Source organism: Streptomyces sp. NPDC046977, assembly GCF_040644455.1.
Taxonomy (GTDB): Bacteria; Actinomycetota; Actinomycetes; order Streptomycetales; family Streptomycetaceae; genus Actinacidiphila.
Window position 1 is genome coordinate 57,246 of the sequence record NZ_JBEYWO010000001.1, and the last position, 57,671, is coordinate 114,916.

36 protein-coding genes (2 of these 36 cut by a window edge) are annotated in these 57,671 nt (G+C 70.0%); 17 read left to right on the plus strand and 19 right to left on the minus strand.

Annotation, left to right across the window (positions count from 1 at the left end; genetic code table 11):
• Together ABZ883_RS00240 and ABZ883_RS00245 are read left to right on the plus strand one after the other, a co-directional pair.
• Window positions 1-63: the final stretch of a 2-dehydropantoate 2-reductase gene (locus tag ABZ883_RS00240; RefSeq protein WP_360898929.1), read on the plus strand. The gene continues 951 nt to the left of window position 1, outside the view; only the last 63 of its 1,014 coding nucleotides appear in the window; its start codon lies beyond the left edge, outside the window; its stop codon occupies window positions 61-63.
• Between the two features lie 261 nt (window positions 64-324).
• Entirely contained in the window at window positions 325-1,257 is a 933-nt protein-coding gene (locus ABZ883_RS00245) for a LysR family transcriptional regulator (RefSeq protein ID WP_360898932.1), read from the plus strand.
• Here ABZ883_RS00245 and ABZ883_RS00250 read toward each other — a convergent pair.
• A complete protein-coding gene (locus ABZ883_RS00250) occupies window positions 1,250-2,878 on the minus strand; it encodes a FadD7 family fatty acid--CoA ligase (protein ID WP_360898935.1) in 1,629 nt (542 codons plus the stop codon). The genes ABZ883_RS00245 and ABZ883_RS00250 overlap by 8 nt on opposite strands.
• Window positions 2,879-3,177: 299 nt before the next feature.
• Here ABZ883_RS00250 and oxc point away from each other — a divergent pair, with 299 nt between their 5' ends.
• Entirely contained in the window at window positions 3,178-4,929 is a 1,752-nt protein-coding gene (oxc, locus tag ABZ883_RS00255; protein WP_360898938.1) for an oxalyl-CoA decarboxylase, read from the plus strand.
• Window positions 4,930-5,006: 77 nt separating this feature from the next.
• A complete protein-coding gene (gene frc, locus ABZ883_RS00260) occupies window positions 5,007-6,263 on the plus strand; it encodes a formyl-CoA transferase (RefSeq protein WP_360898941.1) in 1,257 nt (418 codons plus the stop codon).
• Window positions 6,264-6,322: 59 nt separating this feature from the next.
• On the opposite strand, the gene ABZ883_RS00265 is transcribed toward frc, so the two are convergent.
• Entirely contained in the window at window positions 6,323-6,763 is a 441-nt protein-coding gene (locus ABZ883_RS00265; protein ID WP_360898944.1) for a PAS domain-containing protein, read from the minus strand.
• A 127-nt stretch (window positions 6,764-6,890) separates the two neighbouring features.
• Here ABZ883_RS00265 and ABZ883_RS00270 point away from each other — a divergent pair, with 127 nt between their 5' ends.
• Entirely contained in the window at window positions 6,891-7,796 is a 906-nt protein-coding gene (locus ABZ883_RS00270; protein WP_360900172.1) for an EamA family transporter, read from the plus strand.
• 77 nt (window positions 7,797-7,873) lie between these two features.
• Here the strand turns inward: ABZ883_RS00270 and ABZ883_RS00275 are convergent, their stop codons facing one another.
• Both ABZ883_RS00275 and ABZ883_RS00280 read right to left on the minus strand, forming a co-directional pair.
• Window positions 7,874-8,845, minus strand: a complete 972-nt coding sequence (locus ABZ883_RS00275; RefSeq protein WP_360898947.1) for an MBL fold metallo-hydrolase — start codon at window positions 8,843-8,845, stop codon at window positions 7,874-7,876.
• A gap of 11 nt (window positions 8,846-8,856) precedes the next feature.
• Window positions 8,857-10,242: an FAD-dependent oxidoreductase gene (locus ABZ883_RS00280; protein WP_360898950.1), complete on the minus strand. Its 1,386-nt coding sequence runs from the start codon at window positions 10,240-10,242 to the stop codon at window positions 8,857-8,859.
• A gap of 73 nt (window positions 10,243-10,315) precedes the next feature.
• Here ABZ883_RS00280 and ABZ883_RS00285 point away from each other — a divergent pair, with 73 nt between their 5' ends.
• Together ABZ883_RS00285 and ABZ883_RS00290 are read left to right on the plus strand one after the other, a co-directional pair.
• Complete coding sequence (locus tag ABZ883_RS00285) at window positions 10,316-11,236, plus strand: AraC family transcriptional regulator (RefSeq protein ID WP_360898953.1); 921 nt, start codon at window positions 10,316-10,318, stop codon at window positions 11,234-11,236.
• Between the two features lie 166 nt (window positions 11,237-11,402).
• Window positions 11,403-11,819, plus strand: coding sequence for a hypothetical protein (locus ABZ883_RS00290; protein ID WP_360898956.1), 417 nt, complete (start codon window positions 11,403-11,405; stop codon window positions 11,817-11,819).
• Between the two features lie 304 nt (window positions 11,820-12,123).
• Here ABZ883_RS00290 and ABZ883_RS00295 read toward each other — a convergent pair whose 3' ends face one another.
• Together ABZ883_RS00295 and ABZ883_RS00300 are read right to left on the minus strand one after the other, a co-directional pair.
• Window positions 12,124-12,870, minus strand: coding sequence for a phosphotransferase (locus ABZ883_RS00295; protein ID WP_360898959.1), 747 nt, complete (start codon window positions 12,868-12,870; stop codon window positions 12,124-12,126).
• Window positions 12,863-13,408: a hypothetical protein gene (locus tag ABZ883_RS00300; RefSeq protein ID WP_360898962.1), complete on the minus strand. Its 546-nt coding sequence runs from the start codon at window positions 13,406-13,408 to the stop codon at window positions 12,863-12,865. The genes ABZ883_RS00295 and ABZ883_RS00300 overlap by 8 nt, the downstream gene beginning before the upstream one ends.
• A gap of 277 nt (window positions 13,409-13,685) precedes the next feature.
• Here ABZ883_RS00300 and ABZ883_RS00305 point away from each other — a divergent pair, with 277 nt between their 5' ends.
• The 3 genes from ABZ883_RS00305 to ABZ883_RS00315 all read left to right on the plus strand — a co-directional run bounded on the left by ABZ883_RS00305 (window position 13,686) and on the right by ABZ883_RS00315 (window position 15,861).
• Complete coding sequence (locus tag ABZ883_RS00305) at window positions 13,686-14,828, plus strand: ATP-binding protein (protein WP_360898965.1); 1,143 nt, start codon at window positions 13,686-13,688, stop codon at window positions 14,826-14,828.
• A gap of 392 nt (window positions 14,829-15,220) precedes the next feature.
• Window positions 15,221-15,349: a hypothetical protein gene (locus tag ABZ883_RS00310; RefSeq protein ID WP_360898968.1), complete on the plus strand. Its 129-nt coding sequence runs from the start codon at window positions 15,221-15,223 to the stop codon at window positions 15,347-15,349.
• On the plus strand, window positions 15,346-15,861 hold the full coding sequence (locus tag ABZ883_RS00315; protein WP_360898971.1) for a hypothetical protein: 516 nt from the start codon (window positions 15,346-15,348) through the stop codon (window positions 15,859-15,861). Before ABZ883_RS00310 ends, ABZ883_RS00315 begins: the two co-directional genes overlap by 4 nt.
• Window positions 15,862-15,936: 75 nt before the next feature.
• Here ABZ883_RS00315 and ABZ883_RS00320 read toward each other — a convergent pair whose 3' ends face one another.
• Window positions 15,937-16,614, minus strand: coding sequence for a hypothetical protein (locus ABZ883_RS00320; protein WP_360898974.1), 678 nt, complete (start codon window positions 16,612-16,614; stop codon window positions 15,937-15,939).
• Window positions 16,615-16,814: 200 nt separating this feature from the next.
• Entirely contained in the window at window positions 16,815-20,888 is a 4,074-nt protein-coding gene (locus tag ABZ883_RS00325) for a S8 family serine peptidase (protein ID WP_360898977.1), read from the minus strand.
• A 185-nt stretch (window positions 20,889-21,073) separates the two neighbouring features.
• Here ABZ883_RS00325 and ABZ883_RS00330 point away from each other — a divergent pair, with 185 nt between their 5' ends.
• The 3 genes from ABZ883_RS00330 to ABZ883_RS00340 all read left to right on the plus strand — a co-directional run bounded on the left by ABZ883_RS00330 (window position 21,074) and on the right by ABZ883_RS00340 (window position 23,855).
• Complete coding sequence (locus ABZ883_RS00330) at window positions 21,074-22,045, plus strand: helix-turn-helix domain-containing protein (protein ID WP_360898980.1); 972 nt, start codon at window positions 21,074-21,076, stop codon at window positions 22,043-22,045.
• 74 nt (window positions 22,046-22,119) lie between these two features.
• Window positions 22,120-22,755, plus strand: a complete 636-nt coding sequence (gene pnuC / locus ABZ883_RS00335) for a nicotinamide riboside transporter PnuC (protein WP_360898983.1) — start codon at window positions 22,120-22,122, stop codon at window positions 22,753-22,755.
• Window positions 22,752-23,855 (plus strand): AAA family ATPase, encoded by a 1,104-nt coding sequence (locus tag ABZ883_RS00340; RefSeq protein WP_360898986.1) that lies wholly within the window; start codon window positions 22,752-22,754, stop codon window positions 23,853-23,855. The genes pnuC and ABZ883_RS00340 overlap by 4 nt, the downstream gene beginning before the upstream one ends.
• A gap of 263 nt (window positions 23,856-24,118) precedes the next feature.
• On the opposite strand, the gene ABZ883_RS00345 is transcribed toward ABZ883_RS00340, so the two are convergent.
• The 5 genes from ABZ883_RS00345 to ABZ883_RS00365 all read right to left on the minus strand — a co-directional run bounded on the left by ABZ883_RS00345 (window position 24,119) and on the right by ABZ883_RS00365 (window position 29,140).
• Complete coding sequence (locus ABZ883_RS00345; protein ID WP_360898989.1) at window positions 24,119-24,850, minus strand: hypothetical protein; 732 nt, start codon at window positions 24,848-24,850, stop codon at window positions 24,119-24,121.
• A gap of 389 nt (window positions 24,851-25,239) precedes the next feature.
• Entirely contained in the window at window positions 25,240-26,931 is a 1,692-nt protein-coding gene (locus ABZ883_RS00350; RefSeq protein ID WP_360898992.1) for a DUF6119 family protein, read from the minus strand.
• 84 nt (window positions 26,932-27,015) lie between these two features.
• A complete protein-coding gene (locus tag ABZ883_RS00355; protein WP_360898995.1) occupies window positions 27,016-27,645 on the minus strand; it encodes an RNase H family protein in 630 nt (209 codons plus the stop codon).
• 106 nt (window positions 27,646-27,751) lie between these two features.
• On the minus strand, window positions 27,752-28,402 hold the full coding sequence (locus tag ABZ883_RS00360; protein ID WP_360898998.1) for a hypothetical protein: 651 nt from the start codon (window positions 28,400-28,402) through the stop codon (window positions 27,752-27,754).
• Between the two features lie 171 nt (window positions 28,403-28,573).
• Window positions 28,574-29,140, minus strand: coding sequence for a hypothetical protein (locus ABZ883_RS00365; RefSeq protein ID WP_360899001.1), 567 nt, complete (start codon window positions 29,138-29,140; stop codon window positions 28,574-28,576).
• Between the two features lie 648 nt (window positions 29,141-29,788).
• On the opposite strand from ABZ883_RS00365, the gene ABZ883_RS00370 reads away from it, so the two are divergent.
• Entirely contained in the window at window positions 29,789-30,733 is a 945-nt protein-coding gene (locus tag ABZ883_RS00370) for a serine/threonine-protein kinase (protein ID WP_360899004.1), read from the plus strand.
• Between the two features lie 33 nt (window positions 30,734-30,766).
• Here ABZ883_RS00370 and ABZ883_RS00375 read toward each other — a convergent pair whose 3' ends face one another.
• The 6 genes from ABZ883_RS00375 to ABZ883_RS00400 form a co-directional block, all read right to left on the minus strand.
• Window positions 30,767-33,016, minus strand: coding sequence for a UvrD-helicase domain-containing protein (locus ABZ883_RS00375; protein ID WP_360899007.1), 2,250 nt, complete (start codon window positions 33,014-33,016; stop codon window positions 30,767-30,769).
• Window positions 33,013-39,930 carry a DEAD/DEAH box helicase gene (locus tag ABZ883_RS00380; RefSeq protein ID WP_360899010.1) on the minus strand — a complete coding sequence of 2,306 codons (6,918 nt, stop codon included), beginning with the start codon at window positions 39,928-39,930 and terminating at the stop codon, window positions 33,013-33,015. Before ABZ883_RS00380 ends, ABZ883_RS00375 begins: the two co-directional genes overlap by 4 nt.
• A 345-nt stretch (window positions 39,931-40,275) precedes the next feature.
• Complete coding sequence (locus tag ABZ883_RS00385; protein WP_360899013.1) at window positions 40,276-45,372, minus strand: class I SAM-dependent DNA methyltransferase; 5,097 nt, start codon at window positions 45,370-45,372, stop codon at window positions 40,276-40,278.
• Window positions 45,373-45,396: 24 nt separating this feature from the next.
• Window positions 45,397-48,288 carry a DEAD/DEAH box helicase gene (locus ABZ883_RS00390; protein ID WP_360899015.1) on the minus strand — a complete coding sequence of 964 codons (2,892 nt, stop codon included), beginning with the start codon at window positions 48,286-48,288 and terminating at the stop codon, window positions 45,397-45,399.
• A gap of 119 nt (window positions 48,289-48,407) precedes the next feature.
• Entirely contained in the window at window positions 48,408-49,649 is a 1,242-nt protein-coding gene (locus ABZ883_RS00395) for a protein kinase (protein ID WP_360899018.1), read from the minus strand.
• Between the two features lie 269 nt (window positions 49,650-49,918).
• Window positions 49,919-52,111 carry an N-6 DNA methylase gene (locus tag ABZ883_RS00400; protein ID WP_360899021.1) on the minus strand — a complete coding sequence of 731 codons (2,193 nt, stop codon included), beginning with the start codon at window positions 52,109-52,111 and terminating at the stop codon, window positions 49,919-49,921.
• 258 nt (window positions 52,112-52,369) lie between these two features.
• Between ABZ883_RS00400 and ABZ883_RS00405 the strand changes: the two genes are divergently transcribed.
• The 3 genes from ABZ883_RS00405 to ABZ883_RS00415 all read left to right on the plus strand — a co-directional run.
• Entirely contained in the window at window positions 52,370-54,001 is a 1,632-nt protein-coding gene (locus tag ABZ883_RS00405; protein WP_360899024.1) for an RNase H family protein, read from the plus strand.
• A 124-nt stretch (window positions 54,002-54,125) separates the two neighbouring features.
• The gene (locus tag ABZ883_RS00410; RefSeq protein WP_360899027.1) at window positions 54,126-55,199 is read left to right on the plus strand and encodes a DUF3644 domain-containing protein; all 1,074 of its coding nucleotides are present in this window, start codon (window positions 54,126-54,128) and stop codon (window positions 55,197-55,199) included.
• A gap of 443 nt (window positions 55,200-55,642) precedes the next feature.
• Window positions 55,643-57,671: the 5' portion of a hypothetical protein gene (locus ABZ883_RS00415; RefSeq protein WP_360899030.1), read on the plus strand. Its footprint extends 32 nt past the window's final position; 2,029 of the gene's 2,061 nt are visible here — the first part of the coding sequence; it begins with the start codon at window positions 55,643-55,645; the stop codon falls past the right edge of the window.

Below are 57,671 nucleotides of genomic sequence, written 5' to 3' on the forward strand. Positions count from 1 at the left end.
GCCCAGCGGGCCGCGGCGGGCTGGGAGATCGACGACACCGCCCAGAAGGCGGCGCCCGCGTAACCTCCGTGCGCCGCGCGGCGGCCCGCGGCCCCGGTGCGACCGCGCCGGGGCCCGGGCCTCGCCCGCACCGGCCGTGCGGGCGGCGACGGCGGGCTCGGTAAGCTGGCCGCGCCGAACGCCCCTCGCATCCCGCGTGTCCGTCCCCGGCCGGCCCGGGGACGTGTCCCACGTCCGGGGCGTCGACCAGGCACCACTGACGGCCTTGCGACTCCAGCAGGAAGCGCCGGCGCGGCCACGGCCCCAGGCAGAGAGGAGTCGTTCATGCTGTTCCGTCAGCTGGAGTACTTCGTGGCGGTCGCCAGGGAGCGCCACTTCGCGCGGGCGGCGGAGTCCTGCTACGTGTCCCAGCCCGCGCTGTCGGCGGCGATCGCCAAACTCGAACGGGAGCTCAACGTCACGCTGATCAACCGCGGCCACAACTACCAGGGCCTCACCCCGGAAGGCGAACGCCTCGTCGTGTGGGCCAAGCGCATCCTGGCCGAACAGGAGGCCTTCAAGGCCGAGGTGGCCGCCGTCCAGTCGGGCATCACCGGCACCCTGCGGCTGGGCACGGAGCCCACGGCGTCCACGACGCTCGTGCTCCCCGTCGCCGCGTTCTGCGCGGCGCACCCGCTGGCCAAGGTGCAGGTCCGCTCCCGGCTGTCGACCACCGAGCTGCACCGCCAGCTGCTCGCCTTCGAACTCGACGCCGCGATCGCCCACTTCGCCCCCGACGACCGCGAGAACCTCCAGGTGATGTCGCTGTACGAGGAGCGGTACATGCTGCTCGCGCCCAGCGACCAGCTGCTGTCCCCGTCCGACACGATGCGCTGGGCCGACGCGGCGCAAATGCCGCTCGCCCTGCTCACCCAGGACATGAGGATCCGTCAGGTCATCGACAGCGCCTTCGCCGAGAGCGGGGTCGCGGTGACCCCCCAGGTGGAGACCGACTCCGTCGCGGCCCTGTACGCCAGCGTGGGGGCCGGCGCGTGCGCGAGCATCGTTCCGCACACATGGCTGCGGGCGATGCCGCCGCTCGGCAGGATGCGCGCCGTCCGCCTGGTCGAGCCGGACGCCAGGGCGCGGGTGTCGGTCGCCATCCACGCCGCGACCCCCGGTTCGGTCGCGGCCCGGGCGTTCATGACCGCGGCGGCGGGCCTGTCGCTGGACGAGTTCTTCGACGAGCCGCTGCCGGCCGAGCACCGCGTCAGGTGAGTCCGGGCCCGCGGGGCCGGTCCGCGTACAGGGCGTGCACCGCCGGACGGTCGAGCCCGCCCTTGGCGGTGTGCGGGAGCGAGGCGACGACGGCGAGCCGGTCGGGCACCTCGAAGGCGGCCAGCCGGGTGCGGCAGTACCGCAGGATCTCCTCGGGGTCGACGCTCTCGCCCCGCGACAGGACCACGGCCGCGCCGACCCGCTGACCGTACGTCGCGTCGGGCACGGCGAACACGGCGGCCTCGGCGACCCCGGGACAGCCCGCCAGGACGTCCTCGACGCGTTCGGGCGAGATCTTCTCGCCGCCGCGGTTGATCAGGTTCTTGATGCGTCCGGTGAGGAAGAGGTAGCCGTCCTCGTCGAGCGTGCCGAGGTCGCCCGTGCGCAGCCATCCGTCGCCGAAGCCGCGCTCCGTCCCGTCGGGGTCGGCGAGGTAGCCCCGGGCGACGGTGGCGCCGCGCACCCACACCTCGCCCTCGGCGCCGGCCGGGCAGGGGCGCCCGCCGGGGCCGACGACCCTCAGCTCCACCCCGGTCGCGCGGCCGACCGAGCCGTGCTTCAACTGGCCGTGGTGCGGCAGCGGTTCGCTGGCCGCCTGGTGCGTGGACTCCGTCATCCCGTACGCCGACAGCAGCGGCGCACCCAGCGCGCGCTCCAGCGCCCGCTGGGTGGCCGCGTTGAGGGGCGCGCTGCAACTGCGCACGAACTTCAGCGGCGGCCGGTACGACGCCGGCTGCGGGCCGGCGTGGTCGACCGCCGACCGGTCCAGGAGGATCTCGTGGATGGTGGGGACAGCGGTGAACCACGTGGCGCCCGCCGCCCGCATGTCGTCCCAGAACGTGTGCGCGGAGAACCGGCCGCGCGCCGGCAGCAGCACACTGCCGCCGCTCGCCAGGGAGGACAGGAGCGCCGCGAGCAGCCCGTGGCCGTGGAAGAACGGCATCACCGCCACGGTCGCGTCGCCGGGCCCCAGTTCGTAGGTGGCGCAGATGTTCCGCACGGACGCGGCGACGTTGGCGTGCGTCAGCGGAACCATCTTGGCGCGGCCGGTGGTGCCCGGCGTGAACAGCACCAGGGCGTCGTCCGCGGCCAGTTCGCGGGCCGCGCCCCGCCCGTCCGGGGGCGCGGGCGCGCCGGCGTCGAGCGCGGCCGACGCCGCCCCGGCGCGGGAGACCGCCACGCGCAGGGTCCACGCCGGCACGCGCACCCCCCCGACCGGAGCGGCTCCGCCCGCCGGCGGACCGACCAGCAGCGCCCGCACCCCGAGCGCCTCCAGCCGGGCGGACACCTCGGCCTCCGGCAGCGCGGGGTCCACGGGCGCGACCACCAGCCCCGCGCGGGCCCCGGCCAGCAGCGCCACAACGAACTCGACGGTGTTGGCGCACACCAGGCCGACCACGTCCCCGCGGCGCAGACCCCTGCCGCCGAGGCGCCCGGCCACGTCGTCGGCGAGGCCGGCCAGCGCGCCGTACGACAGCTCCACCCGGTCCCCGGTGACGACGAGAGCGCGGGCGCGCGGGCGTTCGCGGAGCTGACGGTCCAGCAGACCGCCGAGGCCGGTGACCGCCGGCGGCCGGTAGCGCTGCGCGTCGCGCACGGGTGCTGCGGCCGGAACGGTCATGACCGCACCTCCTTGGCGCCGGGTCGTTGAGCCAGGTCTGTCGAGCCACGTCTGCGAGCCCGGTCGGGTGCGCCGTCTCCTCAGCGAGACTGGGCGGGGCGCCCGGCGCACGTCCAATACGCGCTGGTGAACGGTCGATAGCGGGCGTCTATCAAGGGTGTTCCGGACCCCCTCGGCATGCGTTGATAGACGCCGCTTATGGGCTGGTCGCCGATAGGTCTTGGACGCGGGCGGGCGGGCTGCGGATGGTGAGACGAGTAGCCGCACCGGCATGACCTGCCCAAGGAGGACCTCGGACCATGACCGCCCCCTCACCACTGGAGACCGTGGCGACCGCCGACGTTCCGGCCGAGCTCACCGACGGGTACCACCTGGTCGTCGACGCGCTCAAGCTCAACGACGTCGACACCATCTACGGGGTGGTCGGCATCCCGATCACCGACCTGGCCCGCCTCGCCCAGGCGCAGGGCATCCGCTACATCGGCTTCCGCCACGAGAGCAACGCGGGACACGCGGCGGCGGCGGCCGGCTACCTCACGAAGAAGCCGGGCGTGTGCCTGACGGTGTCCGCGCCGGGCTTCCTCAACGGGCTGGTCGCCCTCGCGAACGCCACCACCAACTGCTTCCCCATGGTGCAGATCTCCGGCTCCAGCGAGCGCCACCTCGTCGACCTCAAGCAGGGCGACTACGAGGAGATGGACCAGCTCGCCGCCGCCCAGCAGTTCTGCAAGGCCGCCTACCGCGTGAGCCGCGTCGAGGACATCGGCCGCGGCATCGCCCGCGCGCTGCGCACCGCGATCTCCGGGCGCCCCGGCGGTGTCTATCTCGACATACCCGCCGCGGTGCTCGGCTCCATCATGAACGCCGACGAGGGCGCGCGGACGGTCAGCCGCCTCGTCGACCCCGCGCCGCGCCAGATCCCCGCGCCCGAGGCGGTGGACCGCGCCATCGAGTTGCTGGCGGCCGCGCAGCGGCCGCTGGTGGTGCTCGGCAAGGGCGCCGCGTACGCGCAGGCGGACGACCAGGTAAGGGAGTTCATCGAGTCCACCGGCATCCCCTACGTGCCGATGTCGATGGCCAAGGGCCTGCTGCCCGACGACCACCCGCAGTCGGCCGCCACCGCCCGTTCGCTGGCGCTGAAGAAGGCCGACGTCGTGATGCTGGTGGGCGCCCGCCTCAACTGGCTGCTCAACCACGGCGAGGCGCCGCAGTGGAACCCGGACGCCAAGTTCATCCAGGTGGACATCGAGCCCCGGGAGATGGACAGCAACCAGCCCATCGCCGCCCCGCTCGTCGGTGACATCGAGTCCGTCCTCGACGCGCTCGCCGAGCGGACCAAGCCCGGCCAGATCGCCGCCCCCGCCGCCTGGCGCGAGGAGCTGGCGGCGCGCTCGGCGCAGAACGTCGCCAAGATGGCCGAGCGCCTGAAGGCCGACCCGCACCCCATGCAGTTCATGGGCGCGCTGAAGGCGGTGCGCGACGTGGTGCGCGAGCGCCCCGAGACGTACATCGTCAACGAGGGCGCCAACGCCCTGGACATCGCGCGCAACGTCATCGACATGCACGTGCCGCGGCACCGCCTGGACAGCGGCACCTGGGGCGTCATGGGCATCGGCATGGGCTACGCCATCGCCGCCGCCGTCGAGAGCGGCGCGCCGGTTGTGGCCGTGGAGGGCGACAGCGCCTTCGGGTTCAGCGGCATGGAGCTGGAGACCATCTGCCGCTACAAGCTGCCCGTGGTCACCGTGATCATGAACAACGGCGGTGTCTACCGGGGCGACGACGTCAACCCCCTCGACGACGCACCGTCCCCGACGACCCTGATGTCCGCCGCCCGCCACGAGCTGATGATCGAGGCGTTCGGCGGCAAGGGCTACCGCGCGACCACCCCCGCCGAGGTCACCGCCGCCCTCACCGAGGCCCTGGCCTCGGGCGGCCCGGCCCTCATCGACTGCGTGATCGACCCCTCGGCGGGCACCGAGAGCGGCCACATCTCGCACCTCAACCCGAAGGGCATCACCGTCGGCAACATCGTGCCGGCGAAGAAGTGAGCGCCCGAACCCCCTCGTCACCCAGCTCCCGCACAGCCCACGCCCGCTCAGCGAACATTCACCAGAAGGAAGCCACCATGAGTGACAAGCCGCTCGCCGGAATCAAGGTGATCGACTTCACCGGGGTCCAGGCCGGTCCCGCATGCACCCAGATGCTCGCCTGGTTCGGCGCCGACGTCATCAAGGTCGAGCGCCCCCAGGGCGGCGACGTGACCCGCAACCAGCTCCGCGACATCCCCGACCTCGACGCGCTCTACTTCACGATGCTCAACAGCAACAAGCGCTCGCTGGCCATCAACACCAAGACCGCCGAGGGCAAGGAGGTCATGGAGAAGCTGATCCGCGAGGCCGACATCCTGGTCGAGAACTTCGCGCCGGGCGCCATGGACCGCATGGGCCTGGGCTGGGACCACATCCACCAGCTCAACCCCCGCCTGATCTTCGGCTCGGTCAAGGGCTTCAACGACGACTCGTCCTGGAACGACCTCAAGGTCTACGAGAACGTCGCCCAGGCCGCCGGCGGTGCCGCCTCCACCACGGGCTTCTGGGACGGCCCGCCGACCATCAGCGGCTCGGCCCTCGGCGACAGCAACACCGGCATGCACCTGCTGATCGGCCTGCTGACCGCGATCATCCAGCGCAACGCGACCGGCCAGGGCCAGAAGGTGTCGGTGTCCATGCAGGACGCCGTCCTCAACCTCACCCGGGTCAAGCTCCGCGACCAGCAGCGGCTGGAGAAGGTCGGCTACCTGGAGGAGTACCCGCAGTACCCGAACGGCGAGTTCGGCGACACGGTGCCGCGCGGCGGCAACGCGGGCGGCGGCGGCCAGCCCGGTTGGATCCTGAAGTGCAAGGGCTGGGAGACCGACCCCAACGCCTACATCTACTTCACCATCCAGGAGCAGAACTGGAAGCGGACCGCCGAGGCCATCGGCCGGCCCGAGTGGGTCGAGGACCCGGAGTACACGACCGCCAAGGCGCGCCAGTCGCACATCTTCGAGATCTTCGCCGAGATCGAGAAGTGGCTGGCCGACAAGACCAAGTACGAGGCCGTCGACATCCTCCGCACGTGGGAGGTGCCCTGCGCGCCCGTGCTGAGCATGAAGGAGCTGGCCGCCGACCCCGACATGCGCAAGAGCGGCACGATCGTCGAGGTCGAGCAGAAGGAGCGCGGCCCCTTCCTGACCGTGGGCAGCCCGATCAAGTTCTCCGGCTTCAAGCCCGAGATCATCGGCGCCCCGCTGCTGGGCGAGCACACCGACGAGGTGCTGGCGGACCTCGGCTACGACGCGGACGCCATCCGCGCGCTGCACGAGGCGAACGTCGTCGTCTGACCGCCTCCGTACGGCAACGGTGCCCCGCACGCGACGCGCGTGCGGGGCACCCGTGTTTTTCACGTCGCCTGTGCCGCCTTCGCGGCGGCGAGTTGCCCGTACAGCTCCTTCTCCTTGGCGCGCCGCGCGGTGACGTCCCGGATCACTGCCCCGACCCAACCCGGCCGCCCGTCCGCGTCGTTCAGCAGCACCACGCTGAACTCGATCGACAGCTTCCGGCCGCCGGCGCCCACCGCGGGGACGGCGAGCAGGTCGTCGTCCCCGTACCGGGTGGTGCCGGTGGCCATGGACTTCTGGAAGCCGTCCCAGTGCCGCCGCTGGTGGCGCTCGGGGATGATCACGTCCAGGCTGTGACCGATGACCTCGGCAGCCGGGAACCCGAAGATCCGTTCCGCGCCGTGGTTCCAGTAGCGGATGCGCCCTTCGCGGTCGATGATCACTACGCCGTCGGGTGCCTGGGCCACCATCCCCAGCACCACATCGGGATCCAGATCCGCCATGTTCCCTCCAGGCTCGGGCCGTTGAAGATGCCGTATACAGCATACTGTCGCCCTCCCGGGAGGGCCCGGGACGGGAAAGGACGTGACGTGCGGCGCCCGATCGCCGAAAATCCATGGCGTGGCCACCATGAACGCCGACGCGAGCAGCCGTGACCCGTCCTCCCCCCGAGCCTCCCCGACCGCGCCGATCGGACGGGCCTTCGGCGCGATCCCGCCCACGGGACTGGTCCTGCTCGGCATCGTCAGCGTCCAACTGGGCTCTGCACTGGCCAAGAACCTCTTCGACGAGGTGGGCAGCTTCGGGACCGTCACCCTGCGCCTGTGCTTCGCGGCGGCGGTGCTGCTCGCGGTCTGGCGGCCCTCGCCGCGCATGAGCCGCCACACCTGGGCGGCGGTGCTCGGCTACGGTGTGACCCTCGGCACGATGAACCTCTGCTTCTACCTGTCGCTGGCCCGGATCCCGCTGGGGATCGCGGTGACCGTCGAGTTCCTCGGCCCGCTGACGGTGGCGCTGGCCGGGTCGCGGCGATGGCTGGACTCCCTGTGGGTGCTGCTCGCGGCAGGCGGCGTCCTCCTGCTGACGGAGGGACGCGGCGACCTCGACCCCCTCGGCGTGCTGTTCGCCCTCGCCGCGGGAGCGTGCTGGGGGCTGTACGTCCTGGTCGGCGCGGCCCTGGGCCGCCACACCACGGAAGGCCGCGGCCTGGCCCTGGGCATGGCTGTGGGGGCCCTGGTCGCCCTGCCGTTCGGCGTCGCCGACAGCGGCACGGCGCTCGTCCAGCCGTGGGTCCTGCTCGCGGGGCTCGGCGTGGGACTGCTGTCCTCGGTGATCCCGTACTCGCTGGACCTGGAGGCACTGCGCAGGATCCCCCCGCGCGTCTTCGGCATCCTGATGAGCCTCGAACCGGCGATGGCGGCCCTCATTGGGCTGGTCGTGCTCCAGGAGTCACTGCGCTGGACGCAGTGGATCGCGGTGGTGTGCGTGGTGGCCGCGTCGGCGGGCGCCACGCGGGGCGCCCGCGCGGACGCCTGACCGGAGGCCGGGCGAGGCGGCGGGTCAGGGCGTCGCCTCGGGCGGCCCCTGGTGCCGTGCCGTCATGCGCGCGCTGCTCACGGCGCGTTCAGCGCCGCCGGGACGTTGACCTCGAAGTGGATGGACTCGTACATGCTGTAGTCGCTGTACTCCTTCATCCCGAGTGCCTCGCGGACCTGGTCGGCCGACAGTCCCTTGCCCTGGGCGTCCCGCGTCAGACGGATCAGCTCCTCCAGGTAGGCGATCGAGTGCGGGACGTCCGCACGGCGCATGGGCCGGCCGTGGCCCGGCACGATCAGGGTGTCGTCGTCGAGGACCCCGTAGAGGCGGCGGTAGGTGGCGAGCGTCTCGTCGGCCCGCCCCTCCAGCAGCCACGGGAAGGCCGGGGGCGGGGCCTGCAGCATGTTCCCGACGAAGACGATGTTGTCCTCACGCATGCGGACGACCAGGTCGCCGTCGGTCTGGGCGAAGCCGAGGTGCTCGATGTCCACGTGCTTGCCTCCCAGGTCCACGGAGCAGGACCCGGACACCGCGATGTCCGCCGAGCGGGGCACCACCTCCTCGATGCCGACGTTCGCGCCGAGCAGGTCGATCATGAAGGCGCGGTCCTGCTCGAAGCGCTCGTCGATCGCCCGCTTGGTCGCCTCATGGTGGATGATCACCGTCTGCGACGGGAAGGCGAAATTCCCGAAGCAGTGATCGCCGTGGAAACTGGTGTTGACCAGGAACCGGATGGGCAGCGAGGTCACTGCGCGCACCGCGCCGATGACCTGGGAGGCCAAGCGGCCGTTGCTGAGCGATTCGACCACCAGCACTCCCGAATCGCCGACGACGAACCCGGCGTTGGTCGCGGTGTGGTCGGTTTCCTCGACATCCGCCCCATGACCGCGTACACACCGTCGGCGAGTTCGCGCGCGTGCATGCGGACTTCGGCGATGTCGAAGGGCCTGTTCTTCTGCTGCATGGTTCTTTTCTCTTCCGGAAGACGGGCCGGCTGGTCCCATTTGTCTCATGGTCGGGCGGCGGTTGCATCCAGCCCCGGCGCGCATGTCCGTCGACGTCAGGTGAGGACCTTGTCGAAGACCTCATTGAGGGCTTCGGTCGAGCTCGGGTGGGTGTAGATCGCGTCGCGGAGCTGCGTGGCCGTGATGCCGTGCCGCATGGCCAGCGCGACGGTGTTGACGATCTCCTGCGCGTCGATGCTGAGCAGGGCGGCCCCGAGGACGAGGTCGGTGTCCGGGTCCACGATGAACTTCATGACGCCGCGGGTCTCCTCGACCGTGTAGGCGCGGGGCATGGCCACGATGTCCGCGACCCTCTCCCGCGAGACCTTGATGTCCAACCCCCGCGAGCGCGCCTGGCTCTCGGTGAGTCCCACCGTGGCCAGCGGGGGTGTGATGAACAGGGTGTGGGGCACTGCCCTGCGGTCGCTCGTGGAGCGCTTGCCCTCGCCCAGGAGCTGGTCCAGGACGATGCGCGCGTCGTCCAGGGAGATGTAGGTGAACTGCTCACCGCCGTTGACGTCCCCGAGTGCGTAGATGTGCGGCCGGCTGCTGCGCAGGAACTCGTCGACCACGATCGCGCCGCTCGGCGCGGTGCGGACGCCGGCGGTGTCGAGCCGGAGGCCGTCAGTGACGGGCCGGCGTCCGGTGGCGGGCAGCAGGGCCGAGGCCTCGACGGTGTGGGTCCGTCCGTCCTTCTCGTAGACGACGGTCGAGACGGCGCCGCTGTCCCGCACCTCGGTGACGTGCGCGCCGGTGACGACACGGATGCCGTCGCCGGTGAGGATCTCCTCGACGGCCCCGGCGATGTCCTCGTCCTCCCGCGGCAGGAGCCGTTCGGCCGCTTCGAGGACCGTCACCTCGCTGCCGAAGCGCCGGTAGATCCCCGCGAACTCCAGGCCGAGGTATCCGCCTCCCAGGACCACGAGACGCTCGGGCAGGTTCTGCGTGCGGGTCAGCTCCGTGCTGGAGACCAGATGGGAGCTGCTCGCGAGCCCGGGAACCGGGGGGATCACGGGCTCCGACCCGGTGTTGACCAGGATCGTGGGGGCGGTGACGGTGATGACGTCCGGTCCCTCCCCGACGGCGACGGTGTACGGGTTGATGAACCGGGCCGTGCCGGTGATGACCGTCGCGGTGTCTCTGCCGTTGAGGGCCTCGAAGTTGCCGGCACGGAAAGCGCTGGTCAGCGCGCGGACGCCGGCGACCGAGCGGGCGAAGAACTCCTGCGCGTCGTCGCTCAGGCGTTTGGTGCCGGCGTAGTGGACGAGCATCTTCGTCGGCACGCAGCCGACGTTCGGGCAGGTCCCGCCGTACATGTTCGCGGACCGCTCGACCAGGACCACGCGGCGGCCGGCCCCGGCGAGCGCGTGAGCGGCGGTCTTGCCCCCCTTGCCGAAACCGATGACCAGGACATCCGCGGTGAGTGCTGTGGTGATCTCCATGCGTCGAGTCTGCGACCCGGCCACCGGGGCAAATAGACTCGGCCGTCTCACTGTCCTGCCCGAAAGTCTCACCGTGGACTCCGTCAGCCGACTGCTGCGCCTGGCCCGGCTCAGGGCCGACCTCGACAAGCACTGCCTGCTCGGGGCCGGCACCAGGATGGAGGTGCCGCCGCACGGCGAGCTGGAGGCGCCCTTCCACGTGCTGCTGGAAGGCACCTGTCAGCTGCAGGTGGGCACGGTCCTGCTCGACCTGCGTCCCGGGGACGTGGTGATGATCCCGAGCGGCACACCGCACCGGGTGATCACCGACGGCGAGGGCGGCCAGGTGGGGACGGCGGAGACGCCCGGCGACGTGTTCACGACCACCCGCAGTGAGCACGGCGGGGAGCCCGTCATCGACCTGTTCTGCGGGCACTACACCTTCGACGCCGGCACGGGCGCACTGCTGTTCGCGAGCCTGCCCGACCCCGTGCACGTCTCCTTCGGGCAGTCGGCGGAGAGCGACGAGGTGCTGCGCATGCTCAGCGCCCTGATGCGCGGTGAGGCGCGCCGCGAGGGCGAGGGCACCGCGGCGATCCTCTCCGCCCTGTGCACTGTGCTGCTGGCGATGGTGCTGCGCACCGCGCGGGGCGACACCACACGGACCACCCTGTGGACCGCGGCGGCCGACGGCCGTATCGCGGCGGCTGTCGAAGGCATGCTCGACGACCCCGGAGCCGACTGGACGATCGAACGGCTCAGCCGCACGGCCGCCATGTCCCGCGCCACCTTCCTGCGCCACTTCACCCGGGAGACGGGAACGACCGTGGGCGTCTTCCTCACCCGCGCACGGCTGATGACCGCGGCGGAACTGCTCACCGCCACCGACGCCACCGTCGCGAGCGTCGCCGGGCAGGTCGGCTACTACTCCGAGTCCGCGTTCTCACGGGCCTTCCGGGCCCACCTCGGCACGACGCCCGCCCGCTTCCGGCGCGAGCACACCCGTCCGGCCTGAACATGTCCGCGGTCGCATCCCGAGACCGCGGCTCCCAGGTCACGCGATGGCCGGGGTCGAGCTGCTGCGAACTCCCGGTGTCCCGCTCCCGGCGGACCTTGTCCGCCGGGTCGCACAGAAAGATTCTTCCCACTGGGACGACCAGCCCGCGATCATCCGTCGGGTTTTGCCGCAGCTCGTCGTGGTGCTCACCGAGGGCGAGACCGAGTCCGGTCTCATGGCCCTTGGACTGGCCGCGGCAGGCTGGTCACGGTGGCCCCGCGAGCAGGCTGGGGCTGTGGCCGGATTCCTGGACGCGTGGTGGACGCAGACCCTGCGGACGAAGTCGTCGCCCATTCCGGCGTGTGCAGTGTTCGAGAGCTGCGTGACCGCGAGTTCCTCGGTCACCCCGTGGCTGGCCCGCTGGGAGGCGGAGACGGGCCCTGTAGCCCGCCGTCATCTGGCTGACAGCCTCGGCTGGTGGCGGGAGGAGTTGACGTCCAACAACTCTCCTTTCACATGGTGGTGGGGCACCGAGACGGCGGAGCAGGCTGCCTGGCATGAAGTGAAGCAGTGGCTGGCCGGTCAGGCCAGGGCAACGTGATGCGGGAAGTTTCAGACGCGGCCGGCAGCCGTGAACGCCGACGCGGTGGAATTCAGGCGATGTTGGCTCCGGTCACGACCTCGCGGAGGCGCTGGTCGTCGGCGTGGCGGTTCGCCAGATGATGTAGCGGCGGATCGTGCTGCCCTGTTCCGCGGTACACACATGGCACGATCCTCACACGCCCCACCACTCGAACCGGGGCGCGTCACAGCACCCCCGTTCAACGGTCAGGTCGTGACGACATCACCCTGACGACCGGCATGCTCTCGTACCTCCGCCGCCATGGCAGCAGGCTGCCACACGCTCATATCCGGGATCTCAGCACGTCGACCTCACAGCCCGGCGCGAACGGGTCGAAGCCGTGCTCGACCAGCCAGCGAACGCCCAGCAGGCTTCGCAGCGACCACCAGGCACGGATCACGTCGAGGTCGACCTCCGTGCCGTAACCGGAGACGACGTCGCCGAGGCGCTCCTCGTGTCCGAGCGTCAGGGTGGCGAGGTCGAACAGAGCATCACCCGGGCCCGCCTCGGACCAGTCGATGATGCCGGTGACCTCGTCGCCGTCGACGAAGACGTGCTCGATCTGCAGGTCGCCGTGGGTGAACACCGGGGTCCACGGCCGGATCGCGGCCTCGGCGACCCGGCGGTTGCGGGTGACGAGGCCGGCAGGCAGGACGCCGTTCGTCACGAGCGACGCGCACTCGGCGTCGAGTTCCGCCGCCAGCTCGTCGGGGCTCCGGCGGCGCCGGCCGGGCCAGGGCGGCAACGGGGCCTCGTGCAGCCGCCGGACGGCGGCGCCCGCTGCGGCCCACGCCGCCGGCGACGCGGCCGACGGCTCACCGAGACGGCCGAGCACCGTCCCCGGGACGGCGGCGATCGCGAGCACGGGCGGCTTGCGCCACAGGACCTCCGGCGTCGGGACCGGCACCAAGGCCATCGCCTGGACCTCGACGTCGGTGCGCGCCTCGTCGGTGTCCACCTTCAGGAACACGTCGCCGACCCGCAGGGTCGCGCGCTCGGAGTGGGCGACGACGACTTCGACCTCATCCATGGGCACCCAGTATCCCGGGAGGATCGGCGATGTCGACGGGCTTGTGTGCGCACTCGCGGTCCGGTGGCAACCACAGCACCCTGACCCGGTCGGCGGCGATGTCGTACCCGAGCAGCGGTTCCGTGCCACCGCCCTCGGGGAACAGCGGTACCGACGTGCCCAGCCGCCGTCCGATCGCGGTCAGGAACCCGCAGAGGACGTCCAGCCGCTCCTGTCCCTGGAGTTCGCGCAGGTCGACGTCGAAGTCGATCTGCTCGTCCCCGAGGAACCGGAAGATCGCACAGACCTCGGGATGCGGCCACACCCTCAGGCTGGGGCACTCGGCGTCGGGCGAACGGGACAGTACGGCCTTGGCCCGGGGCAATGGCAACATCGCGGCGCCCTCGAAGTACTCGAAAGCCCAGCCCCGTTCGCGGATCAGGTCGAGCACGGCCTGCCAGTCCGCCGCCGTCGTGTCCTTGACGAACACGTCGGGGAGGTAGCCCCCGTCGGCTGGATCGAGCAGCCACACGACGTCGTCCCACAGCAGATCGCCCATCTCACCATCCTCCCGGCCGAGTTCCGCCGTGCCGACTGGTTTTTCCAGGGCGGACCCGTAAATCAGAGGCCCCGGCGCACCCCTCGAAGGGGTCGTGCGCGGCCTCGGCCGGGGTGCGGCCGGCTTCTCGGCCATCCCGTGACTCCCTGGACCAACCGCCTGTGGGCAGGCGGCCACCCGCCCTTGCACGCCCTCCCCGAAGCGGCTCTGACCTGCTGATTTCCCGTGAATCGCCTAGGCTTGTCAGCACTGTCGGAGACGGTCGCAGGGGGAATTCGTGACTGAGGACGCCAAGAGGTACAACGCAAGCGACTTCACGGTGCTGCACCTGTGGGAGGCCGTTCGTGCGCGGCCCGGGATGTACGTGGGCTCGGCCGACGAACGGGGCTTGCACCAGGCGGTGTTCGAGGTGGTGGGCCGGGCCGTGAACGAGGTGCTGGCCGGCCGGGCCACCACCGTCGACGTCACCCTCACCCCGGACGGCGGTGTGAGCGTCGCCGACGACGGACCGGCGGTCCCCGTCGAGCTCGAAACTCTGCTGACCGGCATGCTTGCGGCGAGAAGGCCCGGCGTCGGCCGCGACCACGCAAACCTGGACAGGTTCGGGCTGGGGTCCTGCGTCACCAACGCCCTGTCGAGCCGGCTGACGGCCGAGGTGCGGCACGACGGAACCCGCTGGGTGCAGGAGTACGCGCGCGGTGTCGCGACCGCCCCGCCCACCGCCGCGGGAGCGGCGGGCGGCAGCGGGACCACCCTCACCTTCTGGCCCGACGCCGGCATCTTCGAGACCGTGGAGTGCTCGTTCGCGGTGCTGGAGGAGCGATTCAGGGAACTGGCTTTCCTGTACCGGCGCCTGGCCATCTCCTTGACCGACGCGCGCGTTCCGGGCGAACCCCGATCGGAGCGCTTCCGGTTCCCGGGCGGGGCGCGGGACTTCGTAGCCTTCCTCGACGCGGCGGCGGGCCCGCCCGTCCACCCCGACGTCATCGCCTTCGAGTGGGAGGACGACCGGATGGAGGGGCGGGCCGAGGTGGCCCTGCGGTGGTGCGCCACGCGCGAAGAGCGGCTGCGCAGCTTCGCCAACAGCGTGCCCACACGCGAGGGCGGCACCCACGTGGCGGGCTTCCGCGAGGGGACGGCGGCCGCGCTCACCGCCTACGCCTGTGAGCGACGACTGCTGTCCGCGACGGAACCCGACCTCGACGCCGAGCGCATCGGCGAAGGCCTCACGGCGGTCGTGTCGGTGAAGCTGGACCACCCCGAGTACGGCGGCGCCACGTTCGGCGCGCTGGGCAACGCCGCGGTGTCCGCATGCGTCAGGGAGGCCGTCCGGGAGCACCTCGGTGGCTGGCTGGAAGGCCACCCGGAGCAGGCCGCCGCCGTCGTCCGCCGGCTCCTCAAGGACACCTCCCGGAGCTGAGCCATCGATGGGCATCCACGAACGCGAACGCAAGGTGCATCGGTCGCTGTGGCGCGCCTCGAAGTGATCCCGGACGCCGTGCCGGAGGGCACGATGCCGTTCGTCGTCGGATACGGAGCCGAGGACGTGGACGGCGCCTTCTCCCACCGGTACGACACCCCCCGGCTCGTGGAACGCCTCAATCAGGACTGGTGCGACCTCGCCGTCTCCTCGGGCCTCCCCGACCGGCGGCGTGAATTCCTCGTCCAGCTCCCGCAGGGCGCCCGGACCCACCAGGCCGTCCTGCGGGACATGCACAGTGACAGCGGCGGCCACAGGCGGCCTGCCGTCTGGACCCGGGTCCGGCTGCTCGCGCACTGGGAGATCATGGGGCGGGGCGCCGATGTACTGCTGTGCGCCACCCCCACCGCTCGCAGAACGTCCTGCGGCACCTGGAGTGGATCACGCGTGACGACAGCCCCTACGTCGACCGCGAGTTCAAGCAGCGGATCGCGGCATGGCTCGCGGACGGGAGGACATGAGCGAGGTGTTCGACTTCGGGATCGACGGCTACCGGCCCGACTGGCTGAACGGCCACCCATCGGTCGCGGCACGCCACGGCGCACGATTGGCGGCGCTCATCGGTCGCCCGCTGGCCCGCGCCTGGCTGGTCTGGGACATTCGGGATGACGAGTGGTTCGCCGACTGCCCGGTCCTGCTCGACTTCACCGGGGACCAGGTGGAGATCAACCACCAAAAATTCGACGACGTCTCGATCACCTGGAATTCGGCGGACCCCCATCAGCCGGTCGTCTGGCCCGATTTCGATTTTCGGTGGCGCCACGACGCGCGCGGCGAACTCCAGGCCCTCCAGGGCCAGATCCTTCAGGGCGTACAGCTCCTCGAATGGACGGGGAATGACATGGCCCTGGGGACAGTCGCCGTCGGCTTCCGCTTTCCGCGCGGCCAACTCACGGTCTTCAACGCCCTCGATGAGAACGGGCTGCTGTTCGGGCCGCCGGATGCGCGCTACCGGTGTCACCCGGTGCGCTGAGGCCCCCGGCCCGATCGTGCCGACGCCGCGCACCCGCGCCTGGCGGAGTGCGCGCGTCGGTCGTCGTCCCGTACGTCAGCCCGCGACGGAGCAGTTCCTCCAGGCGGCGGTCAGGGCGTCCGGGATCTGCAGGATGTCGGCGCAGCCGTGCGGGCCCGCGGGGAAGCCGTCGGAGGCGAAGTAGCTCCAGTCGCTCCCCGTGGTGGCGCGGAAGTACTTCATGGCGCCGCCCTCGTCCTGCAGGTTCACGAGCTCACCCTCGTTGGCCCCGGACGTGGGGTCGAACGGGGTGGCGGCGTAGCGGACGGTGCCGCACTGGCCGTAGAAGAACCGGCCGGGCACGGGCGCGATGTGGACGAAGCGGGGATAGCTGCGCTGGTAGGCCCGCGTCACCGCGGCCTTGACCGCGCTGGTGACGCCGAGGTTGCGGCAGCCGGGGACGGAGGCGGGCGCCTGCGGGACCTTGACCGGGGCGGTGGTGTGCTTCGACGTCGGCGGCGGAGTCGCGGTCCGCGTCGGTGTCGACTTCGAGGGCGTGGCGGCCGCGCTGGAGGACGACGCCGAAGGCGAGGGCTCACCGGAAGGGTCCGCCGAGGCGGACACTGAGGACTCCGCCGAGGACTCCGCCGAGGCCGAAGCGGTCGTACCGGCGGCGGAGTCGGTCCCGGACCCGGAGGAATCGGTGCACCCCGAGAGCAACAAGGTGCAGCCCAGCAGCGCGGCCGCTATCGAGGCACTTCTGATTCCGGACAACTCGAGTCTCCTGTTCGGTCGGCAAAGCTCATGTGCGTGGAGCCGTTGCGGCCCTCCGGCCGGCACACCGCTCGCCATCCATCACTCCCGCAGCACTGCGGAGGGTTGCACAGGAGTCTGTGTCCATGGTTTCGATTCGGTATAGACGCCACGGGGGCGGGAAGCGGTGACCGCTTCCCGCCCCCCGGTGGGCCCTTCGCTCAGTAGGAGAACTGGCGGATCTGCCCGTCGTACGCGCCGTACGTCCAGCCCGTGCGGGTCGCCGGGTCCAGCTGGACGGAGTTCATCACGCCGCCGTGGACCAGGGGACCTCCGTGCCCGTTGATCTGGAAGCCGCTCAGCGTCTTCACCACCGCGCCCGTTGTGGTGTCGATGACGAGCAGCTGGCCGGTGGCGTTGTTGTCGGTGACGACGGCGGTTCCGGAGCCGGCGTAGCTCGTGCCCTCCGGCGCCGTGAACGCCGCCACCGCGAGCCGGTTGACCCCGTCCACCGCCATCCCCGCGGCGGGGCCGCGGCGTACGGCCACCGGGTCGTCCGACTCACCGGTGGCCACGGACAGCGAGCCGAGGACACTGGTGGGCACGATCTTGGTGCTGATCGCGGTGGCCGACAGGTTGTAGAGCGTGCCGGCGCCGTCGGAGCCGAAGCCGTTGCTGCAGCCGGACATGGTCCCGACGAGGCTCACGCTCCGGGCCTGCGTGTCCACCCGGGGGATCTGCACGCCGCCCAGGCAGAGGGCGATGGGAGCGCCCTTCGCGAGGTAGACGTCGCCGGTGGAGGAGTCGATGTCCAGGAGGCTGTACGAGCCCTTGGCGACGCCCGGCAGATCGGCGGGGAGGGGCGCGGCGGTGGTGCCGTCCGCCAGGTCGACGGGCAGCACCAGGTCGGCGTTGTCGGCGACGGCCCGCAGCAGCAGCGCGCCGCGGGAGCGGGCGGCGTCGACGCGTCCGACGACGAAGCGGTAGTCGGCCGTCGCGAGCGTGGTCCGTCCGACGAGGGTGCCGGTGGCGGTGTTCCAGGTCTCCACCTGCACATCGGCGCCGGACTCCGCCTGGTGCACCGCCAGGGCGCGGTGCGTGGCCGGTGCCACGCCGAGGACCTCGTAGTCGGACGTGCCGCCGGCGTCCGAGGCGACGACCGGGCCGTAGGCGCCGGTCCGGGTGGAGTAGTGCCGGAGCTCGGTGGCGCCGGAGACGGTCCGCAGCGCGGCGATCGAGTCGTCGCCGGCGGCGGCGAAGGACAGCACCGTGCTGCCCGCCGGCGCGGGACCGTCGTCGACTTCGAGGGTGGCGACGGGCGAGGCCTGGCCGACGACCCGGTGCCTGCTGTCGAGGGCCATGACGCGCACGCCGTAGACGGTGGACGTGGACAGGCCCAGGCGCAGGGCGTCGAGGTCGACGGTGCCCTTGGCGGCGGGCAGGACGCGGTGGGCGCTGGAGGGCGCGTCGACGCCGTTGTCGTCCAGGGCCGTGCCGTTGGCGTTGGTGAAGGTGTTCAGCGAGTTGTGCAGCGTCGGGGCGGGCGCGGCGAACTCCACCTGCGTGTACTTCGCGCCGGGGACGTCGCGGACGTCGTACCGCAGAGTGAAGCCGGCCTTGGCGCGGGTGACCACGGCACTGTGCCCCGCGGCGCCGTCGCGTCCCGCGACCAGCGGCGCCTGCGGGCGCAGGCTCGCGGTGCCGCCGTCGACGCGGACCGGCGCGAACTCCCCGTACGTCACGAGGTTCGGGTTGCCGCCGAATCCGGACTGCGCGATGCCGATGCCGTACAGGCCGCCGCCGGCGGCGAAGGCGTCGGCGGGCACGGTGACCGTGCCGGAGTCGGCGGTCAGCGCCTGGTGCCACGCGGCGCTGAACAGAGGCGCGAGGGCGGGGTTCCAGTGGCCGACGGTGGAGACGACGAGCTGCGGGTCGCGCAGGCCCGCGACGCCGGACAGGTCGTAGGAGACGGTGACCGCGTGGCCGGCCTTCACCACCTCCGGGGCCTTGGGCGCGGTGCTCTCCACGTAACGGCCGTCGCTGGGGCCGACGGTGAGGGTGCGGCGCACGGTGGCCTGGGTGCGGCCGCTGGTGAGCACGCGGTAGGTGACGGTGACCGTGCGGTCGGCGTCGGAGACCACGGGGAGGCCCGCGGCGTTCAGCAGCTCCGTCGGAGTCACCCGGATCGCAGGGCCGGCGGAGGTCCAGGTCTTCGCGCCCACGCTGAGCGTGTACGTGGGATCCGCCCCCTTGGGCAGCCCGGTGACGTCGGCGGCGAAGGTGACCGGGCCCACCAGGCCCATGCCGTTGCCGCCGGAGGCCATGTCCCCGAGGTCGATGCGGCCCGGGTCGGTCGTCTCCAGGAACTGCCCGCCCAGGCCCGCGTTGGTGACCCGGTGGGCGACCGACAGCCGGACGGCCGAGGGCCGGTCGTCGCGGTGCCCGAGGACGTCCTCGACGGCGGCGGTGACGTCGATCTGCCGGCCGACGTTGAGCTCGCGGTCGATCTGCGCCGGGGTGGCGACCTCGCGGCCGGTCCGCTTGAGGACGTCCCGTACCTGAGCGGGCGTCAGGTGGTGTCCGGCGAGCCCGGCGGCCTGGAGCACCACGGCGGCGGCCGCCGCGATCTCCGGCGCGGACGCGGACGTACCGCCGTTTAGGACGGGGGTGACGGACTGCGCGTCGCCCCGCTCGGTGTGGGTGAAGGCGACGATGTTGTCGCTGGGCGCCGAGAGGTCGATGCGGGTGCCGAAGCCGGAGGAGAAGGTGCCGAAGCCGCTGATGCGGGTCTCGGCGGTGGTGGCGTCCCTGGTCCGGGAGGCGAGGGTGTCGTCCAGGGTGGTGCCGCCGGCGGCTATCGCGCCGCTGTCGGGGACCTGGGACGGCGTGGTCGAGTACGCCACGTCGTCGATGTCGGTGGCGGACCGGTCGTTCTTCGCGGTGTCGGTGGGCGTGCTGCCGCCGTCGGGGCCGACGGCGGCCGGGGTGTAGAGGCGGGTCCCGTCGTTGGAGGAGATCACCACCACGACGTGGTCCTTCTGGACGATCGAGGCGACGACGGACCGGATGTACGGGTCGTCCTCCAGGTAGCGTCCAGGGAAGCCCTGAGAGTCGGTGCCGAAGCCGAGGCTGGCGGTGATGACGTCCGGCTGGGGCGACTGGTGGGCGGCGGCCAGGAGCGCGGTCGCGATCTGGTCCATCGTCGGCTGCTGGGGGACGACGAGGCGGTAGTCCGCGCCGGGGGCGATGCCGAGCAGGTCGGTGTAGCCGCTGCCGGTGCGGTCCGGGCGCTGGCGGTCGTGGGCCAGGGGCGACATGACGCTGAAGTCGAGCAGGACCTCGCCGAGGCCGGGGTCCTGGTCCTTGGTGGACGCCGAACCGCTGAGGCTTCCGTCGGGAGCCGCGACGTAGGCGGGGATCAGCGGCATGGAGGGGAGGTCGAGGTAGCGCTGACCGCCCTGGAGCACGGTGGTGGGGCCGTGGCCCTGCACGTAGGCGTCACCGGCGTCGGCCATGGCCTGGTCGGTGAGGTCGCCGATGGAGACGTTGGTGACGGTCCGGCTGGCGCCGGGCTGCTGCCCGTAGCGGCCCTGGAGGATGTCGAAGGCGCCGACCGCGTTGACGCCGCCGGCGTTGAGGAAGGCCTGGGCGGAGTCGGTGAGGGCGAAGTTGGCGGGCACGGCGCCGGGTACGGCGGTCTTCGTGCGCTTGGCCGACGTCACGGCTGTGGCGGGCAGTTGCCGCCCGCCGGTGTTCATGGTGTTCACGTACCGGTTCGGCTCGGCGCCGATGATGCCGGGCGTGCCCTGGAGGGCGCGGGCGACGGCGGCGGAGTCGCGGTCGCGGGTCTGTACGACGTAGGTGCGCGACAGGTCGGCGGCCTCGTCCCCCAGGCGCGTACGGGCCGAGGTGGTCATCGACGCGGCGGCGGAGGCGGACAGCGAGGGGAGGAGCGGCTGCAGCGAGGTGGCGCCGACCGCGGTCAGCTTCTCGTTCAGCGCGGCGCTGCTGGTCCCGGGGGCAACGGCACGGGCCCGGTTGCCCGGCAGCGTCCGGCCGGTCACCGCGGTCTGCGGGGAGAGGGTCACCAGCACCTGCCCGGGGACGACGCCCGCGCGCTGGGCGGGCAGCGCCTTCTGCGGCGAGCTGTCACCGAGGGGCGTACGGACGGAGTCATCACTCGGGGATGCGGGAGCGGCGGAGGCCGGGAGCGCGGCGGTGAGGGCGAGGAACACGACGGACGTGACGGATATGGCACCGAGCCGCCGTCTGCCGTGCGAAGGGGCACGCGACATGGAACACCTTTTCAGCGGGGCGAGGTGTGCGGGGGACACACCGCGGCACGCTGACGCCCACCTCAACGCAGGGCAGCGCGCTCGCTGCTGGAAGATGTCAACTGAGGCGGACGAGACACAAGGTGGGGAAGGTGGCCTACCTCCGCCAGGTGGCCGGTTGGTGCCACAAAGGTGTGGGAGAAGGCATGGAATTTAACGTACTGGGGTTCACGGCGGACACGGAGCGCGTGTACACGGCGCTGGTGGGGATGCCGCGGAGCACGGCGGCGGAGGTGGCCGAGGCGTGCGGCCTGACCGCGCCGGCCGCGGGGAAGCTGCTGTCCGGCCTGTTCAGGGACGGTTTGGCGATACGCAGCGCGGGGCGGCCGCCGACGTTCTCGGCGGCAGCGCCGGACGTCGCGGTCGGCGCGCTGATCCAGGAACGGGAACAGCAACTGGGCGACGCGCGGGCGCTGGTGCAGCGGCTGGTCGAGACCCACCGGGAGGCGGCCAGGATCAGCCACCCGGACATGGCCGCCGAACTGCTGACGGACCGCGAGGACATCAGCAGGGCGGTGTACCGGCTGACAGCCGGGGCGCAGCGCGAGGTGTGCGCCTTCGACCGCCCTCCGTACGTGGACCGGCCCGGCAGCAACCTCGACGCGCAACTGGAGCGCCAGCGGACGGGGGTGGTCCACCGGGTGATCTACGACCGTGAGGCGGTGGCCTGGCCCGGCAGGCTCCAGGCGGACATCATGCCGAGCATCCGGGCGGGGGAACAGGCCAGGATGCGGCCGGAGTTGCCGCTGAAGCTGGTGCTCAGCGACGGCCGGGCAGCGATCATCCCGTTCAGCCTGGCGCCGGGCGGCCAGTCCGCGGCGTACCTCATCCACCCGTCGCCGATGCTGGTGGCGCTGCAGTCGCTGTTCGAGGCGCAGTGGGAGCGGGCGATCCCGCTGGGAGAGGGGCCGGTCTCGGCGGAACCGGGGCAGCCGGACGCCGAGACGCGGGCCTTGATCGGCCTGCTGGCCTCGGGGCTGACGGACGCGGCGATCGCCCGTACGCAGGGCTGGAGCACCCGGACCACGCAGCGGCGCATCCACCGCCTGATGACGGAACTCGGCGCGGCCACGCGCTTCCAGACGGGCCTGGCGGCGGCGCGGCGGGGGTGGCTGTGAGCGGCGGGCAAAACTCCCTTGCCCCTCCCGCGCGCCCGGCGTTATCGTCAAGGTGACGTTTAGGAGGTCACCGCGTGGTTCTCGCGGACATGGTCACCCGGCTCCAACAGCCCCTGTTCACCCTGCTCGACACCCCCGTCAGCTGGGTGGAGGTGCTGGGCTTCGGCAGCGGAGCGCTCTGCGTATGGCTCGTGGCCCGCCGGCACATCGCCAACTGGCCGATCGGCATCGCGAACAACCTCTTCTTCATCCTGCTCTTCGCCGGCGCGGGCCTGTACGCGGACGCCGCCCTCCAGGTCGTCTACGTGGCGCTGGCGGTGTACGGCTGGTGGGCCTGGGTCGCCGGGGCGTCAGGGCACCTCGCCATCAGCCGCACGGACGCCCGCACGTGGTGGATCCTGGCCGCCGCGACGGTGGTCGCCACCGGGGTCCTGACCGTGCTGCTCGACCGGGCCACCGACTCGACGGTGCCGTTCTGGGACGCGCTGACGACGGCGCTGTCGCTGGCGGCGACGTACGGCCAGTGCCGGAAGAAGGTCGAGTCCTGGTACCTGTGGATGGCCGCCGACGTCGTCTACATCCCGCTGTACGCGTACAAGGGCCTCTACCTGACGTCGCTGCTCTACGGGGGATTTCTGCTGCTGTGCGCGGTGGGGCTGCGGGCCTGGCTGGCCGAAGCCGGGGCAGTCCGGAAGGAGGCCCTGGCATGAGCGAGTTCGACCACGGGCTGGTGCTGGGCAAGTTCTACCCGCCGCACGCGGGCCACCACCACCTGGTCCGCAGCGCGGCCGCGCGATGCCGCCGGCTGACGGTGCTGGTGTGCGCCTCGGCGGTGGAGTCGATCCCGCTGGCGGACCGGGTGGCGTGGATGCGCGAGGTCCACCCGGAGTCGGGCATCGAGGTGGTGGGCGCGGTCGACGACATACCGGTCGACATCACGGACCCGGCGGTGTGGGACGCCCACATGGCCATCTTCCGCGCGGCCGTCCCGGACCCGGTGGATGCCGTGTTCACCTCCGAACCGTACGGGGAGGAACTGGGCCGCCGCTTCGGCGCGACGCCGGTGACGGTGGACATCGCCCGCACGACCCACCCGGTCTCGGGCACGGCCGTCCGCAGGGACCCGGTGGGCTGCTGGCGTTTTTTGGCCGCTCCGGTGCGGGCGGGACTGGCCCGCAGGGTGGTCGTGGTGGGCGCGGAGTCGACGGGCACGACGACGATGGCCCGGGCGTTGGCGGAGCATTACCGGGCAAGGGGCGGGGTGTGGTCGGGGACGCGGTGGGTGCCGGAGTACGGCAGGGCGTACAGCGAGGCGAAATACACAAAGCTCCTGGCGATCCGCCCCGAGGCCACGTTCGACGAGGTCACGTGGACCTCCTCCGAGTTTGAGCTGATCGCGGAACGCCAACTCGCGGACGAGAACCCGGCGGCACGCGCAGGCTCCCCGGTCCTGTTCTGCGACACGGACCCCCTGGCCACGACGATCTGGCACGAACGCTACATGGGCACCCGCAACCCCCAGGTCGAATCCATCGCGGCCCGGGCCAACCACCACCTGTGGCTCCTCACGGACGACACGGGCGTCCCCTTCGAGGACGACGGCCTCCGCGACGGCGAACACGTCCGCACGTGGATGACGCACCGCTTCCGCGAGGAACTGACGGGCCGCAACCTCCCCCACATCCTCCTGACGGGCCCGCACGCCGACCGCCTGCGCACGGCGGTGACAGCCGTCGACGCCCTCCTCAGGACCGGCTGGCACTTCACCGCCCCACTCCCAGAACGCGGAGGACTCGCCTCCCCGGGGTGATTGCGCCCGGCAGCGGTCTGACGCCACCGTTGGTGTCCTTCGAACCGCTGCCGCAAAGGCTCGGGACACGGGCCATGTCCGCCTAGCGGCAGAGATGGCCCGTGGACTCCCCCCCACTTCCATGAATTGCAACTGCTCAGACAAGACGATCTACCGGACCACGTCACCCCGCAGTGGAAAGTCCCGCACATTCAAGAGGACTGCATACGCGCGCCGTGGAGTGGCGGAGGCGAAGTGCACGACACCCTTCAGTGCGCCGAGGGTCAGTCACACGACTTCTCGGACGGTGGTGAAGCGTTGTCCACTGGTGATGACCACGACATAGGAGGCGGGCCAAACGCGCGACGACCGGCCTTCACAGCCAGAGCGGCGAGGGCGGCGTTGGCGCCACCACCGATCACAGCGCCGATACCGAACGGTGCCACTCGGCCGAGAACGATGATCCCCTGCTTGGTCCCGAACTTCGTGACGAAGTTCTTGCCCAAGACCTTGTTGATCTGACGCAAGGTCTCGACAGGCACCTTGGCGACGATCTGACGTCCCCAATGCTGCCCTGTGCGCTCGGCGACCTTGCTGATGGTGGCGGAACCGCTTCCGCCGAGCATGATTCCCATCACAAGCGTTCGGCGGCGCTCGATCTCGTCGATAGGGACTCCGTGAACTTCGGCGACCGAGAGCGCGTAGAGGGCGCTCAGCTCAAGAGAGGAGAGAACCTCACCTGCCGACAGTGCCAATGCGACGCCCGTGCCGACGCCGGGCGCCGCTGCGGTTCCTCCAACTGCGGCACCCGTGCCGGTCAAAGCGCTGACGTACATCCGCTCCAGATTACGTATTACCTGGGCCGGAATCGCTTCTGGATTCCGCTGGCGGGCCCGGGCAATGTTCTTGCGCACCAGGGGGCTCTGCAACTCAATGGCCTTGTCCAGGAGGGCAAGGACTTTCGGCGTTCGCACCCCTTCTGGCGGATCAGGCGCGTCGAAGTCATCTGTCGTCATATCTGGAACTCCTTAGATCTCAATAAATCCTGCGCATTCAACACGGTGTGCGCTGCCTGAAACGGATTCGGTGTCTCAGCGGGCCCTCGCCAGGGGCTACTTGCCTGGCTGAGGACACCACGGCCAGATCGAGGCCCTTGTCCCAGGCGCCCTGCTGCCCCTGGGCTGTGACCGCGCCTCGTCGGAACTCGCCGTACGCGCCCTCCTGACCCCCCTCGGCAGTGGAGCGACCCGCGTTGCCTGCGTCTCGCGGTTGATCGTAGATTCTTCACGCTTTCTGCGCAGCCCTGATGCCGAATCACTACGGTGCTGGCTTAGCTGGGACGAGAGCCGCGGGGCCGGTTGAGGACGGCCCGGCACGGCTTGTTCCGCCGTCCGAACAGCCCCTGTCAGCGGCGGATGGGCACGATCTCGACCTCGGCATTCATCGCGCGCAGTCTGCGGACCGACTGGAGCAAGGACACCTGGGCAAAGGCGAAGAGGGAGTCGACGGTGATGTCCTGGCCGTCCTTGAGCAGGATGCCGAAGACCACCCGCAAGGTGCCGAAGTCCTCCAACATACGGTGACCGGGGGTGTGCTCGGCCACCTGCGCGAGGAACTGGGTTCGGATCCGATCATCGCTGCGCAGGGTCTCGACCGCGGTCACTCCCTGGGCGAAGAGGTGGTTGAGCGGTGCGGTGCCCTGGCCGGAGGACGCCTTCTTGACACAGATCAGCTGGTTCTGTGGACCGAGGAGGTCGCAGATCTCGAGTCCGCCACCATTGAACTTGTCGGTGACGATGTTCTTCTTGTCGAAGAGGATGTAGCCCGTGCGGTCGGCCGCGTGCTCGTTGTACCAGCCCTCGTCGTGCTTGTCCCGGCCCTTGCTGTCGCGTTCGCCTTCGGGCCAGCGCGGAAGCACGACGGTCGGCTCCTTGGCGAAGAGTTGCCGGAGCTCCTCCTCCAGGGTCTCCAGGAACCCTGCGCCGACCTCGTACCACTTGCCCTGGCCGTAGAAGCAGCGGTCGGTCGCGACCGGTACGTCGGCGATGAGCCAATCCCTACCGTTGGTGGCGGCACTTGCCGGCGTCTGCTGGTCGTCGGCGCTGTACATCATGACGCGAACCTCGCCGAGCGCCTTCAGCCGACTGCCCTCTTCCTTGCCGCGTACGAGGTCCAGGAGCGTGGGCAGATCCAGATCGGCAGTGTTCACGGAGCGGCTTCCCCGGGTGAGGCGGAAGGACTGGGCGGAGCCGAACCCCTCCTGGCACGACTCCGGTACGCCGAGTGCCAGCCGGGGGCTGCACTGGTCCGCGAGCAGCTTCTCCAGAACGGCCTGGGCGTCCGTGGCCTTGCGGCCCCGGGGATCGAGCGCGCGCAGGCGGGCGACGAACCCCAACTCCGGCAGAGGTTCCTCACGTGCGCACACCTCCTCAATGGCATGCAGATCGCTGAGGAAATCCTCGAGGCTTGTGGCGAGGGGCAGCTTGATGGTCGACTCGGCGCACTCGACCTTGACTCGCTGTGCCGTGCCGGATCGCAGGGACGTCAGTTCGATGCCGCTGACCGTGCCGCCGATGCGCCGGACGATGGCTCCAAACCGGTCCAGTCCGAAGCCGTCGATGCGTTCACCACGAGCGACCGAGTGCTCGTCGACGCGTCCCCGGCCGTCCATGATCTGGTTGCGGACCTTGATGACGCCGTCCTCGTCGAGACTGCGGGTGGCGAACTCGAGCCCGAAATCGTCGTCGCGGAAGTACGGGTCGAGCATGTGGAAGCCGACGCCGTAGCTGAGCGCGTAGATTCCCTGCGAGGTGCGCATCAGGATGAGCCCGGCGGCGGAGTGACTGCGCTCATTGACTTCGAGCCCTGTGATGCCCTCGACGGCGGTGCACCAATCGGCCCTCGTGCGGGGAACGCCGCCCGTGACCAGGAGTCCTTCGATCCCCTCACGGGAGAATTCCCGGGCCTGATACCCGGGGCGCTGAAGGTAAGGACTGCGGACGAAGTCACGCAGTAGGACATCCCGTTCGTCCGGGACTTTGAGGCGATGGAGTGTCGACTTGCGGGTCGTGTGCTTGCGCTTCTTCCGACTGTTCATGAGGGGTCCCTTCGGGTGGTCCGGTACGCGTTGCGCAGGCGGCGTGGCGGCATTGGGCCGTGGGCAGGGACGGCAGCAGCACGGTCAGGCGGCGCGGCGGTACTCGGCGAGGGCGCCGGCCGCCCACAGCGGGACGAGTCGCGGGATCTCGGAACCGGCGACTTGACCGCGTACACAGCGCAGCCCGAGCTTGGCCAGGGAGTCCGCGGCTTCGTTGAGGGGGTTGCCGACGTGGGCCTTCTCGTGCACGAACGTCAGGTGCGGCGTGAACTCGGCAACCATCTGGAGTTGTACGAGGGTGGGGGCCCGCCCCTGGGAGCGGACGTTGGTGCTGTAGCCCTCCGGCATCCTGTTGCCGCCGCGCTGCCAGGCGTGCAAGTACTTCAGTGCCTCGATGCTGTCGATCCGCACCTCGACGGGCCTGCCGGAGCGAGCGGCGAGTACGCGCTTCAGGCCCCAGTGAACGGCCCGCAGTTCGGTGACGACGACGCGGGCGCGGGGTCGGGCGACGTAGGTCGGATAGATGTGGGCGCACAGCCCCGTGTGACCCGTGGTGGCGAGGTAGCCGGAGGCGACGCGGTCCGCGCCGACAGACCCGTCCGTGGCAAGGACGATCGGCCCGGACACGGCCTTGACCGTCGAGTTGACGCAGATCCCGTGCCGAATACGCGTCTTCGGCCGGGGCGCGTGGGCGAGCGGTGAGCGGTGGCCCATGATGTTCCTCCTGTTCGTATCGGGTGGGCGGCGGGCGACGCGAGGTCGCCTGCCGTCGGCAGCGAGAGATGCGGCCCCAATGGCAGGGGCCGGTGTATCCGGGGTGTCAGTCACCGAGCGTGAACGCCAGGCCGCCGGCCCGAAGGTCGGCCTCGGTCTGGGTGAGGCCGCCGCGTTGGGACACCTCGACGGTGTAGAACTTCGAGCCCGGGGTGATGTCGTCGACCGTGAACGTGAACGCACACCCCTCGTCGATCTTCTCTCCAAGGCCCAGCGAGCCAGTGGCGACCAGGGTGCCTTCCGCGTCGGTGACGTTGACCTGGGTGCCGAAGTCGATGTCGGAGTAGCCGCCGGTACCGGAGCACGGCTCGCCGGCCTCGAGCGCGGCGCCGACCTCGGTGAGGGTCAGGGTGCCGTCCGTTCGGAACGGCTCCGGCGCCGAGGTGCTCTCAGCCGTGGCGGTGCTGGAAGGGGTGCCGGCGTTCGCGATGACCGCGTGGTCGCCAAGAAGGGACGAGGAGAGCCAGCAAACACCGACCGCTGCGGCTCCCATGGCGACCCCGAGGGCCAGGACCGTGCCCCGCGACAGGCGGGTCCAACGGGAACCGCTCAGCGGCGGAGGCGAGGGCATGGGCGGGACCGGGATCGTGTCCGGGAACGGGGCCGCCGGTGCGGCAGGCTCGGGAACCGGCTCCGAGGCGGGGACGTAGGCGGGCTGCGCGGACTCGGGGGCGGACATCGCGGTGATTCCTCTCATGAGGATGACTGGAGCGAAGCTGAGCGTGGGCGTGCAGGGCGTATGGGCACGATCGGCGCCCATGGCTCTACGCGGCGTATTTGAAAGGGAGTCGGCAGCCCGAGCAGATACGCCCGGGGAGGTACGCAGCCGCCGCGCCGTGATTTCGGCGAAGCCGGAGGCGTCTGGGCGTCAGCCGACCTTCTCCCACTTGTTGCAGCCCTTGGTCTCGAAGTACTCGCCCTTGTGGACCGTCACACGCGCCTGCCCGGTGATGTTGTCGTTGGCGATGATCGCGTCGAACTCGCCCGAGGCGTTCTTGAGCCGGGCCCAGTAGCAGCCGAGGCCGAAGTCGTCGTCCTGAGGACCGGCGGTCTTGTAGGTGCCGGCCTTGATGTCCTCGCCCACCAAGTACTGGCCGTCCCCGTCGATCGCGGCGGGCGCGGCGGGCTTCTTGGTGGGCTTCGGCTTCGCGGGGGCCTTCGCGGTGACCGTCACAGCCGGCTTCGGCGCGGCGGCCTCGGCGGTCCTGGTGACGGTGACGGTCGGCGTGGGCTGCGCGGACGCCGCCGTGGAGCCGGACTCCCCGCTGCCGCCCATTCCGGCTCCCACACCCAGAGCGACGACCGCGACCGCGCCGTGGGTGAACCACGCCTTGCGGCGAGAGGGCTTGATGCCGGGGGGCGTCGCCGGCGGGACCTGTCCCCACGCGGGCTGGGCAGGCTGACCGAACGGGGACTGCGGGGTCGGGGTGCTCATCTGAGGTCCTCCGGTGGGTGGTGGTGTGCTGCTGCGCAGCGGGGAACGGCAATAGCCACGGCGTTGCCGCCGCTTCCAAATGGAAGCGAGACCAGATAAGCAGCAAAGTGAAAGCACTGTCAAACGTCTAGACGGATTTGGCGTCCGCTGTAGAGCGTTTACTGTTCACTCCGACTGGCCAGAGAGGTGCATGACCCCACGCCATGCACCAACAGCCGTCAGCCCAGCGCCCCGACGCGGCGCATGTGACTGCGGCCGAGATCTCTCGCATCGCGGGTGTCACGCGCGCCACCGTCGCAACCGGCGCCGTCGCGACGATGACTTCCCCGTCCCCAGCGGAGGCACGGGGAGCAGTCCGCTCTACGACCTGACGGCTGGGTATGGCTCTGGGGCGCGGGTGGTCGTCCGCCGCCTCGCCAGAGAAAGAGTCGCGCACGGCACTGTCCTGCGCGGGTCCTGCCCGCCGGCTCAGCTCGGGCTAGATGGCGTCGCTTTCGTGTGGTCCGTGCGGGATTTCGTGTTCCTTGAGGGTTTTCCGGTGTGTGCACGAGGCTGGTTGACTAGTTCCGTGCGGGCTGTCGAGGGCGGGCCTCTGGCCGGGCAGCCCCTGCACTGACATACCGCTGGGGCTCACCGGAGGAAGAGAACGTGGAGCAGTTCGCTGCGGGCAAGGTTCTGCGCAGCAGATACCGGCTGGAACGGATTCTGGGCAGAGGAGCGATGGGGCACGTCTGGCAGGGCACGGACGTGTATCTGGAGCGCCCCGTCGCGGTCAAGACCGTCGCTGCGGATCTGCTGGCCCTGCCCGACTGGCGTCGTATCGCCCTGGCGCGCTTCGAAAGGGAGGCCAAGGCCGCCGCTCGTCTGGACCACGCCAACATCACCACCGTTTACGACGCGGCCGTGACCGAGGATGTTTGCTGCCTGGTTATGCAGCTCGTCGACGGGACAACCCTCGACAACGTCATCGACGGCGCCGACGGCGGGCGCCTGCCCGTGTCTGCCGCGGCCTCTACGGCAGCGCAACTGTGCTCGGGGCTGTCCGCCGCGCACGCGGCCGGCTTGGTGCACCGCGACCTCAAGCCTGAGAACGTCATGGTCCGCACCAGCGGTCTGGTCAAGATCCTCGACTTCGGTCTCGTGAAGGTTCTCTCGAACACCGACCCGCAGCTCACCATGACGGGCGAGAGGCTCGGCGACGTGTCGTATGCCTCGCCCGAACTCCTCTCCGGCACGGAGCCGTTGGACGGGCGGAGCGACCTTTATGCGCTGGGGTGCCTGCTGCACCGTATGCTCACCGGCCGGCCACTCTTCTCCAGCGAGGGCGTTGCCGAGTTGGTGACTCAGCACCTCACCGCATCCCCTCCCCGGTTGGCCGACTGCGGTGCCGATGCCCCGGCCGCGCTTCAGGAGCTGGTGCACGCCCTGCTCTCCAAGCGTCCCGAGGACCGCCCCGGCAGTGCGGTGGAGGTGTACGCGACCCTCGCCCCGTACCTGCCGGCCCCAGATCCGGCGCTCGCGGCCCGGAGGATGCCGCCGGAGGATCCCCGGCGGCCGTTCCTCGTGCCCCAAGGGCCGATCGTGCTGCGTTAGCCGAAGTTCACCGCGGCACGATTCCAGGGGCGGTCATGCCGCAGCCGGCGGCCGGGCCTGGATCAGTTCCTTGAGGAACGGGCTTGGCTCCCCGTGCCAGAAGACATCCAGGCTGTCTCGTGCGCGCGTGGCTGCAACGAAGAGCAGAGACCGGGCGCGCTGCATCTCCGTCCGGTAGCGCGCCGGGTCCGTGGTCCGTCGCTGCTGGACGCTCGCACGTGGCACCAGCCCGTCGGTCACCCCGGCGATGATCACGCGCTGGTACTCGAGCCCCTTGAACCGGAACATCGTGCCGATGTGGACGCCGCTGTCGCCCCGGGGTCCGTCCGGGCCGATCTCCAGCGCACGGATGCCGTGCCGAGCCAGCGTCGACGCGGCTTCACTCGCCATCTGGTTGGTCGGCACGGCTATGGCGATCTGCTCGTGCGGCACCTGGCCCCAGGACTCGATCAGCGCGGCGATCGCCTCTCGCTCGTCCTCCCAGTCGTTCAGCCTGTGCAGATCCGGAAGAGCTCCGCTGAGGACGGACCGGTACCCGGCCAGCGTCTCGGTGCTGCCGTCGAGGTCGTCGTACGTCTCGTCGCCGAGCACGTTCAGCGCGGAGCGCAGGATCTGCCGGGTGGTGCGGTAGCTCAGCGACAGCTTCGACGACCGGCCCCGGATGTTGATGCCGAGGCTGCCGAGGGTCACCTGGTTCTTGTAGATGCGCTGGTGGGTGTCACCGACCAGGAAGAGGTCGTTGCGGTCCGGAGCGGTCATCGCGCGGAGCATCTTCCAGTGTGCGGGGCGTAGGTCCTGAGCCTCGTCGACGACGATGTGCCGGTACCGGTAACGCAGCCAGCCTCCCGAACCGTCGGCCACGTGGATGTTGTCCAGGCCGCCCGCTTCTTCCCGCTGACGGTCGATGGCCTGGATACGCCGGGCGCGTTCCGCCTCCAGTTGAGCCGCCCGCTCCGCGACCTGGTCCCAGGTCTGGACTCCGAGCCGGTCCAGGCGCTGGACGAATCGCTCGGCAAGCTGCCAGATCTCGGCGCGTTCGGTACGGGTGACCGTGCCTCCTCGTCCGGCGCGGCGGGCACGGAAGTAGTCCGTGCGGGAGGTGACGGCCTGGCCGAGGATGACCTGTGTCCATTCGTCGTTCAGGAACTCCGCGTCCCAGCCGTCCTCGCCGAGTTCGTCCAGGAGCGAGCGCCATTCGCCGACCGCCTGCGCCTCGTCGATGATCCTCTTGCGATTGCCCGGTTCCGCCTCCCGGACGGTCCGCAGCGCGAGCTGGTCGACGTGACTGATCTCGACGCGCGACAGCAGCGCCTCGCCGCCGAGCGCCAGCAACCGGGACCGCAGGTCCGCCGCGAGGTTCTTGTTGTAAGTGGTCAGCAGGACCGGCTTGGTCCGGCCGGCCGGGAGCTGGGCGACCAGGTGCTTGACCCGGTGCAGCGCCACGATCGTCTTACCGGTGCCGGGGCCGCCGCCCACACGCGCCGGCCCGCTGTAGTCCCGCGAGACGAGCTTGGCCTGGGTGGGGTGCAGGAACACCTTCCAGCGCCCGAAGTCCTCGCCCTCCAGCGCCTCGCGCAGCGCGTCGTCGGTCGTGGTGACGATGGTGGCGGGACGCTCGATGGCGGCGCGGAAGTCCTCGGGGTCGACGGGTTCCGGCGTCGCGACAGGAGCGGTGACCTGCTCCAGAACGTCGTCGTACGCCTTGCCGTCGTACAACGCCAGCAGCACCTCGCCGGTGAGCTGGGGCGCATACTCGACGAGTCCGAGGAGCTGGTCAACGGTGGTCAGTGCGGCGACGACCGGGATCAGCGACGGGGCCACACCCAGGTCGGTGAGCTCTTGTTCTGACCACTTCGCGAACAGCGGCTCCGGAGCGACCGGCTCGGCGGGCTCGGTGGGTGTGGTGGTCCGCGGGGCCGCGGGACTGAGCACTTCCTCCTGCACGACCTGCAGGTCCACGTACTCGATGCCGCCGGTGACGCGGTTGACCGAGTACGTGAGCCGGTCCAGATGCGCGTACACGTCCTTGCGGTGCTTGACCGAGACGATCAACCAGTCGTCGTCGGCCAGGCGCAGCAGCAGGGCACGGTACTCGTCGTTGACACGCGCCGAGTACAGCTTGTCGTGCCCCTGGAGCTGCTTGAGACGCAGGCCCGCGGAGTCGGGGTTGGTCTTGAACTTGTGCTGGAAGTCGTAGATCGCGCCCTTGACGGGACGGGGGAGCCTGAGGATCTCCCGGTCCGCCTTGTCGAGCAGGCGCAGCGTCACGTTCTGGCCGGTCACGGCTGGTCGTTCTCCCCGTTTTCCGTGGTGGTGCCGTCAGGCTGGTCTGGATGCTTCCGGTCGCCGGACGGAGGCGCGCCCTCGAGGCGGTCCGCGATGTCGTCCGGGGTCCAGTGGGCGGCGGGCCGCACCTCCCAACCGGCAGCGGCGAACGCACGGTCGCGGTCGCCGGCCTCCGGATCCTCGTCCTCGCCCGCCGGCGGGCGAGGGGCGAGGACGACACCGACGCGTGCGGTGGGCCAGGCCAATTCGGCCAGCCAGCCGTTCTCGTCGAGCTCGTAGCCGTCCTCGGGAACCGGGACACCGCGCGTGGCGAGGGCCTCGGCGAGCGCGAGCAGGCCGGGCTCGTCCGGGTCGAGGTATTCGACAACCCGGTCCCATGCCTCGTCCCGGACGGGCGGGGCGACGCCCGCCGCGGACAACTCCGTCGCGGCCGGGGGCTTCGGCGAAGGCGCGACGGCCTCGGCCGACGTGGGCGTGCCGTCGGCGGTCGCGGCGGTGGCGAGTGTGACGCGGACACTCTCCAGGACACCGCTGCCGCCCGTGACGGCCAGGGTCTCGACGGCGAACCCGTCGATGCGGCCGGTCGTGAGCTGGACGGCGTCACCACTGCCGGTGTCCAGGAACTGGAGCAGGTTGGTCCAGTACAGCCAGGCTCGCCAGCGGCGCTTGTGCGCCTCCTCCCGGGTGTGGACGCCGGGCGCGTCGTCGAGGAGGACGATGCCGGTCCACGCAGGTGGCTTCGTACGGCCGTCCGCGGCGAGGACCAGAGGCAGCCCCGACCGGTCCGTGACCGTGAACAGTTGCACCGGGCCGCGCGGCCCTGCGGGTGTTGTGCCGCGCAGCGCCGCCGTGATCTGCTCGCCGAGTACGTTCGGCGACAGTGCGACGGGGCGGGTACCGGTGCCCATGAAGCCAGCGAGGGCGGCCTCCGCCCGCCACTGCCAGCGCTTGGCGTCCGGCCGGCGGAGATATTCCACGAGCTGCACGGCCGGGTTGACCCACACCGTCTCCGCGAGCTCACCAGGCAGGGCGCCCCAGACGTTGGCGTAGTAGTCGCGGGCCTTGCTGCGGGCCTTGTCCTCGTACGGTTCCCACACCGGGTCGGCCGGGCCGGCGCCAGCGTAGCCGGTGTCCCGGACGCGGCGCTGCCACTCCTTCACGTCGCCGTAGGTGAGCTGGAAGACCCTGAGCCCTTCCGCACGCAGCCGCGTGCGCTTGTCGGCGTCGTCGCCGACACGGTTGTGCTGAGGGCCGGCGTGGAACTCGTAGCCGTCCAGGTAGACCGCCAGGCGCGGGCCTGGCGCGTCGACCCGTTCGAAGAGTACGTCGGGGCGGGTGCCGTCGAGGACACGCTGCTGCGACACCCGCCAACTCAGCGTGGAGCCGTCGGCCGCAGTCAACCGCAGGTCGAGCGCGTGGGTGCCGGCCGGCGTGATGTAGGCGTCACCGCTCGCACGGCTCTCCGGAAGTCCGGCCCACTCGCGCAATGTGTCGATGAACAGGACTTCGAGATCGCTCTCGGCCTGCTGGTGCATCGGGATGTGCTGGGTGGTGGCGACGGGAGAGGTGCGCCAGCGCTCACCGTCCGCACCGAGCAGCTCGTCCAGCATCTGCCGGACCTCGTTGCGGCTGACCTTGTCGTAGTCGGCCGGCGGTACCCGGCGCAGCAGGCAGCGGTGGCAGCCGTCGAGTCCCTTCTCCAGACAGCCGCAGCCCTCGATCACCTCGCGGGCCTTCAGCAGGACCTCGCGGAAGCCGTCGGAGGTCGCCAGGCGGTGCAGGTACCCCGTGCCGCCGGGCAGCCGGTCATACACCACGAGGAACCGGCGCGGCCAGTCGCGGTCCTCGCCGTCCGGCATGGAGGCGGCGGTGATGTCGATGTGGTCGGGGTCGCCGCCGTAGCGGGCTGCTATGCCCGCGAACAAGGCCGCGGTGAACGAGGCGAGCCGTTCCTTGGCCCGCGCTACGGACGCCGGCAACAGGATGCGGACTGCCTCCGTCGTCAGTTCGTGCGCCAGTAGCAGCGGCACGTCCACTCCGGCGCCCTGCTCCTCCCCGCTGCCGCTCAGCCGTCGGCGCGGGCACCACAGCTGATGGTGGGCGCTCGCACGGGTAGAACGGGCGAGCGAGGCGGTGAGCGCGTGCTGCGACTGGTCGACGACCGGCCGCCCGTCGGCCGTCGCCCCACCGCAACTGGTGCATACGTAGAACGGGTTCAGGCGTACGTCGTCACCCGCCAGTGGAACCGTGCTGCTGCCGTCCTGGCGGTCGACCCCGAGGTTCAGCGTGCGGACGACGGCCTTGCGTGTGAAGTCGGCGCCGAAGACCGCGGTGTCGTGCCGCCACGATCCGGCCGCCAGGTGCGCCGGATCGACGTCGACGGTGGTGAGGACCGCGTACCGCCTCCGGTCCCGTTCGTCACGGTCGTCCCGTACCCGGGCGTCGTCCCGCTTGTCCCGGGACATCACCCGCCGGGGCTCCAGCACGTGGTGCACGCAGCCCGCGTCGGCGATCTCCCGGGAACCGCACCGCGGGCACGGCGAGGTGTCGTTCTTCGGGTCGCCGTGGGTGCGCGCGTAACCGCAGCCCGGGCACAGGCGCCACACCGCCCAGGCGCGCCGTTCGGGGCTGCCGATGTCCAGGGCGCGCACGACGTGCCGGTAGCCGTTGACGTAGAAGCTGTTGCCGGGAGCGAGCTCGGTCAGGGCCAACTTGCGGGAACGCTCGTAGTCGCGCACCTCGCTGCGGTACACCCAGTCCCGGCGCCGGTCGTCGCCCTCCGGGCCGGCCTCCGTGGCTTCGTCGTCCCCGGAGGCCTCCTTCCAGTAGAGCGTGGCTTCCAGTGACGTCGTCGTGTCGGTGAGGCTGTAGTTGGGCAGCAGGCCCAGTTCGACGAGGGCGCCGTGAGCGCTGGTCTGGCTCAGCTCGCGCAGCAGCTCGCCCGTGGCGCGCCGCTCCGCGATCAGCTCACGCCGCTCCGCGCCCTGTTCGCGGTCCTCGGAGAGCAGCCCGTCCACGGCGTTGTCGATTGCGGCGATACGGCGGCGCAGCTCCTCACGGCGCGCCGTCCACTCCTCCTCGGCCTCCTGCAAGGCGCGCGCGATGCCGCCGGTGGCATAGGCGCGCAGTTCGTCCGCCGCGTGCGCGGACACCCCCCGGTCGTCCTCGGGGCCCCCGGACGCCTGGGGGAACAGCGCCAGGAACTCCTCCATCAGCCGCGCCCCGTGGGTGAGCGCCGCGTCCGACAGGTCCTGGCACCAGCCGGTCGTGCCGAACAGCGCCGACGACAGGCGCGGCACCGGCATGAGCAACTCGCCGTCCGCGGTGGTCAGCTCGCCACGCGCCGCCCGGTCCAGCAGGTGCGCCGTGTACTGGCGGCGCAGGATCTCGACGGCCGACAGGTAGCAGCCCGGCGGCACGATGTCACCGGCGATCATCTCTGTCGGGTCGTCCAGGTAGTACCGGTCGCGGGCCCGGCGCCCGCCGAAGGCGACCACCAAGGCGTTGCCGGTCCTGCGTCCCGCACGTCCGGCACGCTGCACGTAGTTCGCCGGGCCGCCCGGCAGCGAGCCGAGCAGCACTGCCGACAGGTCACCGATGTCGATGCCCAGTTCCAGGGTGGGCGTGCAGGAGAGCACATTGGGATCGGTGTAGTGGGTGCCCTGCCGGAACGTCCGCTCCACCCGTTCCCGTTCCGGCCGCGTCAGCATGCCGGTGTGCTCCGCCGTGACGACGCGGTAGGTGCCGCCGGTCAGATACAGACGGCGGTAGTAGTCGGCCCGGTAGTCACGCTCCAGTTTCCCGCCGAAGCCACCGCTGCCCGCCCCGGTCGACGACATGCCGTGCTGGGGAGGGGTCAGGATGCCGGTACAGCGCCAGCGGGGGCAGGGGTGCCCGTACCAGCGGGTGCGCCGCTCGGGCGGCACCACCTGCTGCCAGCCGCACTCCTCACAGGACACGAACGCTTTGTTGACCAGGTCGTCGGCCAGGAGCCGCACGTGGATGTGGCCCGGTTGAAGCCCGTAGACGCGGGTCATGCGGTCCTTGGCGGTGCGCACCGACAGCACGCCCTCGTCCGCGAGGACGGGCAGCAGCCGGCGCAGGTACTCCGTCGCCTGTGCCGGGTCCAGGCCGAGGCAGCGCCGCGTCCAGTCCTGGTACCAGTTGCCACGACCCGAGATCGTGTCGAACTTCGTCTTCTCCTTGGGGCCTTCGAGCAGAAACCGCGGCGGCGCCACGTACCCCTCGGGGAAGGCGGGCATCCCTTCCGGCCGCTGCCCGGAGATCAGGTACTGGTTGACTCCCGCTTCCTTGATCCAGGTGTCCAGCCATTGGTGCCGTACGCCGCCGCGCAGCCGCACCCGCTCCAGCAGCCCGCGCACGAAAGCCGCGTAGCGCTCGGGCGTGGGCAGCCCGCCGTCCAGTCCCAACTGCCCCGGCAGCGTGAGGTGAAGGTCCCGGGCGAGGGCGACGATCCGGTCCGGGTCGGCGACCACCACCTCCGCGGCCGTGGTCCGGGTCAGCTCCAGGGTGCGCCCGAGCCGCGAACGCAGCCCGAACTCCATGACCGTCGCGAAAGCGAGCCGTTCCCCGATGAGCTTCCAGGTCCGCGCGTCACCGGTACCGCGGCCCGACAGGAGCCGGTCCACGCCCGGTTCGTCGTGCAGGTCCGGCGGGACGACCGCGGCCAGCGTCTGCGGGTCGTCCACGGAGTCCAGCACGTTGCCGATGAGGTCGTTGAGCGGGAGGGGTGCGCCGACCTCGTCCAGTTGGTGTGCCAGCAGCGAGCGCAGCGAGAACTTGTACGAGGCGTTGGCCACGTACCCGGCGCGGTGCGCCGCGTCCTGGGTGGAGTCGTTGAACAGCAGCGTCTTGCGCTCCTCAGGCGCCAGCGCGATCTCCTGGCCGCCGGTGAACAGCTGGGTGACCGTGGCGGAGGCCAGCGCGGCGAGCGCGGTGCCGAGGAACCTGATGCCGTTGTCGGTGTTGCATGCCGGACAGGTGTCGTCCTTGGCGGCCTGGTCGGCGGTCTTCTTGTCCAGGACGGCTCGCGCGAACCACGCGTCCTGCAGTCCTTCCTCGTCCTCGGCCACGGGCATGCGGTAGGTGCCCTGCGCACCGTCCAGCACCGTCACGGACAGCGGGTCGGCACCGTCGGCCTGTTTCGGCCCGGCGCCGGTGAGTGCGGCGAGGGCGTCCCGGGCCTCGGCGGGGGTCGCCGAGATGAAGTACCGCAGCCGCCGCTTGTCACGTCCGACAGCGGCCTGCCAGATCCGCAGCGGGCTGGTCTCCAGCTTCTGCGGATCGGCCTCCGGGGACAGGGCCGCCCAGCCCGAGCGACCGCATACGCGGCAGTAGATCGCCGGCAGGTGGACCTGGGCCGGTCGTTGCACGGTGTCCGAACCCGGCAGCGCCTGCGGGCGCCGTGAGTCCGCCATCGGCCATTCATCACTGTCGGACAGGTCTTCGGAGGCGGACGCAGCGGTGAGCGCGGAGCGACGTGCGATGGTCCGCTCGTCCTCGTACCAGCGGAACTCCGGCCGGGCGCCCACCCCGCTCAGGACCCGGCCCACCGGCCGGACCCACAGATGAGCCTCGATGTGCAGCAGCGGACGCGGCCGGCGCTCGTCGGACTCCGGATCCCGCGCGGACGACAGCAGCGCCACGAACCGCGACAGCGCCTCCAGCGCGAGCCGCGGGTTCTCCCGCGCGGTGCGCGCCCACGCGTACCCGAAGCGGGCCATGCGGTCCCGCAGCCCCCACTCGTCGAGCGGCTCGCCGTTCAGCAGCGCGAGCACACCGTGGGTGAAGTCGTGCTTCCTCAGCAGCCTCCCGATCTGGAAGGCGTCCAGGCCGCGCCGCCCCAGCAGCCGCTCGGCGAGTCCGTCCAGGTCGAGCCGGTCCGGGTCGGACTCCACGCCCGGCCCGCCTGAGACGTTGATGACGTCCTTGGGGCTGGGAGGCTCGGGCAGCTCGTAGTCGATGTCGCCGACGAAGTCGTCGGCGCTCAGCCGTTCCTCGCCGATCACCGAGTCGGGCCCGAACGGAACGCCGAACACCTGCTCGGCGACGGTGAGGATGCCGCTGGCGTCGCCCCCGCCCTCACCGAGGGTCGCCGAGGTCGCCACCGGGCAGATCGAACCGAGCGGCCGCTCCGGCTTCGAGGCGCCCACGGCGGCCGCCAGCCGCCGCAGCAGCATGGCCACGTCGGTGCCCTGAGCGCCGTCGTAGGTGTGGAACTCGTCCAGCACCACGTACGCCGGGTCCGCGCCCTCCCACAGCGAGCGGTCCTCGGCCCGCTGCAGCAGCAGGTCCAGCATCTTGTAGTTGGTGATCAGCACGTCCGGGGGCGACTGGCGCATCTCCTCGCGCCGCGTCATCACCCGCCGGAAGTCCGTGTCCGGCTTGTCGCCGATGTAAAGGCCGGCCGTCACCTGGGCCAGCTCCGGCTGCGCCAGGTAGTCGCCGATGCGGCCGGCCTGGTCGGTGGCGAGCGCGTTCATCGGGTACAGCAGCACGGCCTTCACCCCGCGCCTACCCAGCGCTTTCTGCCGTCGGCAGTGGTCGAGCACGGGGATCAGGAACGACTCGGTCTTGCCGGACCCGGTGCCGGTCGTCACGAGAGTCGGCTTGGCCGCACCCTTGTACGTGCTCAGCCGTTGCCATGCCTTCGCCTGGTGCCGCCACGGCGTGAACGACGGCTGCCACTCGAGCGCTGACTGCCACCCGTCAGCGGCGGGGTGGAACGGCGTCCTGATCCGCAGGTACGGCCCCCGGAATATGCCCGTCTCCGGATCCCCGAGGAATCGCTCCAGCGCGAGCCGGGTGTCCTCGTCGGCCAGCGCGTACGTCGTCGTGAGGTACTGCGTCAGACTGCCGCGGAGCTGCGCGGCGGCCAGGGTGGGCTTCACGAGGACCTTTCAGGCAAGTCGGTTACCGGGACCGTCGGTGTGTGGCGCCGTGACAGACGGCGAAGGCACCGTGCCGATCGGCCTCAAAAATAGCGCCCGACTCTGACAACGGCACCCACCTGGTCGAGGTCGCCGTGGCCGATGCTGCGTTCACATGCGGGACTCGAAGCAGGCGGTGGAGGCACTGAAGGTCAGCTCGGTGGCGCGGTCGGCGTTGCGTGAGACGATGTGAGCTTGTTGCTGCTGCGATGAGCCAGTCCCGTGGCCCGTTGGGTAGGCGTACGGCGGCCTGCGAGGTCGGCGCTTCTCTAAAGGAAGCGCCGACCTCGCGACGAGTAAGGGAACTTAGGCCTCACGGCCCCCAGATGGAGTCCAGCGACCAGCAGCGATCTCCTTGTCAAGGCGAGCTTGGAAGTGCGTGTGAGCGACACGCATCTCGGCCTCGCGGTCCGCCTTGTAGAAGGGGGCGGTGTAGCCAGTCGGGGGCGGGGTGGTCTCCGGGTTCTCTAGGTGGACCATCAGATCGAGGTAGTCCTCCTTGGTTTGGCCGTGGCCGTAAGTGTTGTGGTTCGCAGCGATCTTGCGGCCCTGTGCGTCGAAATACATCTTCGACTCGTAGTCGGAGAGGACCGGGTAGCGGGACTTGTAGATCGCCACCAGTTGGTCAGAAGTAATGCCGAGCCAGACGGATACGAGGGCGTCGAGCTCCACCAGAGCCGCGCGGCGCCCGTATTCCGTACGGAAGGGCGTGCCGTATTCCCAAGTCGGTTTGAGGTGCGCTGCGAGCGGCTTTAGGTTCGGCCAATTGGGGTTGGCCCAGTTCTCGTAGCCGGACCAGGTGGGGTGGAACAATTCCTCCCAAAGGGGAGCGTAGGCTTCGGTTAGGGCATTGAGGCGGAGGGTGCGGAGGAGTAGAGGGTGAGCGAGAGGGTGGTTGAGGGTAGGGGCAGGCATTTTCCGGACCTCGGAGACACTCATATGCGCGCGACCCGTGATGCGGAGCAGGTAGTCAATGGGGAGAGCGGCCCAAAACCCTGCGGTGAGCGCTGTCGTCTTGTTGTCTTCTACGTGCATACTGCGGACCGCATTCACGTGAGCTGGCCCTGGCGGGATCAATGATGGAAAGAGGCTTCGCTCGGTGTCGAATGGGATCATGTCGCGCCATGCGACGCGATAATAATCCGTATATGTGCCCCAATCTCCCCATTGTTCTTGGGCTTGCCTGAAAAGGCTCATGGAGCTGATGCGACGGTAATTAGTGCGTGGAATGGCGTTGGCTGCGAGGGAAGATAGCTCGTAGGTTGTGTAATCGCGATTCGTCTTGCAAGGGATCTTTGGCTTCTTTGCCATGGGGGTGGCGATGCCGAACAGTGGACCTTGAAGAATCACATCATTCCAACTCTCGGGGTCAGTGGTCTCCCAGGTAATCAGACGATTCTTGCGGGCTTGATCCTCCAAGTACCCGATGGCCACTCTTGCGTCGAGAGATGCCATGCGAGGCGTAGTGTAGGACAAGGCGGCAATCGCCCCCTGCTCATCGGTGGTCACCGGGTAAAGCAACGAGGCCTGCGTGCCCGGTGTGTCCTCCTCTCCAGATAGTTCGTTCCATTCGGCGAGGCGGGCGGAATCCACTGCTACAAGCCGGTCCTTGTGGGGTCGAAGCTCCCACTTTCCATTATGTTTTATTCCTGGAAGCGGCCCATTCCCGTCGTGCTCGAATGATTTGAGCAGAGTGGTAGGGTCGAATAGCCAGCTGGCGTGAACGAAGCGAGGACTCCTTCTATCGCCGTAGATGTTTATGCTGAACTGGCGAGTGCCTTCTACTTCGTCAAATAGTTGGAGTCGGTTGGAGAAATGTGCATGTGTGCGCAGGTGTTCATATGCTGCTTCTCTTAGCGGGCCTTCATTCACTCCGCTGAAGTGTGTATCTGGGTGAATTAGGCCGGTCATCCCGTCGGTAGCGGTATGGCTCCACGTGCGACACATGAAAGCTCGGTACAGGTCCGGTTTTGTCTTCACTAGCACAGGATATGTGGTTGGGCTGCCGAGTACTGTGGCGATGCCGCAATTTTTGGAAAGCTCGCTGAGATAGTATGTTTTGGTTTGTGAACTGACGAGCTCATCTCGCCTTTGCCGCCAATCGGCTGCGCTGGGCCTTTCTGACAGTGCGAACCAAGGGTCCGCCTCGGCGAGCACCAGGTTTTCTTTCCACTCCGGCCGCACCCAAGGCGGATTTCCCACCTGCAAGTCATACCCGCCCCGCGCACCGAAGACCTGCCCGAACTCCAGCTCCCAGTGGAAGAACCCCTGCCGCTCAGCCACATCACGCGCGACCGCCGCCCACGGATACCGCGACTCCAGCGAGGTGAACCGCTCCATGCCCATCCACTCGGGCAACTCGTTCTCGTAACGCTCCAGTTCGTCCAGCGTGTCGAATTGGGCCACCAGCGAGTCCGCAGGTACGTCCTGCGTGCCCAGCAGCGACTCGGTGAAATCCAGCCAGTCGTCTAGCGAGGCCAGCGCGATCACCGGGCGCCGCTCGCCCCGGATCTGTTCCTTGCGGCTACCGGCCCGTACGCTCTTTGACTTGACCTCGACGACCTCGACCCCGCCGAAGAAGTCCTCCTTCTCATATGTCTCCCGTGCGGGCGCGCTCGACTGTGCCGGGACCGGGGTCGCCGACACGACCCACCCCGCCGACTGCAAGGCCACCGCCGCCGCCCGCGCGTACGATTCGTGCGAGCCGTCCAGCAGCGCAGCCTCCTGCACCGGCCAGAACCACAGCGCGCACCACGCGTCCATCAGCGTCTTCAGGCGCCAGTACGGGGTATCGACCGCTTCCAGGTCGGCCTTGACCTTCTCCCTCGGCACCGCGACCTCAGGCGAGCGCAGCCAACCTTCCTCCGCGCCCCACACGTCAATCCGCCGTGAGATCTCCCGCTCGGAGATCTCCAGCCGTCGGACGACCAGCCCCCACAGGTACTCCGCCCGCCTCGCCAGGCCCTGCAGACGCTTGGTCTGCGTGGCGTTGGGGGACTTGGTGATCGCCTTGCGCCAGGCCGCGAGCGCCTTCGCATCCTTCGGGGCCAGCGCCTTGGCCTCCTTCTCGGCTGCGACCGCGCCCCACTCCTTCGCCGGGAGTAGGAAGTGGTGCACTGCACCCTCGGGCAGCGGAGCGCCCGTCAGCGCCTCCGGCAGCGGGAAGCGCTCCGGAGTCGTGCCCAGCCACCCGCCCTTCTTCAGGCGCTCGGCGGAGTAGACCTCCCGACGACCGCCGATCAGCGAGTTGCCGCGCCGCAGGTGCAGGCCGAACCATGGGGCCTCCATGCCGGGGTGCATGGTGTTCAGCCACAGCGACACCTCCGCCAGCTCCACTGCCGTGTTATTGAGGTCCACGCCATAGGAGTTGTGCAGGGCGATGTATGCCTTGGTTTTCTGGAGCTCGACCGCGTACTTCTCCGTGTCGATGCCGACGCCCAGCTCGTCCTGGCGGCGCCGCAGGTACTCCGTTGCGACCTGGTTGATCGCCTCGTTTAGGAACGCGCCCGAGCCGAGCGCCGGCTCGCAGATCTTCCACTCAAGGAGTTCGCGTGCCTCGGTGATGGTGTCGTCCTGGTCTAGGCGACGCTGCAAGGCCAGTTGGACCGTCACGTGGGTCAGCGACTCGGGCGTGTAATAGGAGGCCGAGGTCTGGCGGTCGCGCCCCGACAGGCGGTACACGAACGCGCCGGGCGCGTACCGCACGCGCTCCTCCACGCCGGTGTCCTCGTCCTTGTGCCGGACGAACACCTCGTCGGGATACTCGTCGGCCTTCATCGCCGGGACCAGCCAGGAGCCGTCCTTCGGGTCGCCGTTCTTCGCGACCTCGTACAGCTCCTCGCCCGCGACGAAGCCCGAGTAGGACATCAGGCCCTCGTACACGGCGCCGAGCTGGTTGATGCCGAGCTGGGCGTAGGAGATGAAGCCGCCGCGCTCGCGTCTCTTGCCGCGGGTCAGCATCAGCAGGCGCAGCACCCGGTACAGCGTCTCGTTGCGCAGGCGGGTGTCGATGAAGCGCTCCCCACCCGGCTCACCCTCCCCCTCGCCCTCGCCGCCGGCCTCCGTGTCGACGCGCGGGTCTGGCACGGTGTCCCGGCCGATCAGCCGGATCGCGTCCGGCTCGAACAGCTTTGAGTGCAGTGGCTCGAAGCGCAGGCCCATGCCCTCGGAGGTCTTCGCGGCCACGGCCTCAGTGGACTCCGCGTCCACGCCGTGGGTGCGGCGCGGGCGGTGGCCCTCCTGGACCTTGCGGAAGAGCAGGTCCAGGGACTCGTACAGGTAGAAGCCCTTGCGGGACTTCTCGTCGACGAGGTCGCGTTCGGCGATCAGTTCGCCGAGGCGGCCGAGGCCGTAGCCCATCTGGTACTCGGGGTAGTCCGAGGGCAGGATGCCCAGTTCGGGGCGGGCCTCCGCGTAGAGCAGGAACAGGACGCGGTACAGGTAGCGCAGCGACTCGCGGGTCAACTGACTTCCCAGTTCGGGGAGTTCTTTGACCTGGTCCGGGCGGACGCCGGACTCGCGCAGGCGGTCCAGGACCTCGTTGGCGATCAGTTCGACGCTCAGCCGAAGGCCGTCGCGGAGTTCACTGGAGACGCCCACCGCGTGCTTCGTTGACTTGTCGAGGAGCGAGGCGAGGGGGTTCTCGCCGCCCTCTTCCGGGGTGCGCAGTGAGTCGGCGCCAAACAAGGCGGCCACCGTGTCGAGTTCGCCGCCCGCCTTGACGTCGTTGCGCTCCAGCGCCATGTCCAGCGACACCGCCAAGTAGCGGCCCTCGCCCCACGCCGCGCGGTCGGCGAGCACGACGACACCACCGACCAGCAGCAGGACGTAACGCGGTGCGTCCTCGCAGGCGAACAGGAAGGACGCCAGCTTGGAACCGGTGGCGACGGTGTGCTGCCCATCCAGGCGCACCTCGTCCAAGAGGCGGCCCGCGCCATCGGGGTCCAGGGCGTCGTCCGGCTCGGCCGACCAGCCGCAGTCCAGGGCGACGAGGTCCTTCTCCGCGTGCGCGACCGTCACCTCGTGGGACTGGTCGGCGCGGACGACGGTGAGCGTGCCGGGCTTGGCGTCGAAGCCGAGGGCGTGCAGCACCTCCGCGTTGAGGGCATGCACGCGGTCGCGCCATTCGGGTGCGTCGTACGTCACGGCGTCGTCGCCGGTGGCCGCCCGTTCCTCGTCCATCGTGAAGTACGAGCGGGCCGTGAAGTAGGGGCGACGCAGCGCCCGCAGGCCGGCGCGCGGGGTGACCGGCAAGGCGCCCTCGGCCCGCTCGGTGCCGGCGGCGTCTTCCTCGCGCTGCTTCCATTCGGCGAGCAGACCGGACTTGAGGTCCTTGGGGAGGACCTCGGCGAGGTAGTGCGCGGAGAAGTAGTCGCCGCGGTTGACCAGGCTGTCGTACGTCATCTTGGTGAACCTCTATGGGATGGGTCAGGCGGCGTGGGCGGAGGCGGGGGCCAGGACGGTGAGTACGCGCAGCATCGGGCGGCCGGTGGTGAGGAGGGAGTCCGCAAGGGAGGTGAGACGGTCACGCGTGCTGGTGGACGCGGCACCGCCGCTCGTCAGCGTCGGCTGCTCCCAGGAGCCCAGACGAGCCTTGTACTCCTCGATGGGAGCCCTGAGCGGTTCGTCCCACGCCTCACGGTGCTGCTCGAGGAACGCCTCCGCGATGTCCAGGACGCTGGGGATCGCCTCGACGAGGAGGTTCGTGTCGTGGGCGAGGCCCGGGTTCGCCATTGTCGGGCCGACCTGGGCGCGGCGCAGTACCGCCACCATGTCGTCGTCGACCTCGCCGTCCGTGGTGACGGCCATCCACTTGACGACGGTCGGACGTCCGAGCGCATTGGAGTAGATGCCCTGGACGAGGTAGGTGGGTTGGGACACGTCGGCGGTCAGAACCGGCGCCTCCTGGCGGTCCAGGCGGACCAGGACCTTGTCCGTGAGCCACTCCATGACCGGGTGCAGGTCGGTCAGCAGGGAGATGTCGGGCCAGCTGGAGGTCGCCGAGGCGCGGGCGCGCGTCAGGCTGTGGTCGGCGAGCCGCCAGTTGAAAGTGACCTTCAGGCGGTCCCGCAGTCCCTGCTCACGCACGTACTCCGGAGGCAGCGCCTTGAGGCGGTGGACCAGGTCGGAGGGCGGGACGAAGGAGAGCAGTCCGGTCTCCGGGTCGGCGGACAGGTCCAGCCGGTCGTGGGCATCCGGATATACCTCGCGCAGCGCCTCGTCGAGGAACTCGCGGGCGGAGGCGAACAGCCGGGGCACGTGCGCCCGGGGCACCGTCCCGGTGCCGTCGTCGCCGCCCGCGTCGGAGGCGGCGGTGTCCTGCTCAGGTTCCTCGTTCACGGCGCCGAAGAACTCGGCGAGGAAGTCGTCCACACCGTCGTCGGTGCCGGCGTCGGAGGTGCGGTCCGTGTCCAGGGACTCGTCCACGGTGCGGCCCCGCAGCAGGTCCTGGACGAGGGACTTTTCCTCGGCCTCGGCCCGGTAGAGGCCGGACACGGCCTCCGCCGTGCCCAGCGCCTGGTGGGCCTGCGCCTCGCGCTCCAGAAGGCGTTCCGCGACGAGGGTGTCGTCCTTGGCGTCGTCGACGGAGCTGGTGAGGATCAGGGCCCGGAACTGCGGCTGGTGAGGCTGCCCGTAGCGGTCGATGCGGCCGTTGCGCTGCTCGATGCGGATGAGCGACCAGGGCACGTCGTAGTGGACGAGCTGGTGGCACTGGCGGTGCAGGTTGACGCCCTCGGAGGCGACGTCGCCGGTGAACAGCATGCGTACGGGCGTGTCCGCGAGGCCGAAGTCCTCCACGCACTGCATCTGCTGCTCGTCCGACAATCCGCCGTGCATGACCCTGGCCGCCTCCTGGGCGGCCTTCCCCTTGAAGCTGAGGGCCTGCGGCACGGTACGCGCCAGCCACTCCAGGGTCTGCACGCGCTCGGAGAAGACTACGACCCGGGTGTCGGACTTCGGCCCGACCCCGATCTCCCGCAGCTGGTCCAGCAGGGCCCCGAACTTGCCCGAGTCTGTGTCCGCCATGCCCGACGCCAGCTCCAGGAGCCGGTGGAGGGCGGCTTGTTCGGCGGCCGTCGACTCCGGGGTGTTCTTCTTCTCCAGCGTCTTGATGCGTGTGGTGACCGTGGCCTTCAACGCCGCGTGAGAGGAGAGGAAGGACTTCAGCAGTGTGTACGGGAACAGGGGGACGTCACTGACCGACTTGGAGCCGTCGGACGGGAGCCAGACCGCGGACAGTTCCTCGAAGACTTTCTCCTCGGCGGGCGTTGCCGTCACCCGGATCGAACGGGAGGGGCCGCGGTCCGCCCACTGGCCCTTCATCTGCTCCCGCACCTCGGGGCTGACCTTGGTGCGCCGGATGAACAGGTGCTTGATGTCCTCGGCGCGGTAGTGCTCCGGGTCGCGGATCGCGGCCGGGTCGAGCAGGGAGATCAGCTCGGCGAAGGAGCGGGCGTCACCGTTGTGCGGGGTCGCGGAGGCCAGCAGGAGGGCGTCCGTGTGCGGGGCCAGCGTGCGGGCCAGCTGGTTGCGCAGGGAGCCCTTGTTGATGAGGTTGTGCGACTCGTCGATGACGACCGCGTCCCAGGTGATCCGCTCCAGGTGGTGCTTGTACTGGTCGGTGTTCTTCAGGGTGTCGATGGAGACGATGACGCGCTTGAAGTACGTGAACGGGTTGCGGCCGGCGGGGATCTCCCGCTGGATCCGCTCGATGCCCACCGAGTCGAGGCGCACGAGCGGGATCGCGAACCGCGTCCACAGCTCGTGCTGGAACTGCTCCAGGACGTGCTGCGGGGTGACGACGAGGATGCGCTCGCCGCGGCCGCGGCGGATCAACTCGGCGAGGATGAGGCCGATCTCCAGGGTCTTGCCGAGGCCGACGACGTCCGCGATGAGCATGCGGGGGCGCAGGTTGCGGCCGGACAGGGCGAGTTGCGCGGGACGCTGCTGGTAGGGGAGCGAGTCCAGGAGGAAGGAGTCCGCGAGCGCCAGGCCGCGCTCGGCCTGCGGTAGTGGCGTCTTGCGTAGCACCGCCTCCAGGAACAGGCGTGAGCGGCGAAAGTTCGGCGAGTCGTCCCGCACCAGGCGGGTCCGCCTCGGGTCGAGCAGCTCGATCTGGTCCAGCCCGGTGAAGAACACCGCGTCCTGGTCGCGTACGAAGTCTGAGGCGCCGACCGCCTCGATCCGGGCGCCGTCGTGTTCGGTCCGTGTCGCGTTGCGCACCAGCCACACCTCGTCCCGTACGAGGATCTGGGCACCGGGCGGGAACAGGGCGTCCTCGCCGCTTGTGGTGTGAGCGGTGCTCAAGTCGGCGGTCACGCGGGTGCCTCCTGGGCGTTCATGTCGGTCGGCTGGGCATGTCCCGTTATGGGTGGCCGGTGGTACACGGAGTCAAGGGAGTCGCCGGGCTACTGGGCGCGGCGAGCTGGGCTCAGGTCTCAGAACGGGGCGCTTGCCGCGTAGGCGACACGCAGGCGCTCGGCCGTTCTGCGGGCTTGCAGCGAATGCCGTGGAGTGGACGGTGCTTCCCTGGGCCGCCTGGATACTGTGGGTGGGCGTCCCGGCGCCGGCGGTTCGCGATGGAAGCCGTCGGACGGATCCCGCTGGGCGGGAGGCGTGGGGCCGGGCGAGTCTTCATCCGCCGAGTCGGTGAGGCCGGAGATCTCGACCACGCTGGGGGAGGGGGCTGGTGAACCAGGCGGGACCGGAGTGTTCTGGGCGGCTGGGGCGGTATCCGGGCCCGGAGCGTCAGTCGCGGGGGCGAGCAGGGAAACGGCGTCGGCTGACGTCGCCTTGTGCGGCTGTCCCGCAGTATGCGCGGTGAGCTTGCGACGCGCTTGGGCGATCTTCATGCCATGGGCCTCGATGACCGAGCGGCACTGCTGCACCACGTCGCTCAGGGAGGGCCGGTCCTTGGCGTTCTGGGCGAGCATGCCGGTCAGGAGCGGCATCAGTTCGCCGGGCACACCGGAGAGGTCCGGCGCCGTGCCGGGGTCGGTGACGAGGTGGAACACCATGTACGGGGTCGCCGCCTCGTGCGGATAGTGGCCTGTCGAGGCAAAGAGCAGCACAGCGCCCAGTGCGTACACGTCTACGGCGGGCGTCAGCGGCTTCAAGCCGGCGGCCTGCTCCGGAGCCATGCAGATCGGAGTGCCGACGACCTGATTGGGGGCAGTGAGTGAGACGTGCGACTCGGTGAAGGCGGCCAGGCCGAAGTCGATGATCTTCGGGCCGTTCGGGCCGAGCAGGATGTTGGCCGGCTTGAGGTCGCGGTGCAGCAGGCCCTGCGTGTGCACGGCCGACAGTGCCTCGGCGAGGATCGCGCCGAGCGCGGCAGTGAGGACTGACGGGAGAGGTCCGTGCGTTCCCACATGCCGGGCGAGGTCCGGTCCGTCCACGTACTCGGTGGCCAGCCACGGTTGTTCCGCCTCCGCGTCGGCTCCCAGGAACGCGGCGATGCGCGGACCCCAGATGGTCTTGAGCACCTCGATCTCCTGCGCGAAGCGCTGGCGGGACTCCGAGTCCACGATCGAGGGTTTGATCACCTTCACCGCGGCGGGTTCACCGCCGAGCGATTCCCCCAGGAAGACCTGGCCCATGCCTCCCTGGCCGATCCGGCCGAGGAGGTCGAAGTCGCCCAGTGAGGACGGGTCCTCGGGGCTCAGGGGCGTGATCTGCACGTGTGTCCTCGAAATTCGGTCGTGGCGAGCGTCTGATCAGCCGCGATGCGCGCCTCAAGACACGGTAGTGGATGCGGTCGGGGCCGGGAACGTGGATTGCCGGATGGAGATGTCAACCTCTTGAGGTGGAGAACGTGTGGAGGGCGCCGACTGGGTGTGGGTCGGGCCCAGTCCATACATCCGTCGCCATCTGGGCACGGTCCAGTGGGCTCCGTGTGCTTTGCCGCCCCGTGTGGCCGCTGCTCAGCAAGTGATTCCCCCGACTTTCTCTATCGAATGGGCTGAATTGCCGCACGGCGGGCGTGCAGTCGTGTCCCGCGAGGGAGCAATTGGCCGCCCGTAAGCCCGCCTGACAGCAGCCGTGCCGTCTCCTCCGCCAGCCGCGTCGCCCGCCGTGCCTCCGCCCGGAGCGCGTGCACGTGCCGGAACGCTTCCCCGTACTGCCGCTGCTCCTGTAGCGGCAGCAGGGGCACGCGCAGCCGGCCGGGGATGACCGTGAGCGCCGTACTGCCCGTCGACGCGCCCGCGATGTTCTCCTCCGCGCCCAGGAACCCGGCGAGGAACCAGGCGTCCAGGCGCGCCGGGTCCGGCCGGAAGAGGTGAATCTGAGGGCCGAGCAGTGCGCCCGCGTCCTCCTCGCCCGCGACCCGGGCCATGGGCCCGTCCGTGCTTGCGACTGCCCGTACGAGGACGTCCCCGACAGCGATCACGGGTGCTGTGTCGTCGTACAGTCCCGTCGACTCTTCCGTGGGACATGACCCAGTCGCGATGTCCGAGCCGGTGAGCACCGCCCGCGTCTCGGGCCTCCCGTCCCCGACACTCGCGGCTTGTCCCTTGCTGCGCACGCTGTCCGGCTGGGTGCGCAGCAGGGTGAGTGCTCCACCGCGCGACAGGTCGGATGCCGTAGCCGTCCGCCATTCGCGGGCCGAGGTGCCCGCCGCACTCCAGCCTTCCTGACCCGCCGTCCGTGCGAGGGACTTCGCGGCCTTGGCGAGGTTCCGGCGTGTGGCGTCGGCCTCCACCGACAGCTTCGTCGGGTCGACCTCGGCTCGTGACGTCCGTACGAGCCGCGCCGGCGTCAGATCCACCACGTCGTCCAGCAGGTCCACTACGCCTGCCGCGTGTGCGGCACCGGGTTCGCCCTCGTACGCGTCCGGGTTCTCCATGAACGCCCGCCACGCATCTAGGGCACGCGCCGTGATCCACTCCCAGTCCAGGGAGGCGGACCGGCTCGCGCCCCGCATCCGCGCGGTCAATGCCGTTCCGCCGCGCCCGGCTACCGTTGCCGCGTCCGCCGCCGTGTCCACGAACAGCACCGACTTGCGCTCCGGACCGCCTGGCTCGGGCCGTTGCAGCACCCAGATTTGCAGACCGACGTGCAGCGGTACTGCCGCGCCGACGGGCAGTGCGATCACCGCGCGCAGTGCCCCGCCGCGTACCAGCTCTGCCCGTACCCGGCGCCCCGACGCGCGGCCGGCTGTGGCTGGCGGCAGGAGCAGGGCCGCGTAGCCGCCGGGTGTCAGGTGGGCAAGCGCGTGCTGTACCCAGGCGAGCTCCGACTCGGCGCGCGGCGGCACACCGTAGGCCCAGCGCGGGTCGTACGCGAGCTCGTCGTGACCCCAGTCCCGGAGACCGAACGGCGGGTTGCACAGGACCGCGTCGGCGACCAGGTCGGGGAAGGCGTCCGCGCGGAGGCTGTCAGCGGCGTGCACGGTGGCCGTGGTTTCCGGGGTCGTCAGCATCAGACTCACGGCGCTGCGCTGGGCCTGCACAGGAAGCGTGTCCTGGCCGTACAGCTCGCGTGCGCCTCGGCGGGCGGCGGCTGCTAGGAGGGTGCCGCTGCCGCAGGCCGGGTCGAGGACGCGCGCCGGTGATCCGGGGATCAGGCCGGCGAGTAGATCCGCCAGCGGCGCGGGGGTCTGGTACGCGCCGGACGCGGCACTGTCCTCCAACTCCCGCTCCGCCAAGACGCCCAGCGCGGCTTGACCACCCTCGTCACGTACACAGGCGTACAGCGCGCGCAGCACCGCCGCGTCGCCCGCATCGAAACGGACCGTCTCCGCTGCCGGCACGGCGTCGGCCGTGGACGCCGCGTCGCGTTGAGCGCGGGCGGCGAGGTCGGCGTCCGGCAGCTGTGCGGCAGCTGTCAGTTCATCGGATGATCGGCCCGCCGCCGCGAGAACGAGGAGCAGCAGATCCGACGTTCCGCCGCCGTGTGCGTGCAGGCGGAGGGTCGTCCGCAGTTCCTCCGACGGGGTCGCGGCCGAAGCGTGACCGCGCGAGGAGAGCCAGGCACGCACGGACTCCAGGTCGTACAGCGGACTGCTCTCCGTGCCGCCGGACGGCTCGGGGAAGTCCTCGTGCCGGCGCCGCCAATTGCTGACCGTGGCGCGCGTGACGCCCGCAATGCGGGAGATCTCGGCGGCTGTTACCTGGGCGGATGGTGCGGGTGGCTGTGACATGGAAGCGGTCCTGGCTCTGGTGGGGGGCGTAGTCACACCTTACAGCACGAGTCAACTTCCTCAAGCTGTTGGACAACGCTTTCATGAGTGTGCTTCCATGAAAATGCTTCCGGCGGCGAGTGGTGCTCTCCGACGTGAAGCGTGAGTTCTTTGCACAGGCGCACCGATGTCGCGGTCATGGGCCCGTCCGCACCCACGCCCGATCGCACACCACCTGCGGACCCCTTACCACCACGACCCGCGACCTGGAAGGCCACTGTGACGATCACCGAGCGCACGGAGCTGATCCGTCGATTCGCCGACGACTTCACGGCCCTGCAGGAGGCCGTCCTCGCACGAATGAACGGGATCTGCGTTCCCGAGATCGCCGCTGCTCTGGAACACCCTTCGCTCGCCGGTCCCATCACCGTCGCTTTCACCCACGCCGAGGTGCTTGCACGCGGTGCCGTCCGGCGCGCGGAGCTCGCGGCTCAGCCCCCCGAGCCGCTGCGCCGGCTGCGAGCCGACGCGCGCAAAGTACGGCGAGCCCGGTCGCAGGCGGAGGCCGTGTACAAGGAGCGGCGTGCCCGCCGCCTCGCCGGCCGCTCCCGGCCGGTGGACATGCTGGAGTTGAGGGTGGCGCGGATGGCGTCCCCTGCTGCCTTCGCCGAGGCCATGCGGCAGGAACTCCGCGACAGGGGACTGCCGGACGGCACGCCGCGGGCGCCGGAGTGCGACCTCGCCCAGTGGGTCTGGGACCGGAAATCGGCAGGCGACGAACTGTTGGCACCGGTGCGCGAACTGCGGGACTGCGACGACGACGCCTTCGTTCAGGCCCTCCTGCGCGACGCCCGTGAGGAGGAGAACCCGTACCTCCCGCACGACGCGGTGGCCGAACGGTGGAGCCGCCATGCCCGTGCCGCGCTGGCCTGGGGTCGCTACGCGATCGCCCAGGCCGAACGGGACGTACTTGCCTGCTCCTTCGCCGGCCGGCACGCCCGACTTGACGCTCTGGACGACGCTTACCAGGACACGGCGGTTCTTGCTGCCCGCTCACGCGAAGCTTTGCTCAAGGTCACGGAACTCCATGATCGGATGCTGGCCCATGCAACCAGGGGGCCCTTCGCGGAGCTCATTGCGCAGTGTCGCGCCGCGGCCCTGGCGCGCTTCGCCGACACCGAACCCGAGCTGTGGCACAGCGTGCGTGAGCTGACTGTGGGGCACCGGGCGCACTGCCCCGAGCGGGCGGACGGCTGCCCCCACTGTCACCGCTCCCTCGCTGGCCTCCTCGCCACCGCCCATCCTGTTACCACGGCCGAGGACGGCGACGGCGATCAGGCGACGGCGACGCTTCCGGCTTACGGCGACCGCTACGCCGTGCTCGCCGACGTTCCCGACACCGCCGTCGTGGCCGTCGCCGACGCCGCCGTCGGTGACGAGTCCGCACTGTGCGGCTATGGCTGGGCTGCCGAAGACGGCACCACCGGATACGGCGACTCCGTCGCCTCGAGCAGTGGCGAAGCCGAAGTCATAGGTATCTGCGCGGCCGCCCTGAGCCTGATCGAGCACCACGAGGACGTACCCGTGATGCTTCTGTGCGACAGCGTCCAGGCAGTACAGGCGGTCAACACGGCCCTGCATTCCGCGGACCCGACAGCCGCCCACAGCACCCTTCTCTTCCCGGAGAGCCGGCAGCTGATGGACCACCTGCTGCGCCACCGCCACCGCGTCCAGGTCCGCTGGCTCAAAGGCCACATCGGACACGACCTCAACGAAACCGCCGACGCCTTCGCCGGCCTCGCCCTCCGCCGCGCCAACGGCCGAATCGCTGCCTCCGCCGCACGGAAGGAGGAGGCGCGAATCCTGCGCGCGCTCGGCTCCGGGACCGGCCCGATCTCGGTCGCTGCCTGAGCCCATGGTCTGACGCTGCCGGCCGCAGGACACGCGGGGCCAGCCGCATCACGTCGCCTGCGGACAGCCCTACCACCCTGTGAACGGATCTCCCCACCCCTGGACGAAAGCGAGTGATGCTCTCATGGCTCATCCCCGGTGGCGCTACATCCTCATGGAGTCCCAGCGTCACGCCCTCAAGGCGCTCGACGAGTGGAACGGCTCCAGCGGCGACTACAGCGACTTCCTCACTCACATGCACAAGGCCTGGCACTACCTGCTCCACGCGGAGTTCCACAAGGCCAAGATCGACTACCACTACCGGGACACAAAGACCGGCCGCCACCAGATGATCGACGGCGAACCCAAGGCCTGGGACCTCGAGAAGTGCTTGAAGGAGCGCTTTGCCAACAGCGGCGACATGGTGCGTCTCAACGCGGAGCTCTTCGTGGCCCTGCGCAACAAGGTGGAACACCGCTACGAGCACAACCTGAGGATTGCCACGGGCGGAAGGGCGCAGGCGTACGTGATCAATTACGAGCAAGAGATGACCTGCCACTTCGGCGCGGGCCACAGCCTTGCCGACCGGCTCCGCTTCCCCCTCTCCGTCCAGGCGCTGACCGCGGACGGCTACGAGGAGATGCGGAAAGCCGCCAGGGAGTTGCCCAGGAAGACCCGTGACCTGGTGGCCAGGTATGAGGCGGGCATCGATCCGTCCGTCCTCGACGACCCCAGGTACGACTACCGCGTACGACTGGTGCCGATCACCGGCGCCAAGACGGATGCCGACTTGGCGGTCAACTTCGTCAAGCTCGACGATCTGAGCGAGGACGAGCGACGCACCATGGTCGAGGCTGGTCGGGATGGTTCCGTCATCACCAGGGATCGTCATGTCGAGGTGGCGGACCTGAACAGGATGCGCCCGGCGCAGGTCGCCGCCCGCGTCGAGGAGCAACTGCCTTTCCGGTTCAGCGCATCCCGAGAACATGTGGAGATGTGGAAGCGGCTGAAGGTCCGTCCGGCCAAGGGCTCCGGCGACCCGTATGCCACCGAGGCCAAGTACTGCACGTACAACGAAGCCTTCGACCAATACGTCTACACCCAGGCATGGATGAGGAAGATCGTCAAAGAGATCGGGACGGTCGAGAAGTACCGCGCGTTCTTCGGCAGGGAGCCGCGGATGAGGACGGGGGCCATCGCGTCGAAGAATGCGGCCTAGAAGGCGTCGCCTCCCGAGGATCGGAGGGGTGGCACAGCAGTCACCGCGGCGGGCGACAAGAAGCACAGTGGATTGCCGTACTTTCCGGCCGCGCTACCTGACAGCAGAGCAGTCGGCAATCCCCCCGCTTCACACACATAATCTTCACAGGTAGCCTTTGATTGCAGGGGATCTGCAGCTGATGACTTCCGGCTTACTGTGCAGGCACTGCGATGGGCCGCTTGTGAAGAGTGGTGGGGGATGAGTGGATACGTCTTCGCTTGTGGCGCGCCGTTAAGTTGCGCCGGGCGATGATGGGCGAGGGCTGCCAGGCCGACGGGCGGCGCGCCAGGGGCGTTCGGTGGCGACCCGTTGTCTGCAGCGGGTTCGAGTGATGCGAAAGACCGTTCCATGCCCGGGGGACATCACAAACGGGGCATCGGAACCTCTCTCTTGGGGACAGAGTGGATCATTCATATCAGGTGTGGCAGGAAGTGCTGGCCGAAGAGTTCTTCGGACGGCAGCACGCCGGCCACCCGACGCTGTTCTACGTCGATGACGACGTGGAGCAGGAGCTCAGGCACGGATACGGCATAGAGGAGCCCCTCGCCCACTGCGTGGGCAAGTTCCTCCGGTTGGGGACCGCGGAACCGTACAGTTCCCTGGAGGACTACCGCTGGCGCAAGCGGCAGCAGGACAAGGACGGCGTGCCCGCCTTTCTGCCTCTGGTGGCCTGCTCGGTGATGGCTGCGTCCAGGATGGTGAACGACCGGAACCACCGGGCCACCGCTTACCACGCCCGTTTCTCCGAGCTGCTGACCGGTGACGAGAAGCAACTCGGCAGCCATCACTATGAGCCCATCTCCCGCATGTGGCAGGTGTTGGCCTCCTGGCAGCACAGTCAGAAGGGTGCGCGGGGCCTCTGCACCATTCCGGTCCCCGCCGACCTGCCCTCCAACCGCAGCATGATCGGGTTCGCCCAGTCTCAGGCGCTCCTCAGCGGCGCGGACCGTTCCTTCATGCCGAAATTCTTCCGGTCGTTGCGAGAGCACGGCACGACCTGGCCACTGCCAGGGCAGACGCTGCTGGCCCAGATCGAGATCCGGGGCATGGAGCGGCACTTCTCCAAGGGCTTCCGCAACGCCATGCAGGAGGAGGAGTTCCGCTCCTTTCTCGCCAAGCTGATCGGCAACTATGCCGCTTCCTGGGATGGTTCGGACGAACTGGTGCCCACCGGCGTTACCCGGGCCGAACTCCTGGTGCGGCTGGACGCGGGGCGTCTCAGTTGGGTGGCGCGCCTGCGGTCCGTGGAGCAGAAGAAGCGCATCGAGTTCCAGGGCGGCGTCGTCCTCGAGCAGCTTGGCGACACTGCCTACTACGAGGTGACGGGCTTGTCCGCCCCGAGCGCGGACACCCTCGCCAGGGGCATCCGCCGCGACGGGAACGACTTCGTGCTCAGCCGCGCCTCCTGCTCCGTCCTGGTGCTCTCCAGGGACGACGTGCTCGGTGTTTGGGCCGGCACCGACGGCTTCCGCCCGGGAGAAGCGCATGTGGTGCTCGCCGCCCCGACCGCGCAGCGGGACGTGCAGCGACTGCTGGACAAGGCCGCGACGACGGGCCGGAGCGCCGATACCAGCAAGCTGGCCTGGGTGCCGCAGGGCTGGTCCTTGCACAAGCCTGTCACGTTCGACGACGCCGTCACCCTGCGCCGGGCGCTCCAAGAGGTCCAGGGTGCTGTAGGCCTCCTGCAGCCCCCGGCCCAGTTCAAGCTCCGCCTCGAGGGCGGACTGAAGCTCGCGCCCTCACTCGATCCCCACTTGTACCTGCGGGGAGGCGAGCCCCAGGTGGTCCTCCCGGACGCCACGGAGGGCGCGGGCACTCTCTTGATCGACGGAACGGAGCGGCCCGAGCTCAGGAAGGTGATCTCCGCGGGCCTCCCCGTCCCCCTGGCCCCGCTCCGGCTGGAGCCGGGCCGCCACAGAGTGGGCTACGCAGGCGTGGAGATCGACTTCGGCACCGCGGATCAGGCCGTCGTCGAGCCGAAAATGACCAAGGTCTGCGGTTTCACTGTCGTGGACGGCAAGGCCTCGGAGTCACCCTCCCTCCTTGTCGAGCAGAACCTCGCGTCCGGCATCACCGGCGCCGACTGCACGAGCGCCGCCACGCAGGACGCGGGAGCCGTTTTGGAGCTGTGTCGTCGAGACGCGGACGAGGTGCTGTTCGCGGCGGCCGACGGACGGCTGTGGACGTTGGAGGCCCCGGAACAACCGGGCTGGTGGACGGAACGTCTTCCCGACACCCCCGCCCCGCTCCGCTTCGAGGCCGACTTCCACGGCATCGGCGGCTGGCTCCTGGAGCGCCGGAACGGACGCTGGAAGGGCCGCCCGGTGAACCCCGGAACGCCGAAGCCGAAGAGCGCCAGCAACCCGCGAGCCTGGGCCCGCGCTGTCCTCAACGTCCAGCAGGCGTCCGTAGAACCCTCGTGGGCCGAGT

Excerpts from the sequence above, each read along its gene's own strand:
- ABZ883_RS00245 (WP_360898932.1), top strand. The coding sequence starts at position 325 with ATGCTGTTCCGTCAGCTGGAGTACTTCGTGGCGGTCGCCAGGGAGCGC.
- ABZ883_RS00250 (WP_360898935.1), bottom strand. The coding sequence starts at position 2,878 with ATGACCGTTCCGGCCGCAGCACCCGTGCGCGACGCGCAGCGCTACCGG.
- oxc (WP_360898938.1), top strand. The coding sequence starts at position 3,178 with ATGACCGCCCCCTCACCACTGGAGACCGTGGCGACCGCCGACGTTCCG.
- frc (WP_360898941.1), top strand. The coding sequence starts at position 5,007 with ATGAGTGACAAGCCGCTCGCCGGAATCAAGGTGATCGACTTCACCGGG.
- ABZ883_RS00265 (WP_360898944.1), bottom strand. The coding sequence starts at position 6,763 with ATGGCGGATCTGGATCCCGATGTGGTGCTGGGGATGGTGGCCCAGGCA.
- ABZ883_RS00270 (WP_360900172.1), top strand. The coding sequence starts at position 6,891 with ATGAACGCCGACGCGAGCAGCCGTGACCCGTCCTCCCCCCGAGCCTCC.
- ABZ883_RS00275 (WP_360898947.1), bottom strand. The coding sequence starts at position 8,845 with ATGCGCGCCGGGGCTGGATGCAACCGCCGCCCGACCATGAGACAAATG.
- ABZ883_RS00280 (WP_360898950.1), bottom strand. The coding sequence starts at position 10,242 with ATGGAGATCACCACAGCACTCACCGCGGATGTCCTGGTCATCGGTTTC.
- ABZ883_RS00295 (WP_360898959.1), bottom strand. The coding sequence starts at position 12,870 with ATGGATGAGGTCGAAGTCGTCGTCGCCCACTCCGAGCGCGCGACCCTG.
- ABZ883_RS00300 (WP_360898962.1), bottom strand. The coding sequence starts at position 13,408 with ATGGGCGATCTGCTGTGGGACGACGTCGTGTGGCTGCTCGATCCAGCC.
- ABZ883_RS00315 (WP_360898971.1), top strand. The coding sequence starts at position 15,346 with ATGAGCGAGGTGTTCGACTTCGGGATCGACGGCTACCGGCCCGACTGG.
- ABZ883_RS00325 (WP_360898977.1), bottom strand. The coding sequence starts at position 20,888 with ATGTCGCGTGCCCCTTCGCACGGCAGACGGCGGCTCGGTGCCATATCC.
- ABZ883_RS00330 (WP_360898980.1), top strand. The coding sequence starts at position 21,074 with ATGGAATTTAACGTACTGGGGTTCACGGCGGACACGGAGCGCGTGTAC.
- ABZ883_RS00340 (WP_360898986.1), top strand. The coding sequence starts at position 22,752 with ATGAGCGAGTTCGACCACGGGCTGGTGCTGGGCAAGTTCTACCCGCCG.
- ABZ883_RS00345 (WP_360898989.1), bottom strand. The coding sequence starts at position 24,850 with ATGACGACAGATGACTTCGACGCGCCTGATCCGCCAGAAGGGGTGCGA.
- ABZ883_RS00350 (WP_360898992.1), bottom strand. The coding sequence starts at position 26,931 with ATGAACAGTCGGAAGAAGCGCAAGCACACGACCCGCAAGTCGACACTC.
- ABZ883_RS00355 (WP_360898995.1), bottom strand. The coding sequence starts at position 27,645 with ATGGGCCACCGCTCACCGCTCGCCCACGCGCCCCGGCCGAAGACGCGT.
- ABZ883_RS00360 (WP_360898998.1), bottom strand. The coding sequence starts at position 28,402 with ATGAGAGGAATCACCGCGATGTCCGCCCCCGAGTCCGCGCAGCCCGCC.
- ABZ883_RS00365 (WP_360899001.1), bottom strand. The coding sequence starts at position 29,140 with ATGAGCACCCCGACCCCGCAGTCCCCGTTCGGTCAGCCTGCCCAGCCC.
- ABZ883_RS00385 (WP_360899013.1), bottom strand. The coding sequence starts at position 45,372 with ATGACGTACGACAGCCTGGTCAACCGCGGCGACTACTTCTCCGCGCAC.
- ABZ883_RS00400 (WP_360899021.1), bottom strand. The coding sequence starts at position 52,111 with ATGTCACAGCCACCCGCACCATCCGCCCAGGTAACAGCCGCCGAGATC.
- ABZ883_RS00410 (WP_360899027.1), top strand. The coding sequence starts at position 54,126 with ATGGCTCATCCCCGGTGGCGCTACATCCTCATGGAGTCCCAGCGTCAC.